52 protein-coding genes and 1 riboswitch (1 of these 53 running past the window's edge) are annotated in these 57671 nt (G+C 52.3%); of the genes, 33 read left to right on the top strand and 19 right to left on the bottom strand.

The annotated features are described in order from the left end of the window. Window positions 1-446, bottom strand: partial view of a glutamate--cysteine ligase gene (gene gshA, locus JHL22_RS05970; RefSeq protein WP_200234978.1) — the 5' portion only. 1108 nt of this gene lie to the left of the window's left edge; the window shows 446 of its 1554 coding nt (coding positions 1-446); the start codon lies at window positions 444-446; the stop codon falls past the left edge of the window. A 95-nt stretch (window positions 447-541) separates the two neighbouring features. Between gshA and JHL22_RS05975 the strand changes: the two genes are divergently transcribed. The 4 genes from JHL22_RS05975 to JHL22_RS05990 all read left to right on the top strand — a co-directional run bounded on the left by JHL22_RS05975 (window position 542) and on the right by JHL22_RS05990 (window position 4322). Continuing rightward, a complete protein-coding gene (locus JHL22_RS05975) occupies window positions 542-1051 on the top strand; it encodes a hypothetical protein (RefSeq protein ID WP_200234980.1) in 510 nt (169 codons plus the stop codon). 39 nt (window positions 1052-1090) lie between these two features. Further along, window positions 1091-1169, top strand: a riboswitch (SAM riboswitch). Continuing rightward, complete coding sequence (gene metX, locus JHL22_RS05980; RefSeq protein WP_200234982.1) at window positions 1159-2343, top strand: homoserine O-succinyltransferase MetX; 1185 nt, start codon at window positions 1159-1161, stop codon at window positions 2341-2343. Its footprint overlaps the riboswitch before it by 11 nt. Continuing rightward, entirely contained in the window at window positions 2340-2972 is a 633-nt protein-coding gene (metW, locus tag JHL22_RS05985) for a methionine biosynthesis protein MetW (RefSeq protein WP_200234984.1), read from the top strand. The genes metX and metW overlap by 4 nt, the downstream gene beginning before the upstream one ends. Window positions 2973-3023: 51 nt before the next feature. Next, window positions 3024-4322: an AmpG family muropeptide MFS transporter gene (locus JHL22_RS05990; RefSeq protein WP_200235242.1), complete on the top strand. Its 1299-nt coding sequence runs from the start codon at window positions 3024-3026 to the stop codon at window positions 4320-4322. 74 nt (window positions 4323-4396) lie between these two features. Here JHL22_RS05990 and JHL22_RS05995 read toward each other — a convergent pair whose 3' ends face one another. The 3 genes from JHL22_RS05995 to JHL22_RS06005 all read right to left on the bottom strand — a co-directional run bounded on the left by JHL22_RS05995 (window position 4397) and on the right by JHL22_RS06005 (window position 6936). Beyond that, the gene (locus JHL22_RS05995; protein ID WP_200234986.1) at window positions 4397-5194 is read right to left on the bottom strand and encodes an exodeoxyribonuclease III; all 798 of its coding nucleotides are present in this window, start codon (window positions 5192-5194) and stop codon (window positions 4397-4399) included. Window positions 5195-5214: 20 nt separating this feature from the next. Next, window positions 5215-6060, bottom strand: coding sequence for a DMT family transporter (locus tag JHL22_RS06000; protein ID WP_407926761.1), 846 nt, complete (start codon window positions 6058-6060; stop codon window positions 5215-5217). Window positions 6061-6141: 81 nt separating this feature from the next. Then, entirely contained in the window at window positions 6142-6936 is a 795-nt protein-coding gene (locus tag JHL22_RS06005) for a DODA-type extradiol aromatic ring-opening family dioxygenase (protein WP_200234990.1), read from the bottom strand. Window positions 6937-7319: 383 nt separating this feature from the next. Here JHL22_RS06005 and pyrE point away from each other — a divergent pair, with 383 nt between their 5' ends. The 5 genes from pyrE (at window position 7320) to JHL22_RS06030 (ending at window position 13452) form a co-directional block, all read left to right on the top strand. After that, a complete protein-coding gene (gene pyrE / locus JHL22_RS06010) occupies window positions 7320-7988 on the top strand; it encodes an orotate phosphoribosyltransferase (RefSeq protein WP_200234992.1) in 669 nt (222 codons plus the stop codon). 309 nt (window positions 7989-8297) lie between these two features. Then, window positions 8298-9545, top strand: a complete 1248-nt coding sequence (locus JHL22_RS06015; RefSeq protein WP_200234994.1) for a sarcosine oxidase subunit beta family protein — start codon at window positions 8298-8300, stop codon at window positions 9543-9545. Window positions 9546-9567: 22 nt separating this feature from the next. Beyond that, window positions 9568-9843 (top strand): sarcosine oxidase subunit delta, encoded by a 276-nt coding sequence (locus JHL22_RS06020; RefSeq protein ID WP_200234996.1) that lies wholly within the window; start codon window positions 9568-9570, stop codon window positions 9841-9843. Next, window positions 9840-12848, top strand: a complete 3009-nt coding sequence (locus JHL22_RS06025; protein WP_200234998.1) for a sarcosine oxidase subunit alpha family protein — start codon at window positions 9840-9842, stop codon at window positions 12846-12848. The genes JHL22_RS06020 and JHL22_RS06025 overlap by 4 nt, the downstream gene beginning before the upstream one ends. Then, entirely contained in the window at window positions 12817-13452 is a 636-nt protein-coding gene (locus tag JHL22_RS06030) for a sarcosine oxidase subunit gamma (RefSeq protein ID WP_200235000.1), read from the top strand. The genes JHL22_RS06025 and JHL22_RS06030 overlap by 32 nt, the downstream gene beginning before the upstream one ends. 41 nt (window positions 13453-13493) lie before the next feature. Here JHL22_RS06030 and JHL22_RS06035 read toward each other — a convergent pair whose 3' ends face one another. The 4 genes from JHL22_RS06035 to gatC form a co-directional block, all read right to left on the bottom strand. Continuing rightward, entirely contained in the window at window positions 13494-13670 is a 177-nt protein-coding gene (locus JHL22_RS06035) for a hypothetical protein (RefSeq protein ID WP_200235002.1), read from the bottom strand. A gap of 230 nt (window positions 13671-13900) precedes the next feature. Next, window positions 13901-15355, bottom strand: coding sequence for an Asp-tRNA(Asn)/Glu-tRNA(Gln) amidotransferase subunit GatB (gatB, locus tag JHL22_RS06040; RefSeq protein WP_200235004.1), 1455 nt, complete (start codon window positions 15353-15355; stop codon window positions 13901-13903). Further along, entirely contained in the window at window positions 15355-16887 is a 1533-nt protein-coding gene (gene gatA, locus JHL22_RS06045; protein WP_200235006.1) for an Asp-tRNA(Asn)/Glu-tRNA(Gln) amidotransferase subunit GatA, read from the bottom strand. Before gatA ends, gatB begins: the two co-directional genes overlap by 1 nt. 2 nt (window positions 16888-16889) lie before the next feature. Further along, window positions 16890-17198 carry an Asp-tRNA(Asn)/Glu-tRNA(Gln) amidotransferase subunit GatC gene (gene gatC / locus JHL22_RS06050; protein ID WP_200235008.1) on the bottom strand — a complete coding sequence of 103 codons (309 nt, stop codon included), beginning with the start codon at window positions 17196-17198 and terminating at the stop codon, window positions 16890-16892. A 239-nt stretch (window positions 17199-17437) separates the two neighbouring features. On the opposite strand from gatC, the gene JHL22_RS06055 reads away from it, so the two are divergent. From JHL22_RS06055 to rodA, 5 genes are all read left to right on the top strand, one after another. Then, window positions 17438-18481 carry a rod shape-determining protein gene (locus JHL22_RS06055; protein ID WP_200235010.1) on the top strand — a complete coding sequence of 348 codons (1044 nt, stop codon included), beginning with the start codon at window positions 17438-17440 and terminating at the stop codon, window positions 18479-18481. Between the two features lie 87 nt (window positions 18482-18568). Beyond that, window positions 18569-19477, top strand: coding sequence for a rod shape-determining protein MreC (mreC, locus tag JHL22_RS06060; RefSeq protein WP_200235012.1), 909 nt, complete (start codon window positions 18569-18571; stop codon window positions 19475-19477). Between the two features lie 3 nt (window positions 19478-19480). After that, window positions 19481-20017 (top strand): rod shape-determining protein MreD, encoded by a 537-nt coding sequence (gene mreD / locus JHL22_RS06065; protein ID WP_200235014.1) that lies wholly within the window; start codon window positions 19481-19483, stop codon window positions 20015-20017. Between the two features lie 20 nt (window positions 20018-20037). Continuing rightward, complete coding sequence (mrdA, locus tag JHL22_RS06070) at window positions 20038-22095, top strand: penicillin-binding protein 2 (protein WP_200235017.1); 2058 nt, start codon at window positions 20038-20040, stop codon at window positions 22093-22095. Further along, a complete protein-coding gene (gene rodA, locus JHL22_RS06075; RefSeq protein ID WP_200235019.1) occupies window positions 22092-23243 on the top strand; it encodes a rod shape-determining protein RodA in 1152 nt (383 codons plus the stop codon). Before mrdA ends, rodA begins: the two co-directional genes overlap by 4 nt. Here the strand turns inward: rodA and mutY are convergent. The 3 genes from mutY to JHL22_RS06090 are packed head-to-tail and all read right to left on the bottom strand — an operon-like array spanning window position 23207 to window position 25868. Continuing rightward, on the bottom strand, window positions 23207-24289 hold the full coding sequence (gene mutY / locus JHL22_RS06080; protein WP_200235022.1) for an A/G-specific adenine glycosylase: 1083 nt from the start codon (window positions 24287-24289) through the stop codon (window positions 23207-23209). The genes rodA and mutY overlap by 37 nt on opposite strands. Before the next feature lie 4 nt (window positions 24290-24293). Then, window positions 24294-25202 carry a cell division protein FtsX gene (locus JHL22_RS06085; RefSeq protein ID WP_200235024.1) on the bottom strand — a complete coding sequence of 303 codons (909 nt, stop codon included), beginning with the start codon at window positions 25200-25202 and terminating at the stop codon, window positions 24294-24296. After that, window positions 25203-25868 carry a cell division ATP-binding protein FtsE gene (locus tag JHL22_RS06090; protein ID WP_200235026.1) on the bottom strand — a complete coding sequence of 222 codons (666 nt, stop codon included), beginning with the start codon at window positions 25866-25868 and terminating at the stop codon, window positions 25203-25205. A gap of 119 nt (window positions 25869-25987) precedes the next feature. Between JHL22_RS06090 and JHL22_RS06095 the strand changes: the two genes are divergently transcribed. From JHL22_RS06095 to epsC, 14 genes are all read left to right on the top strand, one after another. Beyond that, window positions 25988-27160: an amino acid ABC transporter permease gene (locus JHL22_RS06095; RefSeq protein WP_234041148.1), complete on the top strand. Its 1173-nt coding sequence runs from the start codon at window positions 25988-25990 to the stop codon at window positions 27158-27160. A gap of 85 nt (window positions 27161-27245) precedes the next feature. Further along, the gene (locus JHL22_RS06100) at window positions 27246-28274 is read left to right on the top strand and encodes an amino acid ABC transporter permease (protein ID WP_234041158.1); all 1029 of its coding nucleotides are present in this window, start codon (window positions 27246-27248) and stop codon (window positions 28272-28274) included. Between the two features lie 33 nt (window positions 28275-28307). Next, a complete protein-coding gene (locus JHL22_RS06105; protein WP_200235243.1) occupies window positions 28308-29027 on the top strand; it encodes an amino acid ABC transporter ATP-binding protein in 720 nt (239 codons plus the stop codon). A gap of 46 nt (window positions 29028-29073) precedes the next feature. Next, a complete protein-coding gene (locus JHL22_RS06110; RefSeq protein WP_200235032.1) occupies window positions 29074-29262 on the top strand; it encodes a DUF3460 family protein in 189 nt (62 codons plus the stop codon). Window positions 29263-29271: 9 nt separating this feature from the next. Then, window positions 29272-30141 (top strand): segregation and condensation protein A, encoded by an 870-nt coding sequence (locus JHL22_RS06115; protein ID WP_200235034.1) that lies wholly within the window; start codon window positions 29272-29274, stop codon window positions 30139-30141. A gap of 32 nt (window positions 30142-30173) precedes the next feature. Continuing rightward, a complete protein-coding gene (panC, locus tag JHL22_RS06120) occupies window positions 30174-31022 on the top strand; it encodes a pantoate--beta-alanine ligase (RefSeq protein ID WP_200235037.1) in 849 nt (282 codons plus the stop codon). Window positions 31023-31114: 92 nt separating this feature from the next. Then, entirely contained in the window at window positions 31115-31345 is a 231-nt protein-coding gene (locus JHL22_RS06125; protein WP_200235039.1) for a response regulator transcription factor, read from the top strand. Window positions 31346-31559: 214 nt separating this feature from the next. After that, on the top strand, window positions 31560-32189 hold the full coding sequence (coaE, locus tag JHL22_RS06130) for a dephospho-CoA kinase (protein ID WP_200235041.1): 630 nt from the start codon (window positions 31560-31562) through the stop codon (window positions 32187-32189). A gap of 12 nt (window positions 32190-32201) precedes the next feature. Then, window positions 32202-32963: a cell division protein ZapD gene (zapD, locus tag JHL22_RS06135; protein ID WP_329610641.1), complete on the top strand. Its 762-nt coding sequence runs from the start codon at window positions 32202-32204 to the stop codon at window positions 32961-32963. Between the two features lie 108 nt (window positions 32964-33071). Further along, a complete protein-coding gene (locus tag JHL22_RS06140; protein WP_200235045.1) occupies window positions 33072-34295 on the top strand; it encodes an MdtA/MuxA family multidrug efflux RND transporter periplasmic adaptor subunit in 1224 nt (407 codons plus the stop codon). Further along, entirely contained in the window at window positions 34292-37390 is a 3099-nt protein-coding gene (locus JHL22_RS06145; RefSeq protein ID WP_200235047.1) for a multidrug efflux RND transporter permease subunit, read from the top strand. Before JHL22_RS06140 ends, JHL22_RS06145 begins: the two co-directional genes overlap by 4 nt. Continuing rightward, window positions 37377-40490, top strand: coding sequence for an efflux RND transporter permease subunit (locus JHL22_RS06150; protein ID WP_200235049.1), 3114 nt, complete (start codon window positions 37377-37379; stop codon window positions 40488-40490). The genes JHL22_RS06145 and JHL22_RS06150 overlap by 14 nt, the downstream gene beginning before the upstream one ends. Before the next feature lie 10 nt (window positions 40491-40500). Next, a complete protein-coding gene (locus JHL22_RS06155; protein WP_234041149.1) occupies window positions 40501-41934 on the top strand; it encodes an efflux transporter outer membrane subunit in 1434 nt (477 codons plus the stop codon). Between the two features lie 82 nt (window positions 41935-42016). Further along, on the top strand, window positions 42017-42973 hold the full coding sequence (gene epsC / locus JHL22_RS06160; protein ID WP_200235051.1) for a serine O-acetyltransferase EpsC: 957 nt from the start codon (window positions 42017-42019) through the stop codon (window positions 42971-42973). Window positions 42974-43069: 96 nt separating this feature from the next. Here the strand turns inward: epsC and JHL22_RS06165 are convergent, their stop codons facing one another. Next, a complete protein-coding gene (locus JHL22_RS06165) occupies window positions 43070-44026 on the bottom strand; it encodes a Nudix family hydrolase (protein ID WP_200235052.1) in 957 nt (318 codons plus the stop codon). A gap of 25 nt (window positions 44027-44051) precedes the next feature. Next, window positions 44052-44924: an ATP-binding protein gene (locus tag JHL22_RS06170; protein WP_200235054.1), complete on the bottom strand. Its 873-nt coding sequence runs from the start codon at window positions 44922-44924 to the stop codon at window positions 44052-44054. A gap of 149 nt (window positions 44925-45073) precedes the next feature. On the opposite strand from JHL22_RS06170, the gene ispB reads away from it, so the two are divergent. Continuing rightward, a complete protein-coding gene (gene ispB / locus JHL22_RS06175) occupies window positions 45074-46039 on the top strand; it encodes an octaprenyl diphosphate synthase (protein WP_200235056.1) in 966 nt (321 codons plus the stop codon). Window positions 46040-46140: 101 nt separating this feature from the next. Here ispB and JHL22_RS06180 read toward each other — a convergent pair whose 3' ends face one another. Together JHL22_RS06180 and JHL22_RS06185 are read right to left on the bottom strand one after the other, a co-directional pair. Beyond that, window positions 46141-47181, bottom strand: a complete 1041-nt coding sequence (locus JHL22_RS06180; protein ID WP_200235058.1) for a C45 family autoproteolytic acyltransferase/hydrolase — start codon at window positions 47179-47181, stop codon at window positions 46141-46143. 46 nt (window positions 47182-47227) lie between these two features. Beyond that, window positions 47228-47440, bottom strand: coding sequence for a hypothetical protein (locus JHL22_RS06185; protein WP_200235059.1), 213 nt, complete (start codon window positions 47438-47440; stop codon window positions 47228-47230). A gap of 16 nt (window positions 47441-47456) precedes the next feature. Between JHL22_RS06185 and glnH the strand changes: the two genes are divergently transcribed. The 4 genes from glnH (at window position 47457) to ilvD (ending at window position 51663) form a co-directional block, all read left to right on the top strand. Beyond that, window positions 47457-48215, top strand: coding sequence for a glutamine ABC transporter substrate-binding protein GlnH (gene glnH, locus JHL22_RS06190; protein WP_200235061.1), 759 nt, complete (start codon window positions 47457-47459; stop codon window positions 48213-48215). Between the two features lie 120 nt (window positions 48216-48335). After that, the gene (gene glnP, locus JHL22_RS06195) at window positions 48336-49046 is read left to right on the top strand and encodes a glutamine ABC transporter permease GlnP (protein ID WP_200235063.1); all 711 of its coding nucleotides are present in this window, start codon (window positions 48336-48338) and stop codon (window positions 49044-49046) included. Beyond that, window positions 49043-49771, top strand: coding sequence for a glutamine ABC transporter ATP-binding protein GlnQ (gene glnQ, locus JHL22_RS06200; protein WP_329610642.1), 729 nt, complete (start codon window positions 49043-49045; stop codon window positions 49769-49771). The genes glnP and glnQ overlap by 4 nt, the downstream gene beginning before the upstream one ends. A gap of 26 nt (window positions 49772-49797) precedes the next feature. After that, window positions 49798-51663, top strand: coding sequence for a dihydroxy-acid dehydratase (ilvD, locus tag JHL22_RS06205; RefSeq protein WP_200235066.1), 1866 nt, complete (start codon window positions 49798-49800; stop codon window positions 51661-51663). A gap of 234 nt (window positions 51664-51897) precedes the next feature. Here the strand turns inward: ilvD and ppc are convergent, their stop codons facing one another. The 4 genes from ppc to JHL22_RS06225 all read right to left on the bottom strand — a co-directional run bounded on the left by ppc (window position 51898) and on the right by JHL22_RS06225 (window position 57525). Then, window positions 51898-54744, bottom strand: coding sequence for a phosphoenolpyruvate carboxylase (gene ppc / locus JHL22_RS06210; RefSeq protein WP_200235068.1), 2847 nt, complete (start codon window positions 54742-54744; stop codon window positions 51898-51900). A 209-nt stretch (window positions 54745-54953) separates the two neighbouring features. Then, complete coding sequence (locus JHL22_RS06215; RefSeq protein ID WP_200235070.1) at window positions 54954-55733, bottom strand: ABC transporter ATP-binding protein; 780 nt, start codon at window positions 55731-55733, stop codon at window positions 54954-54956. Continuing rightward, window positions 55733-56536 carry an ABC transporter permease gene (locus JHL22_RS06220; protein ID WP_200235072.1) on the bottom strand — a complete coding sequence of 268 codons (804 nt, stop codon included), beginning with the start codon at window positions 56534-56536 and terminating at the stop codon, window positions 55733-55735. The genes JHL22_RS06215 and JHL22_RS06220 overlap by 1 nt, the downstream gene beginning before the upstream one ends. Before the next feature lie 26 nt (window positions 56537-56562). Beyond that, window positions 56563-57525 carry an ABC transporter substrate-binding protein gene (locus tag JHL22_RS06225; protein WP_200235074.1) on the bottom strand — a complete coding sequence of 321 codons (963 nt, stop codon included), beginning with the start codon at window positions 57523-57525 and terminating at the stop codon, window positions 56563-56565. Window positions 57526-57671: the final 146 nt, after the last annotated feature.

The raw sequence follows: 57671 nt of genomic DNA on the forward strand, positions 1-57671 counted from the left end.
GAAAAGTTGTAATGCAGGCCGGCAATACATTGCATTTTCTTGCCGTAGCGTTCGGCCAGCCCCCTGCGGTATACGTGCTTGAGCATGCCGGTATTGGAGGTGCCATACGTTGCAATCGGGATATCTTTTTCGGGTGGCAAAATGGCAGGCATGGATTGCATCCAGAGGCTTTCATTGCGGTTTTGCTGCATGACAAACTGGTGAATTTCGGTGAGTTCCTGTAACAGGGATTCGACCGTTGTATGTGTGCCCGTGATCAGTTCCAGTAAAGCCTCGGAGTAATCGGTTGTAATATGAGGGTGCGTAAGTGCCGAGCCCAAGGCAAGCGGATGGGGCAGGTTGGACAGATGGCCATCCCGGTCTATACGTAAACCTTCCCGCTCAATGCCACGCATGGTTCGGGTTAATATGTCACGATGTTGTTGTAATTGAGTGATTCGCTGCACAAAAAATCCTGAATCGTCTGACGAAAGTACGATTTTAAGTTAGAAGTGAGCCAATTGGTCTAAAAACGATTGTTTAGAATATTTTTATCATCAAAATGAATGTAATTGCCCGTTTGTTATTGCTAGTGTCCCTTGTTTTTCTGGGGGGCTGTTCGCCCGAATATGACTGGCGCAGCGTGAATACTGCCGAAGGAAACCTGACTGTCCTGTTTCCGTCCAAACCTGTTGAACAAACCAGGCAGGTGGAACTTGATGGTGATAAAATGCCGTTTACCATGCAGGTTGCCACGGTTAGCGATGAAGTGTACGCCATTGGTTATCGTGTTTTTCCGGCGCAAATGGTGGCTGAGCAGGCCATAATCAGGCAAAAAGGCAGGGCGCTCATGGCGTCGGTTTACAAAACCATGGGTGAACCCATGCCAGAACCAGCCCCGGCTTTTGGAGAAATATTCAGTTTTTCCAAAGGGGTCAATGGCAAGGTTTTTAATGTGCATGTCAAAATACTGGCAGGCAATGGCATCATCGTTCAGGCTTATGTCGCGGCAGACAGCCAGACACCGGCAGAACAGGTCAACAGGTTTCTGGATGGGGTTCAAATTAACTGAATGGCTGTCGCGTGCAGCTGAAGATGTTAGAATTATGTTTTAAAGTTTTGCGCCGATTTGCTTGATCTGCTTGCGGGCGCTTCAAAAATCCAGCTAAAGAGGTCCTTATGGCCGAATCTATTCCCGAAAAAAAATTGTCTAAATCCGTTGGTGTTGTCAGTCCGGTTTACCTGGATTTTCAAGAGCCCCTGCCTCTGGCAAGCGGGCAAATCCTTGAAAATTATACCCTTGCCATAGAAACCTATGGCACCCTCAATGAAAATGCTTCCAATGCCGTGCTGGTGTGTCACGCCCTGAATGCGTCCCACCATGTTGCCGGCATTTCGGCCAGTGATCCCAATGATATTGGCTGGTGGGACAATATGGTGGGGCCGGGCAAACCGGTAGACACCAATATTTTCTTTGTGATTGGCATTAATAATCTGGGTTCCTGCTTTGGGTCTTCCGGTCCTGCTTCCATCAACCCGCAAACCGGCCATCCCTGGGGGGCTGCGTTTCCGGTGCTAACCGTCGAAGACTGGGTAATGGCGCAGGCCAGGGTGGCAGATCATTTTGGCATCCAGCGTTTTGCTGCTGTCATGGGTGGTTCACTGGGTGGCATGCAGGCCTTAAGCTGGGCTATCCAGTGCCCCGAGCGGGTGGCTCATTGCGTGGTTATTGCCAGTACCTGCAACCTGTCGGCACAAAATATCGCTTTTAATGAAGTGGCCCGGCGCGCTATTATTACCGACCCTGAATTTCACGGGGGTGACTATTATGCGCATAACACCGTTCCCAAACGGGGTTTGTCGGTAGCCCGTATGCTGGGTCATATTACCTATTTGTCCGATGACGACATGGCCGAAAAATTTGGTCGATCCCAGCGTAATCCCGCTGAAGATGGGCGTTTTCGCTATGGTTATGATGTCGAGTTCGAGGTTGAGTCATACCTTCGCTATCAGGGTGAGAAGTTTTCCGGTTATTTTGATGCCAATACTTATTTGTTAATTACCCGGGCACTGGATTATTTTGATCCGGCCCGACGCCATGGCGGTGATTTGAGCAAGGCACTGGAAAATGTCCAGGCCGATTTTCTCACGGTTTCTTTCACCACCGACTGGCGTTTCCCGCCCGAGCGTTCCCGTGAACTGGTGCGGGCACTTCTTAAAAATCAGAGCAAAGTCACTTATGCAGAAATTGATGCCCCCCATGGGCACGATGCTTTTTTGCTGACTGACCCCAGATATCACGGCGTCGTCAGGGCCTATTACGAGCGTATTGTGCGAGCCCTTGACCTGGAGGTAACGGCATGAATAAAAAATCGGTGTTAAGGCCCAATCAGGGGAAAATCCGCCCTGACCTGATCCGTATTGCCAGCTGGGTCCGCGAAAATACTCGCGTGCTTGACCTGGGTTGTGGCGACGGTGCCTTGCTGGCGCATGTCCAGAATAACAAGGGGGTAACCGGTGTTGGTGTTGAAATTGAAGATGAACACGTGATTACCTGTGTAGAAAAAGGGGTAGAGGTCATCCAGCAAAACCTGGAAGACGGCCTGGCTATGTTCGACGACCGGCAGTTTGATACGGTGGTGCTATCACAAACGCTGCAGGCCATGAAAAACACTGAAGATATCCTGCGGGAAATGTCACGGGTGGCGCGTTACGGCATTGTGTCGTTTCCCAACTTCGGTCACTGGACTCATGGCTGGTCTATTCTTAATGGCCGCATGCCGGTTACCGGGCAAATGCCTTATCAGTGGTACAACACGCCCAATATTCATTTATGCACACTGCATGATTTTGAGGCGCTTGCCGCCCAGCTGGGCATTAAAATACTGGATCGCGCCACCTTTAACGAAGACGATGAGATTTCTTTCATGCCAAGCTGGCGCAGTACGCTGGCGGTGTATCACTTCGAGTCGGCGCCCTTATCCAGGGAATAAACTCTTTTCCTGTAGCCCAATACATTACCCGGTCAATCAAGGAGCACGCATATTTTCAACTATATCAAACCTTATCTGAGCCGCCGGGTTTATCCTTTGCTGTTGTTGGGGGTGGCCAGTGGTTTGCCGCTGGCGCTTACCGGAGGAACCCTGCAGGCCTGGGCAACGGTTGAAAATGTGTCGCTCAAAGAAATCGGTTTCCTGACGCTGGTGGGGGCGGCTTATACCTTTAAATTTCTGTGGGCGCCGTTCATAGACCGCTTTGTGCCTCCTTTTATGGGACGACGGCGTGGCTGGATGGCGATTGCGCAAATAGCCCTGGGTATGGCCATAGGCAGCATGAGCCTGTTCAGCCCGTCTGATAACCTGTTTATATTGGCCCTGCTGGCCACGGCGGTGGCATTTTTGTCGGCTACCCAGGATATTGCCTTTGATGCTTACAGTGCCGAAGTACTGCGGCCCGAAGAGCGGGCGGCGGGGGCGGCTATCCGTACCCTGGGGTATCGCATCGGGATGATTGTTTCGGGTGGCCTGGCGCTGGTGATTGCCTCGGTTTGGCTGGGTTGGGCCAATATGTATCTGCTCATGGGTCTGCTCATGTTCGGGTTCGCCGTGCTAACCTGGCTGGCGCCCGAGCCTGATGCTTCAAGAATACAACCCCCTCGCAATCTCTATGATGCCTTCACGGTCCCGTTCCAGGAGTTTTTTTCTCGTCCCGAGGCCTGGTCGATTCTGGCCTTAATTGTGTTTTATAAATTGGGCGATGCCTTTGCCGGTGCCTTGTCCACCACCTTCCTGATTCGTGGGGCCGGTTTCTCACCCGAGGTAGTGGGGTCGGTTAACAAGATTTTGGCCGTCATTGCCACCATTATAGGGGCCCTGGTAGGGGGGTCTATTATGAGCAAGCTGGGCCTGTATCGCTCTCTGATGTTTTTTGGGGTGTTGCAGGCGGTATCCAATCTGGCGTATTGGATGGTGGCTATTACACCGCAAAGCATTCCGGTGATGGCATTGGCGGTTGGCCTTGAAAACCTGTGTGGTGGTCTGGGAACAGCAGCATTTGTCGCCTTGCTCATGGCCTTGTGTCACCAGCAGTTTACGGCCACCCAGTTTGCCCTTTTGTCGGCCCTGTCTTCGGTGGGGCGGGTGTTTTTGGCCGGGCCTCTTACTCCACCGCTGGTGGAAAAGTTTGGCTGGCCCGGGTTCTTTATTTTCACGGTGTTTATTGCCTTGCCCGGTTTATTGCTGTTGTGGTACCGGCGCAAGGAATTGAATCGGCTGGACCAACCGCAAACAGAGCAGGACACCGGTGCAAAAACTGAAGCAGGCTTACCGGCGGCATCCCGCTAGCCAATCATCAAGGTCGGCCTGGTACTTATGCTGGTGCCAGGGCGACACTTGACGGGTTGCTACAAATTTAAAACTTAAATGCTTGCTTGCAGTTTCACGTCGTAATCAATCGTTAACGGTGCATGGTCCGAGAAGCGTTCGTCTTTATAAATAGAAGTGGCTACGGCTTTTTCGGCAATGCCCGGGGTTGCAATCTGGTAATCAATTCGCCACCCTACGTTTTTAGCCCAGGCCTGGCCACGGTTGCTCCACCAGGTGTATTGGTCTGGCTCGGGGTTTAGTTTCCTGAACACATCCACAAAACCCCGACGGTCAAACACATCAGACATCCAGGCACGTTCTTCGGGCGTGAAACCGGAATTCTTCAGGTTTCCTTTCCAGTTTTTCAGGTCAATTTCCTTGTGGGCAATATTCCAGTCACCGCAAATAATGTAGTTATGACCGGTTTTTTCATGGTCTTCCATCATGGCATCAATCCAGGGGCCGAATTTGTCCAGGAAACGGAACTTGGCCGCTTGCCGTTCTTCGCTGCTGGAACCCGAAGGCAGATAGGCACTGATAACGGTCAGGTCTTTCCAGCGGGCACGGATCAGGCGGCCTTCGGCGTCAAATTCGTTACAGCCCATACCGGTGGCCACCGGTACATCCTGGCGGGTGTAAATGCCCACGCCGCTATACCCTTTCTTTTCAGCATGGCAAAAAAAACCGCGGTAATCAAGCGGGTTGCGTAGTTCGTTAACCAGGTCCGGGTCGCTAACCTTGATTTCCTGCAGGCAGACAATATCGGCATTATGCTTTTCCAGCCAGGGAATTAATCCTTTTTTGGCGGCAGCGCGAATGCCGTTGACATTGATAGAGGTAACGCGTAACAAAATAAATTCCTATACGTAAACTATGTTTTTTTGGGAAAAACAGCAGCGGTTATGATAAGTATTCCGCCAATTATCATGCGAAGGGTGGGTTCTTCGGCAAAAATTATCCAGGCCACAACAATAGCATAAACCGGTTCAAGGGCAATAATTAACCCCGTGGTGCGGGCGGTCAGGGAACGCAGGCTGAAGACGAACAGGTAGTGGGACAGGGCCGTACAGAAGATGCCCAGGATAGCTATCCAGAAATAATCGCGTGGGGCAAGGTGGCCAATATCGGAAAAAATAAAGGGCAGGGTAAGTGCGGCAACCACCAGGTTTTGCCAGAAAGCCAGTTGCACAGGCGCAAGATGAACGGCGTTTTTCCGGTTCATGACGGCCAGTACGGCAAAGGCAAAGCCCGATATGACGCCCCAGATCAAACCGGCTGTCGAGGCGCTGGCCGGATCGGCTGAAGGAGTAACCAGAACCAGCCCGAACAGGACCAGAAAAAGCAGGAACCATTCTCTTTTGCCGATAGACTCTTTCAGGAAAATATATTCAAGCAAGGTAATAAAGGCGGGAAAACTGGCAAAACCCAGGGTGGCAACGGCTACCCCTCCTGTTTTAATGGCAATGAAAAACGTGAACCAATGGATAGCCAGGGCCAGGCCGGCACTGAATATTGTTTTAAGTGTATTGAAATTAATGTTTTTTGCAAGGGAAATACGCAGTAAAAAAGCGGCTGCTCCCAAGGCCAGAATGGCAAAAAATGCCCGTCCGAAAGTAATAATGACAGGGGTGCCGTGAATCAGGGCGCCCAAAACACCGGTCAGACCGAACAGGAAGGCGGCAATATGGGCTGAAACAAAGCCAAGTCGTTGGGGAATCATGAAAAAATGCCCGCTTTATTTAAAAAACAAACCGTCATTGTCTGCATGACGGTTTGTTTTGGCAAGGGCTATTGGCATTTAGCCAAATTTGAAGCTCGAGGCAGTGATAGTGCCGAAGGCATTGGTTTCATGATACACACAGGATGCGGCATCATCACCGGCAGCGCCAACGGCAACCATCAGAGGGATCAGGTGATCTTCCTGGGCATGGGCAATGCGGGCGGAAGGAGCCTGCTCCCAATTCCGGAGGGCCTGGAAGCGCTCTTCTTGTGAGGTATCCAGCAGCTTGCTTTGCAGCCATTGGTCAAACTGGGCGGATGGTTCGGTACCCCGGGCATCAAGCATGCGCAGGTTATGGTAGCTTAGGCCCGAACCAATAATCAAAATGCCTTCGTCGCGTAACGGGGCCAATGCCTGACCCATGCGAATATGATAGTCGGGATCAAAGCTTCGGTTGATGGAGACCTGCAGCACTGGAATATCGGCTTCAGGAAAAGAAACCGCCAGCGGCACGAAGGCACCATGGTCAAAGCCCCTGTCCAGGTCTATGGCGGTTTCAAAACCGGCTTGCGACAGCATGGTTTGTACCCGGGTTGCCAGCGCCGGTTCACCTGGCGCGTTATAGTGAACATGATAGGTATGTTCGGGAAACCCGTAATAATCGTACAGCATGCCAGGTTTTTCACTGGCCATGAGTTGGATTTCACGTTCAATCCAGTGGGCAGAGATCATCAGGATGGCTTTGGGCTTTTCGGGTAATTCGGCGGGCAAATGCTCCAGTGACTCGCGTAATGCCTTGTATTGATCATCCCACTCCTGGATGTAAGGCCAGGGGCCACCACCGTGTGAAATAAAATAGGTCGGCATTTTCATGGTTAATTCCTTATGGCAATGAGTGGTTTGTCAGGCTGTTTAGCGCGCCTTATCAATACTTGGTAAAGGCAGGGCTGATGAGGAAATGAAATCCATTCAACCTATCCTAATCAGATTTGCCCAAGAAATAAACGGTTAAACAAGAATATGGTGTTCCAGTTTTGGAACAGTCACGGAGCACCATAACATACAAGCACGTTTTCCGGCCAATGGCACTATGTCGGTTGCCGTCTTGCTGGCTGTTTCCAGCTGGCCCTAGGGCGGGATTTGGGATAAAGAGGCGTTTTTTCGGGGAAACCGGCCAAATAACAGTGGAGGGCCGGTATGAATATTGCTAAGATGACAACATTATTTTATTCATCTGTTTTTGTGCAAGGTTAATTATGTCATCTCGGAATCGTCTTGATTTTGTTCGTTTTTCATTGGGTCAGGGTGTTTTGAAATTTGGCCAGTTTACAGTCAAGTCTGGTCGCGTCAGTCCTTATTTTTTCAATGCGGGCCTGTTTGACTCGGGGAAATCGGTGGGTGAACTGGCCCAGTTCTATGCCCAGGCACTGGTTGATTCCGGGGTAGAGTTTGATATGTTGTTTGGCCCTGCCTACAAAGGCATTTCACTGGCAACGGCCACATCCATTGCCCTGGCCAATCATCCTGGCTTAAACGGGCGTGATGTGCCTTTTTCCTTCAACCGCAAAGAAGCCAAAGATCATGGCGAGGGCGGAGTGCTGGTTGGTGCGCCGTTACAGGGCAAAGTGGTTATTATTGATGACGTGATTACGGCGGGTACGTCTGTGCGCGAATCGGTGGACATTATTCGCAAGGCCGGTGCAACCCCCGCTGCTGTTCTGATTGCCCTTGACCGGATGGAGCGGGCCGGCCCCGATGAGGCACTGTCTGCCCATTCGGCGGTTCAGGATGTTTCGCAAACCTATGGCATTCCTGTGGTCAGCATTGCTTCTTTAAACGATATCATGCAATTGCTTGATGAAGACGCCGGGTTTGCCGAACACAAAGACGCGGTGGCTGCGTATCGTACAAAATATGGCGTGTAACCAACCTGTTGCTTCGAGGAGCCACTTCATTGTGCAAGGCAACCACCTTGCTGCTTCGCGGAGTCACCTCATGGTGCAAGGCAACCACCCCGTCAGGCTTCGCCTGCCACCCCTCCACAGAGGGGAATTGTTTGAATTCTTTGCCCTGATCAAAAAAGTTTAGAAAATTGTTTGAATTCTTTGCCCTGATCAAAAAAGTTTAGAAAATTCCCCTCTGTGGAGGGGTGGCGCGAAGCGACGGGGTGGTTGCCCAGAGCTACGAGCTGTTTCCCAGAAATCTTTATTACCCTACCAGTTGCAAGAGGAAGTATGAGTCAGAAATATTCCATTTTCAGTCTGGTCCGCAACGGGCTTAGTTATCACCGGAATTGGGAACGCGCCTGGCGCAGTCCCGAACCTAAAAAAGAATACGATGTCGTAATTGTGGGTGGGGGCGGTCATGGCCTGGCAACCGCATACTATCTGGCTAAAGAACACGGTATACGCAATGTGGCCGTGCTTGAAAAGGGCTGGCTGGGCGGCGGCAACACGGCCCGCAACACCACCATTGTGCGTTCCAATTATTTGTGGGATGAAGCCGCGCTGCTGTATGAAAAGTCCATGTCGCTGTGGGAAGGCCTGTCACAGGACCTGAACTATAACGTCATGTTCAGTCAGCGCGGGGTGCTTAATCTGGCTCATACCTTGCAGGAAGTACGTGATACGCAGCGTCGTGTCAATGCCAATCAGCTTAACAATATCGATGCCCAATTCCTTACCCCCCATCAGGTACAGGAGCGGGTACCCATTATCAATCTTAATAGCTGTTATCCGGTACTGGGCGCTTCCTTTCAGCCACGTGGCGGGGTGGCCCGGCACGATGCCGTAGCCTGGGGGTTCGCTCGCGCGGCCGACCATCGCGGGGTGGATGTCATCCAGAATTGTGGGGTAACCGGTATTCGCCGTGAAAATGGCGCGGTAACCGGGGTGGATACGGTCAAGGGTTTTATCAAGGCCAAAAAAGTGGCGGTGGTCGTGGCGGGCAATTCCAGCGTGCTGGCCGAGATGGCCGGCATTCGCCTGCCTATCGAAAGCCATCCCTTGCAGGCCCTGGTGTCTGAATCCATTAAACCCATTATCAATACCGTTATTATGTCCAATGCCGTGCATGCCTATATCAGCCAGTCTGATAAGGGCGACCTGGTGATTGGTGCCGGTATAGACCAATACACTGGTTATGGGCAACGCGGCAGTTTTCATACTATTGAAGGCACGTTGCAGGCGATTGTTGAAATGTTTCCGGTGCTTAGCCGCGTGCGCATGAACCGGCAGTGGGGCGGTATTGTGGATGTTACGCCCGACGCCTGCCCGATCATTTCAAAAACCGCCGTCAAGGGGCTGTATTTTAATTGCGGCTGGGGAACTGGCGGTTTCAAGGCCACCCCCGGTTCGGGTTGGGTGTTTGCCCATACCGTAGCCAACGACACTCCCCATCCTTTGAGCGCGGCCTTTTCCATAGACCGTTTTTATACGGGGCACTTGATTGATGAGCATGGGGCTGCTGGTGTGGCCCATTAGTTAAAGCATAAAGGAATAAAATATGCTGTTGATAAAATGTCCGTGGTGTGGAGAAAGGGCCGAATCCGAATTTGCAGCCGGTGGCGAGGCCGGAATTGTCCGGCCGGCCAACCCTGAATCGTTAAGCGATGAAGCGTGGGGCGATTATCTTTTCATGCGCCAAAACAAACGTGGCCTGCAGCATGAGCAGTGGCAGCACGTGCATGGCTGCCGGCGCTGGTTTACCGTGTATCGGGATACCGTAACCTATGCCTTTCAGGAAACGGCTGACCCAGTCCAGGAAGGAGGCAGCGTATGAGCCAGTCGTTCAGACTTAAGGAAGGCGGCCAGATAGACCGGAACCGCAAAATCCGTTTTCAGTTTAATGGAAAAACCTATCAGGGTTACGAGGGTGACACGCTGGCATCGGCCCTGCTGGCCAATGGTGTGCATTTTGTGGCACGTAGCTGGAAATACCATCGTCCGCGCGGCATTATGACGGCTGGGGTAGAAGAACCCAATGCGATTGTCCAGCTTGAAACCGGTGCCTATACCGTACCCAATGCCAAGGCCACCGAGATTGCGCTGTATGACGGGTTGGTGGCCAACAGCGTGAATGTCAACCCAAATCTGGCCCATGACAAAATGGCGTTTGTGCAGAAGCTGTCACGTTTTCTGCCTGCCGGTTTTTACTATAAAACGTTTATGTGGCCACAAAAATACTGGCCCCGCTTCGAAGAAAAAATCCGTGATATAGCTGGCTTGGGAGTGGCTCCCAAGGCGCGCGATGCCGACCGTTATGACAAGCAGTTCATGCATGCCGATGTTCTGGTGGTGGGGGCTGGCCCGGCCGGGTTGGCTGCTGCCCTGGCTGCCGGCAATGGCGGTGCCCGGGTCATCTTGCTGGATGACCAGCCGCAGGCGGGCGGCTCTTTATTGGCTGGCGATGAAACCATTGATGGTATGAAGGCGGTGCAATGGGTGGATGGCATCATGCAGGATTTGGGTGCAATGCCCAATGTGAAGGTTTTTTTGCGCACCACCGCTTTTGGCTACCAGGATCATAACCTGCTTACTGCCAACCAGCGGCTGACTGACCATTTGCCTTTGGCCGAACGCAAGGGAACCCGTGAGCGGGTCCTGAAAATACGGGCCCGCCAGGTCATTTTAGCCACAGGAGCCCATGAGCGGCCACTGGTCTTTGCCAATAATGACTTGCCGGGCATCATGCTGTCGGGAGCGATTGCCAGCTATGTTAATCGTTATGCGATTTTGCCGGGTAAGTCGGCCATCATTTTCACCAACAACGACGAAGGATATCGGGCGGCCATTGCCTTAAAACAGCATGGCGCAGCTGTCACGGTGATAGATGCGCGGCCGGTTTCGGGCGGCACCTTGCCGCAACGGGCCCATGCCATGGGTATTTCCATTCTTTTTGAGTCGGTGGTGCTAGAGGCCTTTAGCGAACAGTTTGACCATCATATTGAAAAAGTCAGTGTGGCTGCTTACCGTAAAGGTCATCTGGGTGAGGTCGTGGCCACCTTGTGCTGCGATCTGCTGGGGGTTTCAGGGGGCTGGAGCCCGGTGGTGCATCTGTTTGCCCAGTCGGGTGGGAAAGCCGCCTGGTCAGAAGAAAAAGCCTGCTTCGTGCCGGGTGTTCCGATGCAGGCGCAAAGCAGTGTGGGGGCCGCCAATGGCGACTTCCTGCTGGTCGAGGCATTGGCTGGTGGCCAGCAGGCGGCCAGTGCAGCGCTTGGCAAATTGGGTTTGCCAGCGGTGCCGCCCATGGCCTGGGCGCTGGATGAATACCGAGAAAAGGCGATTTTGCCCTTATGGCTGATTGGTGACAGGGCGCAAATAGGCCAGGGTGAAAAACAGTTTGTTGATTACCAGAATGATGTGTCCGCGGCTGATATCTATCTGGCGGCGCGGGAAGGCTATCAGTCGGTTGAACACGTCAAACGCTATACGGCACTGGGGTTTGGTACCGACCAGGGCAAGCTGGGCAATATCAATGGCATGGCTATTCTGGCCGAAGCCCTGAAGCAAACCATACCGCAAACCGGTACCACCACCTTCCGGCCCAACTACACGCCGATTACCTTTGGTGCCATGGCTGGACGTGAACTGGGTGATTTTTTTGAACCGGTCCGGACCACCTGCATTCATGCCTGGCATGAGGCACATGGGGCGGTATTCGAAGACGTGGGTAACTGGAAGCGGCCCCTGTACTACGCACTTGGCAATGAAGACATGCAGGCCGCAGTCAGGCGAGAGTGCCTGGCGGTCCGTAACGGGGTTGGCATTCTGGATGCCTCTACTCTGGGGAAGATTGATGTCCAGGGCCCGGATGCCGCCGAATTTCTTAACCGTATGTATACCAATGCCTGGAATAAACTGGGTATTGGCAAATGCCGTTATGGGCTGATGCTTGATGAAAATGGTATGGTTTTTGATGATGGGGTGAATATCCGCCTGGGTGAGAACCATTATTTGCTAAGTACCACGACTGGTGGTGCGGCCAGGGTGATGCAATGGATGGAAAAGTGGTTGCAAACCGAATGGCCGGAGCTGAAGGTGCATCTGGCTTCGCTGACCGACCATTATTCCACCTTCGCCGTGGCCGGGCCCAATGCCCGCCAGGTGCTGCAAGCCGTGTGCCACGATATTGATTTTTCCGCCGAACAATTTCCTTTCATGAGTTTTCGTGAGGGCAGCATCCAGCAGGTTCCGGTACGCATCATGCGGATTAGTTTTTCGGGTGAGCTTTGTTATGAAGTGAATGTGCCTGCCAATTATGGCCGGGGGGTTTGGGATGCCCTGATTCAGGCTGGGCAGGCATTTAATATTACGCCCTATGGCACCGAGGCAATGCATGTGCTGCGGGCGGAAAAAGGTTTCATTATTGTGGGCCAGGATACCGATGGCTCCATGACGCCGACCGATTTGGGCATGGATGGCCTGGTGGCCAAAACCAAGGATTTTATTGGCAAACGATCATTAAGCCGCAGTCATACCGCCGGCAGCGGCCGCAAACAGTTTGTAGGTTTGCGGGCAGAAGATCCGCAGCAGGTTTTACCCGAAGGCGCGCAAGTGTTGCTGGAAGAAACCGAGCAGCGTCCGGCACCCATGCAGGGGCACGTGACCTCCAGTTATTTCAGTCCGGTCCTGGATCGCTCAATCGCCCTGGGGGTTGTTAAAGATGGCTTCAGCCTGATGGGGTCAACCGTTGTGGTGTGGTCGGCGCAAACCGGTTGTATAACGGCCCAGGTTTGCAGTCCGGTCTTTTTTGATGAAGAAGGGAGCCGTCAGCATGCAGCTTGATGTGAATATGCAGTCACCGCTGGTTAATGTGCAGGGTTTGCTGGAAGAAGCCGCCGGCAAGGCAGCGGAAAAATTTCTTTTAAGGGAACTGCCTTTTCGTGAGCTGCTGAATGTCCGGGCCGATTTTGCAGATGCCAATGTTGCCCGGGTTTTGGGTAATTCATTTAATCTTCAATTTCCTGTGCAAGCCAATACAGTCGTTGAAAGTGATAAACATGTGATCTGGTGGCTGGGCCCTGATGAATGGCTGGCGCAGTCTGTAGAACCGGTTGTTTTACCGGCTTTGCCAGGTAAGAGCACGGCGAATAAAACACAAGCGTTGCTGGCCGGTTCGTTTGCCAGGTTACTGGACGTAAGCAGTGGTTATACCCTGCTGCATTTAAGCGGTAGCCAGGCCGCTGATGTGCTTAACAAAGGCTGCCCGCTGGATTTTGATACCAGCGTATTTGGGAGCGGGCAGTGCGCCCAGTCGCATTTTTTCAAGGCGGATATTGTGGTAAGGCCGGTGCCAAATGGCTGGCATGTGCTGGTACGCAGAAGTTTTGCCGAATATACGGTAAAAATGCTGCTGGATGCGGCGTATGATTATTATTTGTTGGCGTAAGGTGCAATTAAGGCGGAGCCGGTTTTAGGCGAGCCGAAGCGTTATGTAAGTTTGTTGTTGTTGTTGTTGTTGTTGTTGTTGTTGTTGTTGTTGTTGTTGTTGTTGTTGTTGTTGTTGTTGGAGAGGTTAAACAGGTTATGTAACCACCCCGTCGCTTCGCGCCACCCCTCCACGGGAGGGGAATTTTCAACGTTTCTTTCCGAAAGTGTGTCTTGCATTCCCCTCCACGGGAGGGGAATTGTTTGAACTCTTTACCCCGGTCAAAAAAGTTTAGAGAATTCCCCTCCCGTGGAGGGGTGGCAGGCGAAGCCTGACGGGGTGGTTGCCTAGAACCACGAAGTGTTTCTTCGCGACCACAGGGTAGTTTCACCGCAAGCCATATAAAAAAACAGCCGATCATTCTCAAGAATAACCAGCTGTTTTTTTGGTTGGGTATGGCTACAAATACCTACCCCAGTTTTTCCTTAAGAATCTCATTCACCTGGGTTGGGTTGGCCTTGCCTTTACCTGCTTTCATTACCTTGCCCACTAACGAGTTGAAGGCTTTTTGTTTGCCGGCCCGGTACTCTTCAATGGTTTCAGGGTTGGCGGCAAGCACTTCGTCAATCATCGCTGAGATGGCACCGCTGTCGCTGATTTGTTTCAGGCCTTTGGCCTCGATAATGGCATCTGCATCGCGATTGTGTTCACCGGCCCACATATCGGCAAACACATCACGCGCGATCTTGTTGGAAATGGTGTTGTCAATAATGCGAAGCAGCATTTTGGCCAGTTGTTCGGGGCTGACCGGGCTGTTTTCAATGTCCAGTTCGTCCCGGTTAAGGGCACCGGACAATTCACTCATAATCCAGTTGGAGGCCAGTTTGGCATTGCCTTCGGGCAGTACCTTGATGGTGTCTTCAAAGTAGTCTGAGATGGCGCGTGAAACGGTTAGCTGGGCGGCATCATAGGCGGGCAGATCCAGTTCGCTGCAATAGCGCTCGCGGCGGGCGGCCGGCAATTCGGGCATGCTGGCCTGCACACGGTCTTTCCATTCCTGTGAAATGACCAGCGGTGGCAGGTCTGGGTCGGGGAAGTAGCGATAGTCGTGGGCATCTTCCTTGGTGCGCATGCTGCGGGTTTCATCTTTCACGTCGTCATACAGACGGGTTTCCTGAATAACGGTGCCACCGTCCTCGATCAGTTCAATCTGGCGACGGGCCTCAAACAGGATGGCGCGTTCAAGAAAACGGAAAGAGTTCACGTTCTTGACTTCGGCACGGGTGCCAAATTCTTTTTGCCCTACGGGACGTACGGATACGTTGGCGTCGATACGGAACGAGCCTTCTTGCAGGTTGCCGTCGCAAATGCCCAGCCAGACCACCAGGCCATGCAGGGTTTTGGCGTAGGCAACCGCTTCGGCGGCCGAACGCAGCTCGGGTTCGGTCACGATTTCCAGCAAGGGGGTGCCGGTACGGTTTAAATCAATCCCGGTAGACAGCTCGCCCAACGGGCCAATGAAGTCATCGTGCAGGGATTTGCCGGCATCTTCTTCAAGGTGGGCACGGGTCAGGTTAAGGGTTTTTTCTTCTTTTCCCACGAAGTAGGAAATTTTTCCACCCACCACGACAGGCAGTTCGTACTGGCTGATCTGGTAGTTTTTGGGCAGATCGGGGTAGAAGTAGTTTTTACGCGCAAACACCGAACGGGGCGCCACTTCGGCACCAATAGCCAGGCCAAAACGAATAGCTCTTTCTACGGCGGCTTTGTTCATGACCGGCAGACTGCCGGGCAGGGCCATGTCAACCATATTGGCTTGTGTGTTGGGGGCGGCACCAAAAGCGGTGCTGCTGCCTGAAAAGATTTTAGATTGTGTGGAAAGCTGTACGTGCGTTTCCAGACCAATGACAATTTCCCATTTCATTATTTGATTTCCGGTTTACGAGTATGCCAGTCTGTGTGTTGCTGGAAGCGATCTGCAATGGCAAGGATTTTGCCTTCATTGAAGTAGTTGCCAATAATTTGCAGCCCTATGGGGCGGTTGCCGTTGGTGCCGCCAAATCCGCAAGGAATGGACATGGCTGGCAAGCCTGCCATGCTGACGCCTAGCGTGAAGATGTCGGCCAGCCAGTCGGCGGTAGGGTCATCGCGGTTGTCGCCAATGTTTTTGGCAACGCTGGGGTTGACAGGGCCCATGATGACGTCGCATTGTGAGCCAAAGGCCGCCTGGAAGTCATTGGCAATGAGACGACGGATTCTTTGTGCCTGCAGGTAATAGGCATCGTAGTAGCCTTGCGACAGAACATAAGTGCCGATCATGATGCGGCGCTGCACTTCGGGGCCAAAGGCCTGTGCCCGCGAGCGGCTGGTCATTTCTTCAAGACCCTTGTACTCTTTGGCGCGATAACCATAGCGCACGCCATCGTAGCGTGACAGGTTGCTTGAAGCCTCGGCCGGGGTCAGCACGTAATAGGCAGGAATAGACAGCTCGGTACGTGGCAGGGAAATGGCAACCCGCTCGGCACCCAGGGCTTCGTATTGCTGCAGGGCGGCTTCAACGGCACTGGCTACATCAGCAGACAGGCCCGGGCCAAAAAACTCTTGGGGTACACCAATTCGCAAGCCTTTCAGCGGCAGGCTGCCCTGCGTATTCTGGCTGGCCAGGGTGTCAAGGTAGTCTTGTTTGACCCGACCCTGGCGGTTGGGTGTGCCATCGCATGATTCAATGCAGGTGGCGTCGCGTTCGTCAAAAACACTCATGACATCAAGCAGCTCAACCAGATCCTGGGCGCTGCCAGCGATGGGGCCGGCCTGGTCAAAGCTTGACCCGTATGCAATCATGCCAAAGCGGGATACCGTGCCATAGGTTGGCTTGATGCCGCTGACACCACACATGGCCGCTGGCTGACGCACCGAACCGCCGGTATCAGTGCCAGTGGTTGCCAGTACAATACCGGCAGCAACGGCAGCGGCAGAACCGCCCGATGAACCACCCGGCACCGCGCTGGTATCCCAGGGGTTAAGACAGGCACCAAAGGCAGAATTTTCATTACCCGAACCCATGGCGAACTCATCGCAATTGAGCTTGCCAATGTTCACAGCGCCCGCATTTTTCAGGTGCTCGACAACAGTGGCATCAAAGGGGCTGGTATAGTTTTCAAGCATTTTGCTGCCCGCCGTGGTGCGCCACTGACGGGTGACAAAAACGTCTTTGTGGGCAATTGGAATGCCGGTTAGCAAATGTTGCTTACCTTCGGCAATGCGCTGGTCGGCCTGTTTGGCCTGCTCCAGGCTGGCTTCGGGATTGATATGCAAGAAAATGTTAAGGTGTTTTACCGCATTGGCACGGTCAAGTGCCTCTTGGGCAAGTTCGGTTGCGCTAACCTGCTTGTCGTCCAGCGCCTTGCGCATTTGGGCAATACTGGAAAAAGTGGGATGGGTGGTTGTATTGCTCATGGTTACTCGATAACTTTAGGGACCAGGAATAAGCCGTTTTCGGTGGCTGGGGCGTTGGCCAGTATGGCGTCGCGTCCGGATTCGGAGCTGGTTTCGGTAATGACATCTTCACGCAACCTGAGCGTGATATCTTCATGCGCGGATAACGGATGGGCAAGTGGCTCGACACCGGTGGTATCCACGGATTGCAGCTTCTCGATAAGTCCCAGAATATTATTCAGTTCGTTCAGGGCCAGCTCCTTTTTTTCAGGAGTCAGTTCCAGTCGTGCCAGGCGCGAAATACGCGTTACATCTTCTAGGGAGAGTGACATATAATTCTTGCGATATAAAAAATAAAAAGAAAAAAGGGCGTATACAAAAATAAAATAAAAAACTTTGGGATTTAGTAAAGAAAACAGCACCAGGTTACAAAGAAAACAATGCGTTGGCGCACTAAATCCGTTAGTTGGCAGCAATTTTCAGTTATTATAATAGGTTATTTTAATCGTTATGTGCGCTGGACTTGTCACTGCGCTTTTATCTCCCCTAAAAATTTTTACCTGCGCGAAAAATGTTCGGATTTTTAAGAAGTTATCTGTCAACAGATATGGCTATTGACCTGGGTACCGCCAATACCCTGATTTACGTACGCGGAAAAGGCATTGTGCTTGATGAACCCTCTGTGGTTGCGATTCGCCACGAAGGCGGCCCCAACGGACGTAAAATCATTCAGGCAGTGGGTCATGCTGCCAAGCAAATGCTGGGTCGTGTACCTGGTAATATCGAAGCCATTCGCCCCATGAAAGACGGTGTAATCGCCGATTTCACGGTGACCGAGCAAATGATCAAGCAGTTTATCCGCATCATTCATCCGCGCAGCATGTTTGCACCCAGCCCGCGTATTATCGTGTGTGTGCCTTGCGGCTCCACCCAGGTAGAGCGTCGCGCTATCCGTGAGGCCGCCATGGGCGCTGGTGCCAGTCAGGTTTATCTTATCGAAGAACCCATGGCAGCCGCCCTGGGTGCCGGGCTTAATGTGTCTGACGCCAGTGGCTCCATGATTGTGGATATTGGCGGTGGCACGACCGAAGTGGCCATTATTTCGTTGGGGGGCATGGTGTACAAGGGTTCCGTCCGTGTGGGCGGAGACAAATTCGATGAAGCCATCATCAATTACATCCGCCGCAACCATGGCATGCTCATTGGCGAGCCTACCGCTGAACTCATCAAGAAAGAAATCGGTTCGGCCTTTCCGGGCACCGAGGTCCGTGAAATGGAAGTCAAGGGCAGGAATCTGTCTGAAGGTGTGCCGCGCAGCTTTACCGTTACCTCCAACGAGATTCTCGAGTCCCTGTCCGACACCTTGAACCAGATTATATCTGCGGTTAAAATTGCCCTTGAGCAAACACCGCCTGAACTGGGTGCCGACATTACTGAAAAGGGCATTGCATTAACCGGTGGTGGCGCCTTGCTTAAAGACCTGGACAGGTTGCTTCAAGAGGAAACCGGTTTGCCAGTGGTCGTGGCTGACGACCCCCTTACCTGCGTTGTCAAGGGTTGCGGAGAAGCACTGGAACACCTGGAGAAACTGGGTCCTATCTTTATTAATGACTAAATCCCGTAACGACTGAATTTCTCATCGGGCCATACCCGTACAGAATGGCCCGGTCCATGTTGTTGTACTTCTTCCTACGGTTGTTTTATGCAGCAGAACAGATCAATCCGCTTATTCAAACATGGGCCGGCTGCAGAGGTAAGACTGTTTTTCCTGGTCTTGTTATGTATTGGGTTGATGATTACCGATTCCGGCTGGCGGGTGCTTGATCCTATCCGGCAGACGACAGCGGTTGTCCTGTATCCCTTTCAGAAAGCAGCCTTGTGGCCACGCGATGCGGTGGCCAAATTCAATGACTGGTCCAATATTGTGGCTATTGCCAAACAGGAAAGCGAGGCAGTACAGCGCCAGCGCATAGAACTGGCGCAAATTTCCGCCCATGCGGCACAAATGGCGGCTGAAAACATTCAGTTGCGCCGGTTGCTGGGCATCAAACATACTGCCCAGACGCCATCGGTGGCGGTGGAAATCCTGTATACGGCTCCCAATCCCCTGAACCAGACCATGGTGCTTACCAAAGGCAGCAGTCATGGGATAGAGCCTGGCATGCCTGTTATTGGAGAAGGCGGGGTGGTGGGACAAATCCGCCGGGTAACCGCCATGACATCGGAAGCGGCCCTGATTACCGATGAAAAAGTCTCGATTCCCGCCATGGTGCTGCGCAATGGCCTGCGGGTTATTGTATTTGGTTCTGGCCAGGGCGGTAAGCTTGAGGTCAGGTATTTATCCATGGATGCCGATATCAGGGTGGGCGACAGCCTGACAACCAGTGGTATCGGGGGAATTTATCCGGCAGGGCTGTCGATTGGCACCGTGACTTCCATCGAAGCCAATTCGGCTGAAGGGTTTGTACGGGCCATTGCCGAACCTTCGGCGCATCCCGAACGCCACCGTCATTTTCTGGTGTTGCTGGTGCCTACCGACGAGGTCCCGGGAAAGGATGAACTTGATATTTTGGCCAAGGGGCCAACCACTAAAAAATACGGCAAGAATTAGTTCATGGAGAAGAAAAACCTGAAATCGCTGCAACCACTGCAATCCACCCAGTACTCCTACATGGTCAATCCGGTGTATGGCTGGGGAACAATTATATTTGTCTGGATGGCATCCATGCTGCCTTGGCGCGGCTGGGAGGGTTCGCCCGATTTGCTGATACTGGTTCTGGCATTCTGGTGTGCCCATGAAGTAAAAGGGGTGGGTTTGCTGGCCGCCTTTTGCTTTGGTTTCTTAATGGACGTCCATGACATGAATATTCTGGGTGAACATGCCCTTACCTATGTCCTGGTTATTTACGGAACCTTAACCATTCGTAAACGCATGATGCGGTTTGGTGTTATCAGCCAGCTTATTCACATGTTCCCGATTTTTTTCCTGGCGCCCATCCCCAGTCGTCTGATGCAGGCATGGTTTGCCGGTGTCTGGCCCGGCTGGGTATGGGTCTGGTCAGGGGTGATTACAGGGGTGTTATGGCTGGCCGCCGACCTTATCCTGAAGCTGCCGTTGCGTCCGATAGAAGATGATGATGCAACCCTCTAGCTTCGGAACGGGAAAAGCCCATGTTTGAGTTCAGGAAGCAGGCATTGCTCCAGCGGCGACAACTGATTATCCGGGTGGTGGTGGCCGTGTTGTTTGTGCTGCTGTGTTTCAGTGTGCTGGTTAACCGCTTGTGGGTCTTGCAGGTAGAGCGCTACCAGGGTCTGTCAGAACGGGCCGAAAGAAACCGTATTACCCTGGTGCCCATTACGCCTCGCCGGGGTGATATCCTTGATCGAAACGGGGTCGTTCTGGCCCGCAGTCATCGTGACTATATACTTGAAATGGTGCGCGGGCAGGTTGGGGATGTGCCGAAAATGCTCGAACAGCTCGAGCAGATTATTCATTTGTCTCCGCTTGAGCTCAGACGCTTCAAGCGCCGGCTGGGTAGCTCAAACCGTTTTGCTTCGGTTCTGCTTAAAAGTAACCTGACCGACGACGAGGCGGCCACTTTTGCCGCGCACTCCTATAAGTTCAAGGGGGTCAGCCTGAAGGCACGCTGGGTACGGGAGTATCCTGAAGGCGAATCGGCGGCGCACGCGATTGGCTACGTTGGACGGATTTCCGAACGGGACCAGGAGCAGCTCGAAGAAAAAGGGCTTGAGGGTAATTACCGGGGTACCGAGGTCATCGGCAAGAAAGGGATTGAAGCCAGTTACGAAGAACGGTTACACGGAAAAACCGGCTGGGAAGAAGTGGAAATTGCCGCTTCCGGCAAGCCAGTACGGGTGTTGAAAAGAACCGATCCCATTCCCGGCGATAACCTGCGCCTGTCGCTGGATATGGGGCTGCAAAAACTGGTCGAGAGCATTTATAACGATCCCAAGAATCTCCAGCGTGGTGCCCTGGTGGCTATCGACCCGCGTAACGGGCAGGTGCTGGCCTATGTATCGGCTCCTTCTTATGACCCTAATTTGTTTGTCGATGGCATTGACGTTGAAAACTGGCGCCGCCTGTCGGACTCGCCCGACCATCCTCTGATTGACCGGCCCATTTACGGCACTTTCCCGATTGGTTCCACTTATAAGCCATTTGTGGCTCTGGCAGCCCTGAATCTGGGGGTACGCGACCCCAATGCCAAAATTTCCGACCCGGGTTTTTTCGAGTATGGTGGCCAGCGTTTTCGCAATGCAGGCGGGGCAGCCTATGGGCCAACCAATATGCACAAGGCCCTGGTGGTGTCTTCAGATACTTACTTTTTCGGTCTGGGTCCCCTGATTGGGGTAGATGCCTTGCATGATTTTTCCCTGCAATTTGGTTTTGGCAAGAAAACCGGCATTGATTTAATGCACGAGAAAAAAGGGATTTTGCCTTCCCGGGAATGGAAGAAAAAGTCATTCAAGAGTCCTGCCCAGCAAAAATGGATTCCAGGCGACACCATTTCGGTTTCTGTCGGGCAGGGATACAACTCGCTAACCATTACCCAACTGGCACAGGCAACGGCAACCCTGGCGGCCAATGGCGTGTATACCAAGCCACATCTGGTTAACTGGATAGAAAACCCGGTCCTGAAAAAAGTTGAACAAACCGTCTCGGAGCCCGAGTACAAGGTGGATGTGGCGCAAGAACATATAGATCTGGTCAAGTCGGCCTTGGCCGAGGTAAATGCCAAAGGCACGGCCAGAAGGATTTTTGCCGGCGCCGGTTATAATTCGGCCGGTAAAACCGGCACTGCTCAGGTATTTAGCCTGAAAGGCACCAAATATAAGGCTGAAGCGTTAAACAAACGCTTGCATGATCATGCCTTGTATATGGGGTTTGCACCGGTTGAAAACCCTCAGATTGCCGTGGCCCTGATTGTTGAAAATGGTGGTTGGGGTTCCAGTGTGGCAGCGCCCATTGCCCGTAAGGTTTTTGATTACTGGCTGGCCCCCGAACGTGCGAATATTCCCGAATACATCCCCAAGATTGATGATATGGAACAACAGGAAGAAATCTCTCCCGATTTGGTGATTCCCGAGAATATTCCCGCCAACCCGGATGATAAGGCCCCCGGGCATACTCCTGAAATCCTGGCACCCGTCGAGATCAACAGGAATGGCCGGGAAAGTACGCAAAATGATGAGGCAGGTGAACGATGAACCGGGTAATGAATTGGATTCTGGGTTCCCTGCGTTGCATAGACTGGCCACTGTTACTGATTCTGGCTTTGTTGTCTGGCCTGGGTATGACGATTATGCATTCGGCTGTGGGGGGCACTGACTGGCGCTTTGCCGATCAGGGACGTAATTTTCTGGCGGCCTTTGGCGTGATGTGGATAGTGGCCATGATACCTATTTCCAGAATGATGAAAATGGCCATTTCATTTTACCTGTTGGGGGTTGTCCTTTTACTGGGTGTGGAGTTTTTTGGGATTACCAACAAGGGAGCAACCCGCTGGCTGGATGTGGGTGTTACGGTTATTCAGCCCTCTGAAATGATGAAACTGGTCGTGCCCATGATGCTGGCTTGGTATTTTGACAAGCACAGGGCCAAGTTGCGCATTATTGATTTTCTGGTTGCCGGTGTGTTGCTACTGGTGCCGTTTGTGCTTATTGTCAAGCAACCCGACCTGGGTACGGCCTTGCTGGTTTTTGCCACTGGTTTTTTTGTTATTTATTTTGCGGGCTTGTCTTTCAAACTGTTGGCCCCCCTGTTTGTCATAGGGGTGACCGCGCTTGTTCTTATTTTGTATTACGAACAAATGCTTTGTGCGCCCGGCTTTGACTGGGTTGTGCTGCATGATTACCAGAAACACCGGGTGTGCACCTTGCTGGATCCCAGCACCGATCCGCTTGGCAAGGGTTTTCATACCATTCAGGGGATGATTGCGATTGGTTCGGGCGGTATTTATGGCAAGGGTTACATGCAGGGTACGCAAACCCATCTGGACTTCATTCCAGAACGCACCACCGACTTCATCTTTGCCGTGTTTGCCGAAGAGTTTGGCCTGTACGGCGGGATATTGCTGCTGATTTTGTATTCCCTGCTGTTGTTGCGCGGCTTTTTCATTACCCTGAAGGCAAGAACCCAGTTTGGCCGTTTGCTGGCCGGTGCCCTGACCATGATGTTCTTTGTTTATGTTTTTGTGAATATGGGCATGGTCATGGGTATTTTGCCGATTGTCGGGGTGCCCCTGCCATTCATGAGTTATGGTGGAACGGCCCTGGTAACCCTGGGCTTTGCCTGTGGGCTGTTAATGAGTATTTCAAATTATGAGCCCAGTAAATCCACAGTGCCTGAAAACTGATGCAGGCCTTGCAGCAGTTTCAGGATAGGGGCTGGCAAGGCCGTGGTTTCCAGTTGGTCCAGGGGCAACCATTGGTGCTTTCTGCTGTTACTGCTTTCTTCCCTTAACGGAAGATGGGTGCAGGTAAGCCAGTAGGGTTGTATATGCAGCCTGAAATGGGTAAAAACGTGCTCGAAGGCGGCCAGTTTAAGCGCGCTTTGTTGCGCTTGCTGCCAGTCGTTTTGCAGGCTTTGCAACTCTTGTTCATTATGAAATTCGGGTAATGACCACAGGCCGCCCCAGATGCCCTGCTCGGGGCGTTGCTGAACAAGGATGCGGTCCTGGTGCTGCAATACCAGCATGTTTACCGAACGCACCGGGATGGTTTTTTTTATTTTGGGTGTTGGCAGCTCTGCCTGCCTGTTTTCACGATAGGCATAACAGGAAGACTGCAGCGGGCAGGCATCGCATTTGGGTTTGCTACGGGTGCACACTGTGGCGCCCAGGTCCATTTGTCCCTGGGTATAGGCGGGCATGTCCAGGTTTTTGTCTGCCTGTTCAATATTTTCATGAGCCTGTTTCCACAGCCGGTTTTCAATTTCCCTTTTGTTGGTCTGCCCTTCAATACCGTAATAACGGGTAAAAATCCGTTTGACATTGCCATCCATAATGGGTGTTTTTGCACCAAAGCAAAAAGCGGCAATGGCATGGGCGGTTGATTTTCCAATGCCTGGCAGGCTCATGATATCTTGCGCCTGCCGGGGGAACTCGCCCTCCCATTGCGCCACCACGGTTTGGGCACATTTATGCAAATTACGGGCCCGTGCATAGTAGCCAAGGCCGGCCCACAGTGCCAGTACATCATCCTGGGCGGCGGCGGCCAGGTGGTGAATCGTGGGGAAGGTGGCCAGAAAACGCTCATAGTACGGAATGACCGTGACTACCTGGGTTTGCTGCAGCATGATTTCAGATAACCATACTTTATAGGCGTTCCGCGTGTTCTGCCATGGCAGGTGGTGTCTGCCATGGCTTTTTTGCCAGGCAACGATAAGATTGGCAAATGGCATGTGCTTAGAAATGTGAATGACGGGTGACCGACCAGCGGGCTGCCGTGGCGGCAATAATCATCACCAGTGCAATGGTGAGGGCCAGCCATGAGGCAGGGGGCAGGGTAAAACTGAACGGGATGCCGTAACTGCTGGAAAGCAGGGTAATGGCTTGATTTAAAACGCTCAGGGTAAGGGTGCTTAGCAGGACGGCCAGTAAACCCGCCGTCAGGCCCGTAAGGGCACCAAAATACAGAAAGGGGCGTCGTACAAAGGATTCAGTGGCGCCAACCAAGCGGGCAACCGCAATTTCGTCACGCTGGACCAGTGCCTGCATGCGGACGGTATTGAAAATGGTGGTGATCACGATAAGGGCAACCCCAGCGGCCAGCAGACCCAACACAATCCGGATAAAGGACAGGATGGCTTCCAGTTTCTGAATCCATGCGCTGTCAAACTGCAGCACGTCGACTTCGGGGAGCTGGCTCCAGGCTTGCGCCAGTTGTTCGGCCATTTCGGTTGGGCTGGCCTCATCGGACAGGGTAATGATAATGGAATGAGGCAGGGGGTTTTGCGGCAGAACCTTAAGGGCGTCCGACCACGATTCAGAGGCTTTCAATGATTGCAGGGCCTGGGCCTTGTCAATCACTTCCAGGGTAAGAATCGACTGACTATGTTCATCTTGAAGCTGCTTGGCCAATTCACGGGTTCGCTCAATCGTGGTCGTGTCATTCATGAACAGGGAAATAGCCGGGTTGACGGATATATTGCGGGCAAGGGGTTCCATGGAAACCAGAATGGCACTTGCCAGCAGGGGCAAGGTTAATACCAGGGCAATGACCATGATATTCGTCAGGGATGAAAAGGGGGTGCCCAGCAGGCGGCGTGCGGCAATGTGAATTGCGTAAAGGTGATGTCTAAGCCAGGTGTTCATTCAGTGTTTTCCCAGGTCTTTGAAACGGCCGGGTTCCAGCAGCAGGGTCCGGTTGGCGTGGCGTTGCAGCAGGGGTACGTCGTGGGAGGCAATCAGGGTGGTCACGCCAACCCGGTTGAAATCCCGGAATACCTCTAGAATGCGGCTGGCATTGTCCTGGTCAAGGTTGGCGGTGGGTTCGTCGGCAATCAGGATGGCAGGACGGTTGACGATGGCGCGGGCAATGGCCAGGCGTTGCTGTTCTCCGCCTGATAAGGCGATCGGGTTGAGCTTTTCTTTACCGGAAAGCCCTACTTTGGCAATGGCGGCGCGTGCCCGTGAGGTGGCCTTTTTGTGGTCCAGATTCATGACAGCCAGGGGGAGCATGACATTTTCAAAGGCATTACGGTCATACAGCAGATGCGTATCCTGCAAAATGATGCCAACCGCACGGCGTAAATAGGGTCGTGCCCGTGCCGGCATGCTGTCCAGGCTTTGTCCGTTAACCATGATGGACCCACGGCTAGGATGCTCAAGCCCGCCAATCAACTTGAGCAGGGTGGATTTGCCTGCTCCCGACGGGCCGGACACAAAAACAAATTCACCGCGTGAAATGTTGAAGTTGATATCAGCCAGAATATTGGCACTCTGGCCATAGGACTTGAAGACGTGCTTGAATTCAATCATGTTGGTTCAGGTAAAGGGCGGGTGCATAAATGCACATAATACCTGCATTTTTCCTTAAGACTATACAAACAGGCGTTGTTTGGGTTACAAACATTCATTGCTTTGTACCGTAAATGCTTATGGCTTCCAAAAAAACAAATAAAACACATCTTTCCTGGAATGATCCGGCGTTCCGCTCTATCATTTACCAAATTGCGGTGTTGGGGATTGTGGCGTATGTTGCCTGGTATCTGGTCTCCAACACCATGCATAACCTTTCCATTCGCAATATCACCACCGGGTTTGACTTCCTTGATGGTGAAGCCGGTTTTGCCATTGGTGAGTCATCTATTGCCTATTCACCGGCAGACACCTATAAACGCGCCATATTGGTGGGTATCGTCAACACCCTGCAGGTTTCTGCCATGGGTATTATCCTGTCAACCTTGCTGGGTACCATTATTGGTGTGGCCAGGCTGTCAACGAACTGGCTGGTTGCCCGGCTGGCGACGGTTTATATCGAAGCCATCCGCAATGTTCCTTTGCTGATCCAGCTGTTTTTCTGGTATGCCTTAATTACCGAAAGCCTGCCCGGTCCCCGGCAGGCGCTTAATCCGGTTGACGGGGTTTTTCTTTCCAATCGGGGGCTCAAGTTTCCAGCCCTTCAGGGCGATTCCTTAAGTTGGATACTATATGGTTTGCTACTGGCCGTGTTAGGTACGTTTGCTTTTTATTACTGGTCACGCAAACGGCAGGAAAAAACCGGAAAAACCTTTCCGGTCTTCCGTTCTGGCCTGTTCATGATGCTGGCTTTTCCGCTTATTGCTTATTTTCTGGGCGGCGCTTCGCTGGCGCTGGAATACCCCGTGCTCAGGGGGTTCAACTTTACCGGTGGCCTGTCTATTTCTCCTGAACTCTCGGCCTTGCTGGCCGGTCTGGTTATTTATACGTCTGCGTTTGTGGCGGAAATTGTCCGCTCGGGTATCCAGAGTATCGGCAGCGGGCAATGGGAGGCCGCCAGCTCTATCGGGCTGGGCAAAGGCAAGGTATTGCGGCTTGTCATCTTGCCACAGGCTTTGCGCGTCATGATTCCTCCCATGACCAGTACCTACCTGAACCTGACTAAAAACAGTTCGCTGGCGGTTGCCATTGGCTATCCGGATATTGTGTCGGTGGTTAACACCACGCTGAACCAGACCGGGCAAGCCATTGAAGGGGTGATCATTATTATGGCCGCCTATCTCACGGTCAGCCTTTCCATTTCGGTATTCATGAACTGGTATAACCGGCACATTGCCCTGGTGGAGCGTTAAAATGAGCCAACATACCTTGCCCATTGACCCCGTCCAGCCAGGAAGACGGCTCCCGCCAAAAAAAGAAAGCGGTATTTTTGCCTGGATGCGCAAAAATCTTTTCGCTTCTCCGCTCAGTATCCTGATCACGGCCCTGATTCTCTGGTTTTTGTTAATGACAGCGCCTTTGCTCATCGAGTGGGTTTGGCTTAAGGCCAATTTCACGGCTGGCAGTGGCACAGAGTGCCGGGGTACAGAAGGAGCCTGCTGGGCCTTTATCCGCGAAAAATACCGGCTTATCCTGTTTGGCACCTATCCTTATGCCGAACAGTGGCGTCCCTTGCTGGCCGTGATTATTCTGGTGGCGGTTATCGTCTGCAGCGCCATACGGACTTTCTGGAATAAATGGCTGCTGTTGATATGGCTGGTGGGCCTGGGTTCGGTTGCCATTTTAATGTGGGGTGGGATACTGGGTTTAAGCCCCATCGATAACAGCCGATGGGGCGGCTTGCCGCTTACCTTGATTCTGGCTACTTTCGGTATTGGCCTGGCCTTTCCGTTCGGGGTGTTGCTGGCTTTGGGGCGGCGCTCCAATATGCCTGCCATTAAGGCCCTGTGTGTGGTGTATATTGAAATCATCCGGGGGGTGCCGCTCATCAGCCTGCTGTTCATGTCTTCAGTCATGCTGCCCCTGTTTTTGCCCGAAGGGGTTACCTTTGACAAACTGCTGCGTGCGCAAATTGCCATTATCATGTTTACCGCCGCCTATATAGCAGAAACCGTGCGCGGTGGCCTACAGGCCATCCCCAAGGGGCAAATTGAAGGTGCCGAGTCGCTGGGCCTGAGCTATTGGCAGCAAATGTATAAAATTGTTCTGCCCCAGGCCCTGAAGATCGTGATTCCACCCATGGTGAGCATTTTTATTGCCCTGTTCAAAGATACCTCGCTGGTGGTGGTGATTGGTATTTATGACCTGACGCTGTCGGCCAAGGCCGCCTTGGCCGATCCGCTCTGGCGTGGTTTCAGTGTCGAGGCTTATTTATTTATTTCACTTATTTATTTTGTTTTTTGTTTTGCCATGTCCCGCTACGCCAAAAATCTTGAGGCTCGCCTGGATACGGGACACAAGCGTTAAAAGGAGCCCGGTGTGTCAGATCTGATTGTCCAGATGGAAAATGTTAACAAGTGGTATGGAAAGTTCCATGTGCTCAGGGATATCAACCTGTCGGTCGCGCCTGGCGAACGGATTGTGATTTGCGGGCCGTCCGGTTCTGGAAAATCCACCCTGATCCGTTGTATTAATCGGCTGGAAGAACACCAGGAGGGGCGGATTATTGTCAATGGCGTAGTGTTAAGCAATAACCTGAAAAATATTGAACAGGTACGCCGTAACGTGGGCATGGTGTTTCAGCACTTCAATCTGTTTCCTCACTTGACTGTGCTGGAAAATCTTACTCTGGGGCCGATCTGGGTTTTGAAAATGCCAAAATCCCAGGCCGAAGCGGTCGCCATGAAATATCTCGAACGGGTCCGGATACCCGAGCAGGCGCATAAATATCCCGGCCAATTGTCGGGCGGGCAGCAGCAGCGGGTGGCCATTGCGCGTTCATTGTGCATGAGCCCCAAGGTCATGCTGTTTGATGAACCCACCTCGGCCCTTGATCCTGAAATGGTCAAGGAGGTACTGGATGTCATGGTGACCCTGGCCGAAGAATCGGGTATGACTATGCTGTGCGTGACCCATGAAATGGGCTTTGCCAAAAAAGTGGCTGACCGGGTGGTTTTTATGGATGAAGGGCAGATTGTGGAAGAAAACACCCCAGATGCATTTTTTGACCATCCGGTGCACGAAAGGACCAAACTGTTTTTAAGTCAGATTTTGCACTAAAAATGCAGTAAACTTTCACTTTAAGTTTATTTTTGCGTAAGTGATCATGGCACAACATTACGAATCAGATATTACCCAATTTATTAATGCGTACAAAACCACTCATCCTGATACTGAAAAGCGTCAGCTTGAAGGGCGTTCGCTTTTGTGGGACAAGCAGCAGGATGCCGAACTGCTCAAGCAATTCAAGGCCGCCCGTGTTCCCCAGAAACCCTACGTCTATCAAACGAACTAAGCCATTCCCATGGCAGTGGCCTCTGCGGCAATCGATACACTGGTGGACCCCGAGATAGACAGTACCCCCGATGTGGTGGATACGGTCGCTTTGGCTCGTCTGTACGGTGAGCCCCTGTTCAATATCCCGCAAGACCTGTACATTCCTCCCGATGCCCTTGAGGTATTCCTGGAAGCTTTCGAAGGGCCACTGGATCTTTTGCTTTACCTCATCCGCAAGCAAAATTTCAATGTGCTTGATATCCCCATGGCCGAGGTCACCCGACAGTACCTGAGCTATGTCGATCAAATCCGCAACCAGAACCTGGAATTGGCTGGCGAGTATCTACTCATGGCCGCCATGCTGATTGAGATTAAATCCAGAATGCTGTTGCCGGTTCGCAAGTCGGATAACGGTGAAGAGGTGGAAGATCCCCGTGCCGAACTGGTGCGGCGCTTGCTTGAGTACGAACAAATGAAGCTGGCGGCCCAAAAACTGGACACTTTGCCGCAGCTGGGGCGTGATTTCGAGCGGGCCAGTGCGCATATGGATTTAAGCGTGGAACGCATGTTGCCCGAGGTCAGTACCGAAGACCTTCGGCAGGCCTGGCAAGACATCATGAAACGGGCCAGGCTTAATGCCCATCACCAGATTACCCGCGAGCAGCTGTCGGTACGTGATCACATGACGCATATCTTGCGAAGATTGTCAGATATCCGCTTCATGGAGTTTACCGATCTGTTCATGGAAAGGGTTGATGAAGGAGAACCGGCGGCTGTTATTGTGGTGCATTTTATCGCGATGCTGGAATTGGCCCGCGAATCATTATTGGAAATCACCCAGGCCGAGCCTTATGCGCCCATTTATATAAGGCTTGCCTATACAATTGCCGTGGAATAAATTGACCTTGTATAAATAAGAAAGGAAGACAATTGAAAGTAGTTCACACCATTGAGGAATTAAGGGACCAGCTGCGTGGCCAGTTACGGGCTTCCTTTGTACCCACTATGGGAAACCTGCATGAAGGGCATTTGTCCTTAATGCGCCTTGCCCGACAGCACGGAGACCCGGTGGTTGCCAGTATTTTCGTTAATCCGTTACAGTTCGGTCCTAACGAAGACTTTGACAAGTATCCACGTACACTAGAGGCGGATATTGCCAAACTGGAAGAACGGCGCGATGTTTATGTGCTGTTTGCGCCTTCTGTCAAGGAAATGTATCCCGAGCCGCAAAGCTATAGCGTGCAAACCCCTTCCGACTTGGGTAATGTCCTTGAAGGTGAATTCCGTCCGGGATTTTTTGAAGGCGTGAGCACCGTGGTCCTGAAACTGTTTTCCTGTGTGCAGCCCCAAGTGGCGGTGTTCGGGAAAAAAGACTACCAGCAACTCATGATCGTGCGTAATATGTGCCGGCAGTTCCAGTTGCCCGTGACCATTTATGCCCATGAAACGGTACGCGAATCAAGCGGCCTGGCCCTGTCTTCGCGCAATCGCTTTTTAAGCGACACAGAGCGTGCGGAAGCGCCCCTTCTGTATGCCACGCTTAACCAGGTCAAAGACAGGTTGCTGGCCGGAGAAACCGAACCGGCCGCCCTTGATGAGTTTGCCAGAAGCACACTGGCAAGGCGCGGATGGCAGGTTGATTATGTATCGGTCAGAAAGCAGCTTGACTTGCATGTGCCAAGCGCTGAAGAGATTGCCAATAAAACACCGCTGGTTGTATTGGCGGCGGCAAAATTGGGGGCTACGCGTCTTATCGACAATCTGGAAATAGCGCTGTAATTGTCCGGTTTTTACCAGAAAGGGTAGGTGCCAGGCCCGTGGATGGTTCGTATAATCTTTTTTAGGTCTTATATAAGAGTTAAGGAGGTTGTATGAACAATTCAAATTTAATATTTCGACAAAGACTGGCACTGCTTACTCCACGAGAAAAAGAAGTGCTCAAGCTGATTGGCAAGGGGCTATCCAACAAGATAGTGGCTCCCATGCTGGGGGTAACCGAAAGAACTATAGAGGCTCACCGCGCACGTATTCTTCGGAAAATGCAAGCAAAAAATCTGGTCCATTTACTATATCTTTTAATTCCTTTTAGTGAATTTGACTGATTCAAGTACGTTTTTCATCAGGAAAACCGGCAAGCGGTTTGACTGATATTGCTTATGGCGTGTCAACCCGGTTTGGTGTACATTATTGTACGCAGACTGGGTTTTTTGTATCTGGTTTCTTGTTGGCGTCTGGCGTGGTGCTTGTCGTTTAATGTCTGCCAGCCTGAACAGGACAGGCCTGTTTATCGGTTTTTATAATTAATAGAGTGCATAGATGGAAAAATTCAAGGTCGGTATAACCGGTGGAATTGGATCGGGAAAATCAACCGTTTGCCGTTTGTTTGCACAATGGAATGTCACCATTATTGATGCCGATGCTATTTCACATGAGCTGACAGGGCCAGGTGGCAAGGCGATTACCGCTATTCAGAGTATTTTTGGCAAACAGGCCATCAGCGCTGAATGTGGCATGAACAGGGCCTATATGCGCAAACTGGTTTTTGAAGATGCCGGCGTGCGCCATCAACTGCAAGCGATTATCCATCCGCTTATTAACCAGGAAATGGCCCAAAAAACCGCCAGTGCCACCGGCGATTACGTGATTTACGATATTCCCTTGCTGGTGGAATCTATTCATAAATACAAAGATTTCCTGAATGTTATCTGTGTGGTTGATTGCGAAGAGTCCGAACAGGTTTTGCGGGTGCAAGCCCGAAGCGGGCTGTCTGTTGAAGCGGTTATGAACATCATCAGGGCGCAGGCCAGCCGTGAACAAAGGCTTGCAGTGGCCACCGAAGTGATATTTAATGGTAGTGGCGTCACCCACGAACAATTACAGAGCCGCGCTTTTGAATTGCATCAAAAATGGTTATTGCTGGCACAGAAGCTTTCCGTTTCTGGGTGAATGCACAAAGGAGTGAGATTGATTTTATACGAGTATCCATTTAATGAACGAATCCGGTCTGTTATGCGACTGGAGTATCTGTTCAAACGCCTGTTTGCGTTTGCCGGGGCAACTGATGCCATGCAGCAGCACGTGGCTTTATCGGTCTTGTTTGAAATTATGGATTCTTGTGACCGCTCCGAAGTGCGTACGGGAATTTTGCAGGATATCGACAAACAGAAAACCAATCTCGAGGCATACCGCCATTATCCCGATGTCGATATCGTGGCCCTGAACCAGGCCATTGCCGACCTGGAGCGGGTTTCTGCTGCCTTGTCGGGTACCGGGCGTATCGGCCAGACAACCCGCGAAAACGAATGGCTGATGAGCCTGAAAAACCGTTTTTCCATTCCGGGCGGTACCTCCCAAATGGATATGCCGTCTTATTCCGCCTGGCAACTGTTTCCAGAGCAAGAGCGCAAAACTGCGTTGCTTAACTGGATCAAGCCTTTCATGCCTTTGTATGATGGCGTGGCCCAGGTACTGAAAATGTTGCGTGAAGCCAGCCATCCGGTTGACGCAACAACCCAGGATGGAGGTGTTTACCAGGAAATGCTGGGTGGCAAGGTTTATCAGCTTATCCGGGTGTGGGTACCAGAGCATATTCGTACCTACCCGGAAATCAGTGCCAACAAATATATTATCTGGATCCGTTTTCACCAGTTCTCACCCGAGCAAAAAACAGAGTTGGTTACCAGTCCGGTTGCTTTTAAAATCGCCCTTTGCAACGTTTAAGCCAATAGGTATTGCAACTTATTTCAAATTGCGGATGCAAGGTAGCCAGAAACCATATAGATCGTTCACAATATCGTTATTGATTTTTTAATAATGAATTGTTAAGCAATGGCCAATCAAACACAAGAAAATGTAAAAAAACCATCTAATCTCTTCCGATTGGCAATATTTGTCGTGATTGTGATTGGCGGCTACTTTGGATGGCAATATTTTTTTAATGCTTCAACCAATAGTAATGCCCCGGCACAATCAAAAAACGCCGGTGAACAGCGCTCAGGCTCCGGGCCTCGGTCAGGCGGTTCCCGCGCAGCAGGGCAGCTTGGCATGGTAACGCCTGTCAGGGTTGAAACCGTGCAGCAAAAAGACATGGAAGTCAGGGTGCCCGGCCTGGGTACGGTCACCGCTTTCAATACGGTCGCGGTTCGAAGCCAGGTAAGCGGTCCCATTGTGCAGATTGCCTTTACCGAAGGGCAGAACGTCAAGCAGGGCGATCTGCTGGTTGAAATAGACCCGCGTCCTTTCCAGATCCAGCTTCAGCAGGCTCAGGGGCAACAGGCTCGGAATGAGGCGGAACTGACCAATGCCCGGCAAGACTTGAAGCGCTACCAGACACTTTATAAACAGGATTCCATTGCCCGCCAGCAGGTTGATACGCAGGCTGCCCTGGTTAAGCGGCTGGAAGCCCAGGCTTATAGCGACAAAGCGGCGGTTGATGAGGCCCAGTTGAATCTTGAGTACACTAAGGTGCTGGCACCCATTGATGGCCGGCTGGGTTTGCGAAATATTGACATTGGTAATCTGGTTACGGCTAATGCGGCCGAAGCGCTGGTCACTATTACCCAGGTCAAGCCTGTTTCAGTGGTGTTTTCCATTCCTGAAGTTCATCTTGCCGAGGTGGCAGCGCAATACACCAGGGATGTACCGCTGGAAGTGACCCTGATGGACCGCGATAACCTGCGTGAGCTGGCAACCGGGGTGCTGGCCTCCATGGATAACCTGGTAGATGTTGCAACCGGCACCCTCAAGCTTAAAGCCAATTTTGCCAATGAAGACGAAAGCCTGTTTCCCAACCAGTTTGTTAATACGCGCCTGAAAATCCGCCAGGTGCCGCAGGCAATGACCATTTCAACCGATGCGATCCAGAATAGTTCAAGCGGACCGTTTGTTTTTAGGGCAGTTGCCGATAATACGGCTGAAATGGTGCCGGTAAAGTTGGGGGTGACCGATGGTATTTATACGCAACTCCTTGACGGAGTGGCGCTGGGTGACCTGGTTATCACCGAGGGTGTTGACCGCTTGCGCAATGGTTCCAAAATAGAGATTATCCAGTGAATATCTCGCGCGCTTTCATTCTTCGTCCGGTAGCTACCACCTTGTTAATGGTGGCTCTTTTCCTGACTGGGATAGCCGCTTACCGTCAGCTGGCTATTTCTGCGTTGCCCGAAGTGGATTATCCCACCATTCAGGTGGTGTCCCTGTATCCGGGTGCTAGTCCCGATGCCATGGCTTCGCTGGTGACTTCGCCCCTTGAGCGCCAGTTCGGACAAATGCCCGGTCTGACGCAAATGAGCTCTTCAAGTTCGGGGGGAGCGTCGGTCATTACCCTGCAATTTTCCCTGTCGCTGGACATGAGTGTGGCCGAACAAGAGGTGCAGGCCGCCATTAATGCTGCTTCCAACCTGTTGCCATCAGACCTGCCCATGCCACCGGTGTACAACAAGGTGAATCCGGCCGATTCGCCGGTGGTTACGCTGGCCATTACCTCGCCTACCTTGCCCCTGCACGAGGCTCGCGACCTGGTTGAAACCCGGATGGCGCAAAAACTGTCACAAATTTCAGGTGTGGGGCTGGTCAGCATTGCCGGTGGACAGCGTCCGGCCGTGCGCATACAGGTTAATCCCACCGCCCTGGCGGCCAATGGTATGACCCTGGGCGATGTCAGAAGCGGGGTAACCGGTGCTAATATCAACCAGCCCACCGGCAACCTGGATGGCCCACGCCGTGCCACCACGATTTATACCAACAGCCAGCTAAAAACCCCTGAAGAATACGAGGCGCTTATTCTGGCTTACCGCGATGGCGCACCCTTGCGCTTAAGCGATGTGGCCCGGGTGGTTAATGATGCGGAAGATACCCGGCAGGCGGCATGGATTGGCACCGAACCGGCCATTTTGTTAAATATCCAGCGCCAGCCCGGTGCCAACGTGATAGAAGTTGTTGATAATATCAAGGCTCTGTTGCCCCAGTTGCAATCTGCCTTGCCGGTCTCTATCACGGTGGATATCGCCTCTGACCGGACCGAAACCATTCGCCAGTCCATCTCGCATGTCCAGTCTGAAATGCTGATGGCCATTGGCCTGGTGGTATTGGTAACCTATGTTTTTTTGCGCAGTTTCAGCGCCACGATTATTCCTTCCATTGTGGTGCCGCTGTCTATTGTGGGTACGTTTGCTGTGATGTACCTGCTTGGCTTCAGCCTGAATAACCTGTCTTTAATGGCTTTAACGATTGCCACGGGTTTTGTGGTGGACGATGCCATTGTCATGATCGAAAACATTGCCCGTCATATTGAAAAAGGGGAAACGGTCATGCAGGCTTCCCTTAAAGGGGCCAAGGAAATTGGTTTTACCCTGATTTCCCTTACCGTGTCCCTGATTGCCGTGCTTATTCCCTTGTTGTTTATGGAGGACGTGATTGGCCGGCTGTTTAGTGAATTTGCCATTACCCTGGCTGTGGCCATTTTGATTTCCCTGGTTATTTCCCTAACCCTGACCCCCATGATGTGCGCCCGTATGCTTAAGCCCGAAAGCGAGTATCAGGATAACGCTTTTCATGCCAGGATGGGCAAGGCCATTGATGGTCTTATCCACTATTACGATCGCATGCTCAGGGTGGTGCTCAGGTATCAGGGCACCACCCTGGTGGTGGCGCTGGCGACCCTGTTGCTGACCCTGTTTTTATATTGGTGGATTCCCAAGGGGTTTTTTCCGCAGCAGGATACCGGCCTGATCCAGGTTATTACCGAAGCGCCGCAGTCCTCTTCATTTCAGCAGATATCCAAACGCCAGCAGGAAGTGGTTGAGCTGGTTCTGCAAGAACCCGATGTTGAGTCTGTGTCGTCGTTTGTGGGGATTGATGGCAGCAATACCACGCTTAATACCGGCCGTTTGCAAATATCGCTCAAGTCCAATGAAAGCCGAGCCAGTATTGCGGCCATCATGCAACGCCTTGAAGCGCGCCTTGCCCCAATCAGCGGCATCAATGTTTATCTGCAACCGGCCCAGGACCTCACGATTGATACCCAGGTGGCCCGTACGCAATATCAGGTCAGCCTGTCAAGCATTGACGCTGCCTTGCTGAAGCAATGGGTGCCCGAATTTGTGGGCCAGCTCAGGCAAAGTCCGCTGTTAACCGGCGTCACCGACAATTACCAGACAGGGGGATTGCAAGCCAATGTGATGGTGGACAGGGATGCGGCCGCGCGTTATGGGGTGTCCATGGCGCAGGTTGATGAGGCGCTTTACAATGCTTTCGGTCAGCGTCAGATTTCCACTATTTTTACCCAGTCGGCCCAGTACCGGGTCGTGCTAGAGGCTGATCCCGAATATGGGCAGTCACCGGCAGACTTGTCCAATGTTTATGTGGCGTCAAGCAACGGCAGTCCGGTGCAGCTCACCCAGATTGCCCGCATTGATAACTCACAAACCCTGCTAGAGGTGATGCGGGTTGATCAATTCCCGGCGGCGCTGGTTTCTTTTAACCTGGCCGAAGGGGTGTCCCTTTCTGCGGCAGTCGATGTGGTTAACGCGGTCAGGGCACAAATTGGTATGCCGCTGTCGGTAGAAATGCGTTTGCAGGGGGCGGCCCAGGCGTTTGAGTCTTCCCTGTCCAGTACGCTCTGGTTAATGCTGGCGGCGGTGTTTACCATGTATATTGTGCTGGGCGTGCTTTATGAAAGCTATATCCATCCCATCACCATTCTGTCCACCTTGCCGTCGGCCGCTGTAGGGGCACTGCTGGCCTTAATCATGACCGGCAGGGAGCTGGACATGATCGGGATTATCGGCATTATTTTGCTTATTGGCATCGTCAAGAAAAATGCCATCATGATGATTGACTTTGCCCTTGAGGCGGAAAGACATCAGGGCCTGAGCCCCCAAGAGGCCATTCACCAGGCGGCGCTGTTGCGTTTTCGGCCGATTCTCATGACCACCCTGGCGGCCCTTTTTGGTGCTATTCCATTAATGCTATCTACTGGTACCGGTGCGGAATTGCGCCAGCCGCTGGGCCTGGTGATGGTGGGCGGCCTGATTTGCAGCCAAATCTTGACGCTGTTTACCACGCCAGTCATCTACCTGATGTTTGACCGGCTGGGCAAGCGGCATGCCGCCACCACCGCAAGGGATGAAAGCAGTGAGCCTGTCTAGCCCCTTTATTTCGCGCCCTGTTGCCACCTCTTTACTGGCATTGGCGATTGCCGTGATGGGGGCGGTTGCCTATTACCTCCTGGCGGTTGCCCCGTTGCCGCAAGTGTCTTTCCCCATGATTTCGGTGCGCGCCTCGCTATCGGGGGCCAGTCCCGAGAATATGGCCTCCAGTGTGGCGACCCCGCTGGAGCGGTCTCTGGGCAATATCTCGGGCGTGATGTCGATGAGTTCGCGCAATACCGAAGGCAGTACGCGGATATTCCTGCAGTTTGAGATGGACAAGAATATTGATGATGCCGCGCGTGAAGTGCAGGCCGCCATCAATGCCGCCCGGCCCCTGTTGCCAAGCAGCATGCGCACGCCGCCCACTTACCGCAAGGTAAATCCGTCTTCTTCACCCATTATGGCACTGGCGCTTACCTCTGAAACGCTTGACCAGGGCCAGCTTTATGACCTGGCTTCAACCATTTTGGCGCAAAAACTGGCCCAGGTGGAAGGCATTGGCGAGGTAACCATTGGCGGCAGTTCCCTGCCTGCCGTGCGGGTGGATCTGAATCCCTATGTCCTGTCTTCTTACGGTATCGCCCTTGACGAAGTGCGCGCGGCGATTACCTCGGCCAATACCGTCAAGCCCAACGGTTTTCTGGAAAATGCCGACTACCGCTGGCAGATTGGCACCAACGGGCAATTGGACAAGGCGGCTGATTTTGAAAACCTGGTGATTCGCTGGCAGGATGGGGCGGCGGTGCGCCTGAAAGATGTGGCCAAGGTTTACGATTCAATCGAAAGTGTTTTCAATAGTGGCTTTTACAATGATGAAAATGCCATTATTATGCTGTTGCGCCGGCAGGAGTCGGCCAATATCATTAAAACCGTAGAACTGGTCAAGGCCGAATTGCCGGCCCTGAGCCTGCTTCTGCCTTCACAGGTAAATCTGGATATCGTCCAGGACCGTACGCCCAGTATCCGGGCCACCCTGGCCGAGGCTGAATTTACCCTGATCCTGTCGGTGGTGCTGGTGACCCTGGTGGTGCTGGTTTTTTTGCAAAATGTGCGGGCCACCTTAATACCGGCTATTTCGGTGCCCTTGTCTTTGCTGGGTACCTTCATTGTCATGTATTTCCTTGAGTATTCGCTTAACACCATTTCCCTGATGGCCCTGATTGTGGCCACCGGGTTTGTGGTGGATGACTCTATTGTGGTGCTGGAAAACATTACCCGCCACCTGGAGCGTGGTATGTGGCCTTTTGCGGCGGCCCTGCAAGGCGCCAAAGAAGTTGGTTTTACCGTAATGACCATGAGTGTTTCCTTAATTGCCGTATTTATTCCCCTGCTGCTGATGGGTGGATTGCCGGGACGCCTGTTCAGGGAGTTTGCGGTCACTTTGTCGGTGGCGATTTTAATGTCCCTGCTGGTTTCCTTAACGCTGACCCCCATGATGTGTGCGCAGTGGCTGAAAAATCAGCCGGTTCAACGTAAAGAGGGCTGGCTGACCCGGCAATGGAACCGTTTTTTCGATGCCATGCTGGGCGGTTACAAGAAAACCCTGGGCTGGGCCCTGCGGTTCAAATTCCTCACTTTGCTGACGCTGTTGTTCACGATAGCCCTGAACGTTTATTTATATACGATTGTGCCCAAAGGTTTTTTTCCGCAGCAGGATACCGGCATGATTCTTGGCTTTTTCAGGGTTGACCAGGGCACTTCCTTCCAGGCCATGGTGCCCAAGCTGGAAGTTTACCGTGAAGAAATCCTGAAAGATCCAAATGTGGATACCGTGATGGGTTATGCCGGCGGGCGCGGTGGCAGTAATTCCAGTTTCTTGATGATCCAGCTTAAACCGTTTGATGAAAGGGAATTGTCGGCCAACGAAGTGATTAACAACTTGCGCCGCAAGTTTCCGGTTATTCCGGGGGCCCAGCTGTCATTGGTGCCGCAGCAGGATATCCGTGTGGGCGGGCCGGGTGGTGGTTCAACGGGTTCTTATGACTATACCTTAATGTCCGGAGACCTGGAGTTACTTAGGGAATGGATGCCTAAAGTACAAAGAGCCATGGCAGCCTTGCCTGAAATTACCGAGGTGACGGCGGCGGTGGAAGACAAGGGGCGCCGGATTGAATTGGTGATAGACCGTGAAATGGCGACTCGGCTGGGGGTGGACATGAGCCTGATTGCCGGTTCCCTGAATAACCTGTTCAGCCAGCGCCAGGTGTCGGTGATTTACAGTGCGCTTAATCAATATCATGTGGTGATGGGGGTGGAGCAGCAGTATGCCCAGGATGCGCAGGTATTGGATACGATTGAATTAATGACGGCAGATGGCAAGCGGGTGCCCTTGTCGGCATTTGCCACTTTCAAGACGGCTAATGCACCGCTTAGCGTGCAGCACCAGGGTTTGCTGGCCTCTGATTCCATTGCCTTTAACCTGGCGCTGGGGGTAACGCTGGAGCAGGCCAGCAACGCGATTGAAAATGCCGTTGCCCGGTTGAATTTGCCCACCAACGAAATCCAGGCCGGTTTTGAAGGCAATGCGCAGATGTTTCAGCAAACCATGAGCCAGCAACCTTGGCTGATTTTGGCCGCGCTGGTGGTGATGTATATTGTGCTGGGCATTTTGTATGAAAGTTACATGCATCCTTTAACCATTCTGTCCACCTTGCCATCGGCCGGCGTGGGTGCCTTGCTGGCTTTGCTGCTGGTGGATATGGAATTTACGCTAATTGCCCTGATCGGGGTGTTTTTGCTGATTGGCATTGTGAAGAAAAACGCCATTATTATGGTGGATTTTGCCTTGCAAAAAGAACGCCAGGAAGATTGCCTGCCCGAGCAGGCGATTTATGAAGCCTGTGTTGTCCGTTTCAGGCCAATCATGATGACAACGCTGGCCGCCATGTTTGGTGCCTTGCCGCTGGTGCTGGCAACGGGGGCGGGGGTGGAAATGCGTCAGCCGCTGGGGGTGGCCATTGTGGGGGGGCTGTTTCTGAGCCAGGTGCTCACCCTGTATACGACACCAGTGGTTTATTTGTACCTGGATAAATTGCGCTGGCGCTTTGCCAGAAAGAAAAAACGTACCGCAGAAGTGGTTCCGGGTATTGAAAGTTAAAGGTTGAATAATGAGTGAAGCATTAAGCAGTAATTCCCGTGCTGTGGCCAGGCATTCCAGGCTGTTTGCGGCTATGCTGGCGCTGGCCCTGTTAAGTGCTTGTACGGTAGGCCCCGATTATGTACGTCCCGCTCAAGATACCGGGCTGGTCTACAAGGCGGAAAAGGTGGATGGTTGGGTACAGGCCAGGCCCGGTGACGATTTGTCTAAGGGCAACTGGTGGGAACGCTTCAATGAACCGATATTGAATGATTTGATGGTGCAGCTGAATGCATCCAACCAGAATATTGCCCAGGCAGTGGCCCGTTATGATGCCGCCAGGGCTTTGAGCGCGCAGGCCCGTTCGGGATTTTTTCCGGTATTGGGTAGCGGTGCCGGTTATGATCGTTCAGGTGGCAGCAACCGGTCGGGAAGCTCACAATATGATTTAAGCGGATCCCTGAACTGGGAACTTGACCTGTGGGGCAAAATTCGCCGTCAGGTGCAAGGGCAGCAGGCGGCACAGCAGGCCAGTGCGGCCGACCTGGCCAATGTCAGGCTAAGCATGCAGTCGGAGCTGGCCCAAAGTTATTTTACCTTACGCATGATTGACGAGCAGAAGCGTTTGCTGGAGCGCACCTTGCAGGCTTATGAGCGTTCTTTGCGTATGAATCAGAACCGTTATGCGCAAGGGGTGTCGGCACGGGGTGATGTGGTGGCTGCCATGGCACAGGTGAATAATGCACGTGCGCAGGCCATTGATATTGAAGCCGAGCGGGCCCGCACGGAAAATGCGATTGCGGTGCTGACCGGGCAGTTGCCGGCCAGCGTGAATATAGCGCCCATGGCTTTCGAGGTAACGGTGCCCGCGGTTCCCGTGAGTGTGCCGTCAACGTTGCTGCAACGGCGGCCTGATGTGGCGTCTGCCGAGCGAAGGGTAGCGCAGGCCAATGCCGATATCGGGGTGGCCCAGTCGGCCTGGTTTCCCGACCTGAGGCTGAATTTGTCGGGTGGCTTGCAGGCGGCCACGTTTTCGGACTGGGTTTCTTCCCCGCTTAATTTCTGGTCATTGGGCCCGGCGCTGGCCATGACCCTGCTTGACGGGGGCGCACGTACGGCCAGTATCAATTATGCAAAAGCGTCTTATCAGGCCGAGGTGGCGGGGTATCGGCAAACGGTCCTGACGGCTTTGCAGGAAGTGGAGAATGCGATTAGCTCGTTAAGTGTGCTTAATCGCGAGCTTGAGGTCCAGTTGCAGGCATTGGTGGCTTCACGCGAGTCATTGCAGATTACCCGTAACCAGTTTGAGGCGGGTCTGATTGATTATTTAAGTGTGGTGCAGGTGGAAACGTCTGCCTATGCGGCCGAGCGGACGGCTTTACAATTGGAAAACCAGCGGCTTAATACGGCGGTTGAGTTGATCAAGGCGCTGGGGGGCGGCTGGCGCGAACAGGTAACACCGTAGTATTGTTGTGGTTTGTTTGCGGAATTTTCCCGGCTTGTGTTAAAACTGTAATATTTAGTTGACCCTTTTTGACGGGTGTTATATGCCGATTTTCAAATGTGATTCCAAAAGTGATAATCCCCAGGTTTTTCCGTTGGATGATATTGTCTGTGGTCTGCGCGAGGCGCGCCATAAGTGGCGGGTGTCGCAAAACCGCCAGCACGAGATCGGGGGACGGCATTTGCCTTCTCCCAGTGCGATTAGTGATGCGTTGGATTCGCTGATTGGTGCGCTGTTCCCAATGCGTTTGGGGCCTAATGATTTGCTGCAGGAAACCGAGGATTATTATGTGGGTTATACCATTGGGGTAGCGCTGAATGTGTTGCTGGCCCAGGTTCGCCTAGAGGTAAAATATCAGTATCGCAATGACAGTCTGGATGCCGAGGCACTGGAAGCTCGTGCGGTGGAGATTATGCAGGCGTTTTCGATGGCCTTGCCAAGGATTCGCAGTCAGCTGGATACCGATGTGAATGCAGCTTATGTGGGCGATCCGGCCGCCGGCAGTGTTGATGAGGTGCTGTTGTGTTATCCGGGTATTCTGGCGATGATTTATCACCGGATTGCGCATGATTTTTATAAGCTGGATGCGAAGTTGGTGGCGCGTATTATTGCCGAGCTGGCGCATAGCCAGACGGGTATTGATATTCACCCTGGGGCGCAGATTGGTGAAGGGTTTTTTATTGATCATGGCACGGGTGTGGTGATTGGCGAGACAACGATTATTGGCGAGCGGGTGCGTGTTTACCAGGCGGTAACGCTAGGCGCGAAGAGTTTTCCGGTGAAAGAAGACGGGTCGTTGCATAAGGGGTTGGCAAGGCATCCGATTGTTGAGGATGATGTGGTGATTTATGCGGGAGCCACTATTCTGGGCAGGGTGACTATTGGGAAGGGGGCAACGGTGGGCGGTAATGTGTGGTTAACGCATGATGTGGCACCAGGCAGTTTTGTAAGCCAGGCTTCCAGTAGCGATGAGCGGTTTTTTCAGAAGAACGGAGAGTAGAAGGTTTTCCCCGGCTCTCCCCTTGCAGCGCCGGGGTGGTTCTAAACAGGCAGATACCCCTCTTGCAGCGTCGGGGTGGTTAAACGCTTTAGTTGTTCACCACCCACTAATCCCCGCAATCCCGTGCGCACCGTTTTGTTGGGCGACGGGTAGCAGGGTTTCATTCATGCCGCCAATGGCAAAAATGGGCAGGCCGGCTTCGGCGCCCAGTTGGGCGAAGGTTTCCCAGCCCAGCGGGGGTTGGTTGGGGTGGCTGACAGTGGGCAATACATGACCCAGGACGACAAAGTCGGCCCGCAGGATGTTGGCATAAAGCAGGTCGGCCAGGTTGTGGGCCGAGATGCCAATCAGTTTGTCTTCAGACAAGGGGCGTTCTTCCAGAAGGAGGGCGTCTTGCGCTTTCAGCTGTACGCCATCGGCCAGGCTCCACCAGGCTTTGGGGTGGATGCTGTTAATTAACAGGCGGGCACCTTTTTGCTGGCAGCGCTGGTGGGTTTCCTGCATGAGTGCTTTCAGGGATTCGGCTTTGGGGCCTTCGTCCCAGTTGGGTTCGCGCAGTTGAAACAGGCGTATGCCCCGGTCTAACAGGGTGTCCAGTTTTTCCAGCCAGGCGGGTGCATTGGCGGCGGAACCGATGGCGCTGATGACATAGCGGTTAGGGGTGGTGAGCCATTTCAGGGGGGGCAAAGAGGCGGGTAATAGCTGGCCCAGTTGTTCTGCGCTTTCGGGCAAGGTCCAGGCCAGTTGCTGGTTTTCAAGGCCTTTGGGGGTGCCTTGCCAGCGGGTGACTTTCCAGAAGGCAAGGTGGACGATGTTTTTGGGGTATTCGTGAACGAAGTTGACCCATGGGGTGGCCTGCTCAACTTCAATATCAAGTTCTTCTTTCAGTTCACGGCACAGGGCCTGGTGGACGGATTCACCGGCTTCTATTTTACCGCCGGGAAACTCCCACCAGTCTTCCCAGGGTTTGCCTTTGGGGCGTTGTCCAAGCAGTATTTCACCGTTGTCACGGATGATGACGCCAACGGCGACATGAATGTGTGGTTTTGACATGTTTGTGTATTTTGGCTTAACGGGTTTATTGATTCATGTGACGGGCAGCCCAGTCGCGCGCGAAATGACGGGCCACGCGGCCAGAACGTGAACCGCGTTCAAGGGTCCATTGAAGGGCTTCGGTACGGCTGGCCAATATGTGCTCTTCGGGGCAGCCCAGTTCACGCAGCCAGTGGTACACAATGTCCAGGTAATCGTCTTGTTTGAAAGGGTAGAAGGACAGCCACAGGCCAAAGCGCTCGGATAGCGAGATTTTTTCTTCTACGGTTTCGCCGGGGTGGACTTCGCCATCGCTTTGGTGTTTGGCTTCCAGGTTTTCACTCATGTATTCAGGCATTAAGTGGCGACGGTTTGAGGTGGCGTATACCAGCACGTTGTCACCAGCCGAAGAAATAGAGCCGTCCAGGATGGACTTCAGGGCCTTGTAGCTGGCTTCGCCTTCTTCAAAAGAAAGGTCATCACAGAAAATGATGAAGCGTTCGGGACGGTGGGCAACCAGGTCGACAATATCGGCCAGGTCGCCCAGGTCGGATTTGTCCACTTCAATAAGGCGCAGGCCCCGGCTGGCGTATTTGTCGAGCATGGCCTTGACCAGCGAGCTTTTGCCGGTGCCGCGCGCGCCGGTCATCAGGACGTTGTTGGCGGGTTTTTGCTCAAGAAAGTGTAGGGTGTTGCGTTCGATAATGTTTTTTTGCCGGTCGATATGTTTCAGGTCATCGGGGGTAATGGCCGAGACATGTTTGACGGCATCAAGCCAGGCCGTGTTGCCTTTTTTGCGCCATCGGAGGGCGCTGGCATCCCAATTTGGGGCGGGGGGAGCAGGGGGTAGCCATGCTTCAAGCTGGCCCAGGACGCGTTCGGCGCGTGCGATCAGAGTGGTGAAATCGTGGTTGGTCATTGCAGCAAAATTGTTTGGAAAATCATTAGAAAATATACATTATCACTAAAATAGAGTTTTTCACTATGATATTTGGGGGAGTCGAATATAATTACTGTCTTTGACAGCCTTCTATATTGGTTTTTTTTTCTTAATCTGTTGGATTTACCTTGAACTTAACCGAGATTGTTAGCCCTATTGCCAATGACATGAAAGCGGTCGATGCCGTTATCCGTCAGCGTTTGAACTCTGAAGTCGTCATGATACGTACCGTTGGTGAATATATCATTAATGCAGGTGGCAAGCGTATGCGACCCGCCATGGTGCTCATGGTTGCGAATGCATTGGGATATAAAGGGGCCGACCATCATCTGATGGCAGCTATCATCGAGTTCATTCATACTTCAACCTTATTGCACGACGACGTGGTTGATGAGTCCGACCTGCGGCGCGGTCGCAGTACGGCCAATGCGGTGTTTGGCAATGCGGCCAGCGTGCTGGTGGGCGATTATCTTTATTCCCGCTCATTTGAAATGATGGTAGATCTCGACTCCATGCGCATTATGCAAATCGTGTCCAATGCCACCACCATTATTGCCGAAGGTGAAGTCCTGCAGCTGCTAAATGTACACGACCCCGATGTTTCGGTAGAGCGTTATTTGCAGGTGGTGCGTTATAAAACCGCCAAATTGTTCGAGGCGGCGGCCCAAACCGGTGCGGTTATTGCCGGCGCAACACCCGAGCAGGAGCAGGCGGCTGCCGATTATGGCCGTTATGTGGGCACCGCGTTCCAGCTGATTGATGACGTGCTTGATTATTCTGGCGATGCCGAGGCACTGGGCAAGAACGTGGGTGATGATTTGCGCGAAGGCAAGCCAACCTTGCCCCTGATTCGTGTGATGCAGGTAGGCACTCCCGAACAGCGTGACCTTATTTACAAAGCCATTGAAACCGGAGAGGCCGATTTCACCGAGGTGGCCCGTGCCATCCAGGCTACCGATGCCCTTGAGTACACGCGCAAGGTAGCACAAGAAGAGGCCGAACGTGCCTTGAATGCGTTGGCACCGTTCCCGGAATCTCCTTATAAAGACGCGCTAACTGGCTTTTGTCATTTTTCAATTAACAGAAACAGCTAATCAGTCTCTTTGGCAGGGAAGCATCTCCGGCTAAGGCAAGTTGAATAAAAACCCCAAAAAACTGGAATTTCCCAGCGGTTTGGGGTTTTTTTATTGGGTTTTTAAATGTTGCTGGACACCAGATTGGCATTATGAAAAACATAAAGCGGTGTGGCTGGCCAGGCACCATCGTATACCTGCCATTCTATGCCAGCGTCACTAATTTGCATATCTGCCGTTGCCAGGGTGTTTTCATGGTCTGAATCATTGGCCTGTTTGCGGTAAACCGGAAAGCTTGCATTGCTGGTGTCAGCCAGAATTTCCAATGGGTGCCTTACGTTTTCAGCCAGCATCTGCTGCCCGCGCAGCTGGCGCCAGCCCGAAGAGCCGGTAATAATTTGCGGGTAATTGACAGTTTCAGGGTGAATCGCATGGTTGGCATGAACGCTGTTGGTGCTGATTTTTTTAACCGAACAAATTGAAGAGAAAAACTCGATACTGAGCAGTTCGGGGCTGTCCTGGTGCGCCAGGCTTAAATGAAAACCGCCGGCCCGTGGCTGGTTGCGTAATAATTCAACGGCATGTTCAAGGTCAGGTTGCATCAGAATGGCGCGCGTAAGCACCATGCGAGGAATGCCACTGCCAACATGACGCGCCCGCAGGTTGTTAACCGCCATGGCCAGCCCGGCATCGGTCACGGCAAAGGTATGCCCGGGGATGGAAGCCGGGTAAATAAATGACGTAAAGGCTGGCTGGTTTTCAATCTGCACCCGGGCAATGGCACAATAACCATTGAATTCGGGGTAGCCGTCTTCATTGTGGCAGATGCGCCGGTAAGGCTGTCCGGCTGTTTGCGGGTATTGCACGGTGGTGCAGCCGTCTTTGCTCATGGCCCAGATATCACCACGGCAATTCCATAAAAACACATCGGTTTCATCCAGCCCCAACCCTTTTGCCAGACCCCGGATTTCTTCCCAGATCAGGGGGAAGTGTTGCCGGACCAGGGCCTGCATTTGGGCGGCACGAGGATCATTTTTGAAGGCGGTAATATAGGCCCAGTCTTCAGACTTCAGCAGGAATGCCTTGGCGCCAGCAAGCCCAAATTCACCCAGTTGCTGTCCGGCCTCATAGGCGGTACCCTTGACGTCAATAAAAGGCAGCATGCCTCCCCCTTGTAAAAAATGTGATTGTATTAAACCAAAACGCCTATTATATCCGTACCCAAGTGCCCGTTTTCCTGTCGCTTACCCGCAGTAGCCCGGCAAAAAGGCCGTGCGTCAGGATGGCACTGGAAGCCAAAGCAGTTTTCGGGTTTACCTTAATAGAGGTGTTTTTACTGTTCACGAAAGGACGAATCGGGTTATATTGAATGCGCTTGGGCATACCGTTACCAACGGCTTGCTGGCATGGATATTTACTCAAGAATTCAGGAGACCTTATGCTAAAGAATAAAATGAAAGCCGCTTTACTGGGTGTGGCCATTACCTTTGCAGTACCTGTTGCAACAACCGCTTACGCACAGGAAAAAGAACTGATTGTTGCCACTGATACCGCCTTCGTGCCGTTTGAATTCAAACAGGACGACAAGTACGTGGGTTTCGATATTGATTTATGGGATGCCATTGCCAAAGAGCTTAACCTGAAGTATCGTCTGCAACCCATGGATTTCAACGGTATCATACCGGGTCTGCAAACCAAGAACATCGACGCAGCGCTGGCTGGCATTACGATTAAGGATGAGCGCAAGCAAGTCATCGACTTTTCCGATCCTTATTATGAAAGCGGCCTGGCTATCCTGACTTCCGTTGCAAATGAAAATATTAAAACGGCTGCCGATCTGGCTGGTAAAGAGGTCGCGGTTAAAACCGGTACGGCTACCGTAGACTTCCTGAAAAAAGAAGTGCCCGACGCCAAGCTGAAACTTTTCCCGAATATTGACAATGCCTTCCTTGATCTGGCGACTGGCCGGGTGGATGCGGTGGTGCATGACACCCCTAACGTCCAGTACTATGCCAATACGGCCGGCAAGGGCAAGGTGATGGTGACCGGTGCTTTGCAAAGCGGTGATTTCTACGGTATTGCTTTCCCTAAAGGCAGTGATCTGGTTGAAAAAGTCAACGGTGCCCTGAAAACTCTGAAAGACAGCGGCGAATATGACAAGATCTATGTCAAATGGTTTGGTGAAGAAGTCAAGTAATCAAGCCGGCGCTTAAGGCGTTTATATAGGCATTGCAAAACGGTGATTGTTGTCTTGTGCTGGCAATCACCGTTTTTGTTTTAATGTCTTGCCGTTATTGCAAATAATAAGGAAAAGCTGATGGATTTTGATGTGTCGGTTGTTTGGGATGCTTTGCCCAGTTTATGGAAAGGCACGCTGGTTACCATTCAAATTACTTTTTGGGGCTTGTTTGGCGGTGCCTTGCTGGGCGCGCTGGCGGGGGTTGTCCGCTCTTATGTACCGGCCTGGTTTTCTGGCGAATTAATCAGAAAACGGCCGCTTAGCGGTATTTTGTTGCCGTTGGTTTCCATGATCGCACAGGCTTATATTCTAGTGGTGCGCGGCACACCTATTGTGGTGCAGGTCATGTTCATTTACTTTGCCTTGCCATTAATGGTGGATGTGCGGATTGATGGCATGAGTGCGGCTATTGCGACACTTATCATCAACTCGGGCGCTTATATTGCGGAAATTGTACGGGGTGCCCTGCAGTCGGTTCCCAAAGGCCTGTTCGAGGCCGGGCAGTCCATGGGCTTGCCCTTTCATAAAATCCTGTTGCGCATTATCGGGCCGATTGCCTTCAGGCGCATGATTCCGGCCTTGGGCAACCAGTGTATTATCAGTCTGAAAGATTCTTCCCTGTTTATCGTGATCGGGGTGGCCGAGCTGACCCGGCAGGGCCAGGAAATCATGGCCAGCAACTTCAGGGCGGTTGAAATCTGGGGTGCGGTGGCGATCATTTACCTGATCCTGACAGGACTGATTGCACTGATCCTGAAAACAATGGAACGTAGGATGCGTATTATATGAGTATGGTTACCTTTGAAAATGTGGTCAAAAAATTTGGCAATAATACAATTCTCGATGACATCAGCCTGACCATTGAAAAGGGAGAGGTGGTTGTGGTGGTTGGGCCTTCGGGGTCGGGTAAATCCACTTTCCTGCGGTGCATCAATGCCCTGGAAACCATTCAGGGCGGAGATATCCGGGTAGGCAAGCTAAGCGTGCGCGGCAAACCGGCCGAAGTGCGTGAATTGCGTCGGGAAGCGGGTATGGTGTTTCAGCAGTTCAACCTGTTTCCGCAATTAACCGCGCTGGACAATGTCATGTTTGGCCCCCTTCATGCCCGTGGCACATCTAAAAAACAGGCCCGCAGCCAGGCTATTGCCCTGCTTGAAAAAGTCGGCCTGGCCGAGCGTATGGACCATTTTCCCGGTGAACTGTCTGGCGGCCAGCAGCAGCGGGTGGCCATTGCCCGGGCGTTGGCGGTTAATCCTTTGCTAATGCTGTTTGATGAGCCCACCTCGGCCCTTGACCCCGAATTGCGCCATGAAGTGCTTAAGGTCATGAAGGATCTTGCCGAAGAAGGCATGACCATGATTGTGGTCACCCATGAAATGGACTTTGCCCGCAAGGTGGGAAGCCGCTTAATTTTTATAGATCAGGGTAAAATAGCACATGATGGTCCGCCATCTGAATTATTATCTAATCCTCCAAGTCAGCGTTTGAAAGACTTTTTACAACACGTCGTGTAACGTACCCGTTAGTTTTAGGAATCAGTATGCCTCAGTATCGTTCAAAAACCTCTACCCATGGCCGCAATATGGCCGGTGCCCGTGCCTTGTGGCGTGCCACAGGAATGAAAGAAGGTGATTTTGGCAAACCCATTATTGCCGTGGTTAACTCTTTTACTCAGTTTGTGCCCGGGCATGTGCATCTAAAAGATATGGGGCAGCTGGTGGCGCGTGAAATTGAAGCGGCCGGCGGGGTGGCCAAAGAGTTCAACACCATTGCGGTTGATGACGGTATTGCCATGGGTCACAGCGGCATGCTGTATTCCCTGCCTTCGCGTGAACTGATTGCTGATTCGGTTGAATACATGGTGAATGCGCACTGCGCCGATGCCATGGTGTGTATTTCCAACTGCGATAAAATTACCCCCGGAATGCTCATGGCTGCCATGCGCCTGAATATCCCGGTTGTGTTTGTATCTGGGGGCCCAATGGAAGCCGGTAAAGTGACGGCGCCAGGCACGGGCCAGATCATTGCCAAAATTGACCTTATTGATGCCATGATCAAGGCAGGAGACCCTACGGTTTCCGATGCCGAATCCCTGGAAACCGAACGCAGTGCCTGCCCTACTTGCGGATCATGCTCGGGCATGTTTACCGCCAACTCCATGAACTGCCTGACCGAAGTCCTGGGCCTGTCCCTGCCGGGCAATGGCTCCCTGGTGGCTACTCATGCCAAACGCAAGTCCCTGTTCCTGCGTGCGGGCCGTCTGGTTGTTGATCTTTGCAAACGTTATTACGAGCAGGATGATGCTTCTGTCCTGCCACGCAATATTGCTACCAAAACGTCTTATGAAAATGCCATGACCCTTGATGTGTCCATGGGCGGATCTACCAATACCGTGCTGCACTTGCTGGCCGCCGCCCAAGAGGCCGGGGTTGATTTCACCATGTCCGACATTGACCGCATTTCCCGTCATGTGCCATGTCTTAGCAAGGTAGCACCGGCCACCAATAAATACCACATGGAAGATGTGCACCGTGCCGGTGGCATTATGGCCATTCTGGGTGAGTTATCCCGTGCCGGCCTGCTTAACCTTGAAGCGGGCAACGTCCATAGCGGTACCTTGGGCAAGGCGATTGAGCAGTGGGATATCAGTGGTGGCAATGCCAGTGATGAAGTGAAAGAATTTTACAAGGCATCACCGGGTGGTGTGCCAACCCAGGTGGCTTTCAGCCAGGAACGTCAGTACCCCAGCCTGGATCTTGACCGGGCCAATGGCTGTATTCGCAGTAAAGAACATGCCTATTCGCAAGATGGTGGCCTGGCGGTGCTGTATGGCAATCTTGCCATTAACGGCTGTATCGTTAAAACTGCCGGTGTTGATGAAAGCATCCTGACGTTTACGGGCAAAGCGGTTATTTACGAGAGCCAGGAAGAGGCAACTGCCGGTATTCTGGGTGATGACGTCAAAGAAGGCGATGTGGTCATTATTCGTTATGAAGGCCCCAAAGGCGGTCCCGGCATGCAAGAAATGCTGTATCCAACCTCTTACCTGAAATCCAAAGGTCTGGGTGCCAAAGCGGCTTTGTTAACCGATGGCCGTTTCTCAGGTGGTTCTTCGGGCCTGGTTATTGGTCATGCTTCTCCTGAAGCCGCTGAAGGCGGTAATATCGGTCTGGTCCAGCAAGGAGATCGTATCGAGATTGATATTCCAAACCGTACCATTCACCTGGCCATTTCCGATGAAGAGCTGGCGCATCGCCGCGCGACGATGGAAGCCAAGGGTGACCGTGCATGGCAACCTGAAAACCGTGAACGTTATGTTTCACAGGCCCTGCAGGCGTATGCCGCCATGGCCACCTCGGCCGACCGTGGTGCCGTGCGTGATGTCAGTCAGTTAAAGCGCCGTTAATTTTTTAACGGTAACTGGATGGGGGCGCTGTTGTGCCCGTGTCCGGTGGCAAGGCGTTCCCAACGCAGGCGTGAACGAGCCCCTGAAACCGGGTTTTCCGGTTCAGGGGTTCGTTTTTTTCAGGGTAGGGAACCACCCCGTCAGGCTTTGCCTGCCACCCCTCCGCAGAGGGGAATTTTCTTGCTTCGTGGGAACAGGGGTGTTTTTGTCTGGTGGGAACCTCCAGCCAAGTGGCTAGCCTGAGTTTCGCAGGCCGGTGGCAATCCCGTTAATGGTCAGGTGGATGGTGCGCTGGCTGCGGGCGCTGGCAAACTTGCTGACCTTTACTTTGCTTTTTTCATACTCGCGTTGCCGGCGGATGACTTCAACCTGCAAGTAATTAAGCGGGTCAATATAGGCAAAGCGTTCTTGCAGGGCAGCAACCAGTTCCGGGTTATCGGCCAACAGCTTGCGGCCGGTTATTTTCTTGAGCATGGCCAGAGTTTTGGTATGTTCGGTTTCAATCATGCCGAAGATTTTTTCCCGGGTTGATGTTTGCGTGACCAGTGAACTGTATTGCTTGCCGATGTTCAAGTCTGATTTTGCCAGTACCATTTCCATATTGGACAGCATGGTACGGAAGAAGGGCCAGTTTTGGTCCATTTCCTGCAATTGCTTCAGGCGGTCTTCGGCCGTTTCGGATTTGCCAGGTATCCCTTCATTCAGGTAGGTTTCTATCGCGGTGCCCACGCCATACCAGCCAGGAATCATCAGGCGGCATTGCGCCCATGAAAAACTCCAGGGAATGGCGCGCAGGTCGTCAATACGCTGGCCGCTTTTGCGTGAAGCCGGGCGCGAGCCAATATTCAGGCCGGCAATTTCATGAATGGGAGTGGCGGCAAAGTAATATTCATTGAATTCTTTGGTGCCGTATACCAGCTGGCGGTAAGAGGCTTGGGCAATGGCAGACATATGGTCCAGCGCATGAGCGAATTTTTCCATGTGCTTGTCCTGGGAGCCGGTAATGGCCGTGACACTGGCCTCCAGGGTGGCACAAACCAGCAGTTCAAGATGCCAGCCACCAATATCGGCATTCTTGTATTTGCTTTGAATTACTTCACCCTGTTCGGTCAGGCGGATTTGCCCCGCAACGGTGCCGGGAGCCTGTGCCAGAATGGCATCAAAGCTGGAGCCACCACCACGGCCAACCGAACCGCCACGGCCATGGAACAGGCGCAGGCGGATATCGTGTTTTTCAAAAACCTGAACCAGTTCGAGCTCGGTTTTGTACAAGGCCCAGTTGGACGTCAGGTAACCCCCGTCCTTGTTGCTGTCAGAGTAGCCCAGCATGACTTCCTGGATACCGTTCTGGGTGTACCGGATGCGGCTTTTGACGGCAGGCAGGCCAAGCCAGCGATCCATGATGTCGGCACCGGCCTGAAGGTCGGGGATGGTTTCAAACAGGGGCACCACAATCAGGCCGTCATCGGCTGATAGGGGTAGCAATTTACCGTTTTCATCGCGCTCTTGGGTGATCAGGCCGGTTTCCTGTTGCAATACCAGGACTTCCAGCATATCGCTAAGCGTTTCAGTGTGGGAAACAATATATTGTTGAATGGTTTGCTTGCCATAGCGCTTGCAGACAAGGGCGGCGGCATGCAAGATGCCCAGTTCCTTGGTGGTTTCTTCGCTGTAACCTTGCCAGGGAGAGACCAGCGGACGGCTTTGATTGAGTTCATCCAGCAGCAAGTCTACTTTTTCTTCTTCGCTTAGGCTGGCGTAATTAACCGGTTTGCCCTTGAAGGTAATGGCAGCGCGGCGGTACAGTTCGGTCAGGATTCTTTCATGAACATCCGAGCTTTGGCGCAGGTCAAGGGTAGCCAGATGAAAACCGAAAACGTGAACGGCCTGAAAAAGCTTGTCCAGATGCAAGGTAACCACCGTGCTTGCCTGGTTTTGTTTCAGGGAGTCGATAATGATTTCAAGGTCACTGGCAAAGGCGGCAGGGTTGGTGTAAGGCTCTGCCACATGGGTGCTGCGGATGGCAATGCTTTGGTCGGTTAGCTGTTGTGCCGTGGCGGCCAGGCGGGCATAAATATAAATAAGTGCCCGGCGATAGGGTTCATCTTGCCGGTGTTTGGACTGGTCGGGGCTCAGGTCTGAAAGTGCTTGCAGGGCTTCGGTGACTTGGGTTAGCGAGGTGCTAAGCGACAGCTCGGAGCCCAGCAAGTGCACTTCGTTCAGGTAGTACTCAAAAATAGTGGTGGACTGGCGCAGGACGGCATGTTTAAGGGTGTCGGCATTGACAAACGGGTTGCCATCACGGTCTCCGCCAATCCAGGAACCCATTTTCAGGAAGGCGGGCAGGGATGGAGTGTTGGTTTGCGCGTTTTCCGGCAGGGTGTTCAGATAGTGATTCAGGCGGGTGTACAGCTTGGGAATGGCGGGCAGGAACGTATTGGTGAAATAGGCGATGGCATTTTCAATTTCATCATCAACCATGAGCTTGTTAAAACGCAGCATGCGGGTCAGCCACAACGTTTTGATATGGCCCGCCAGCTCGATTTCCAGTTCGGCCTGTTCGTATTCGGTAAGCGGGTTGTCGTAAAGAGCCAGGCAACGCGCAATCTCACGGTGCAGGTCTAATGTGCTTTTGCGCTGGACCTCGGTGGGGTGGGCGGTTAATACCGGAACAATACTGGCCTGTGTGAAGAATTCCTGAATGGTATCCAGTGACACGCCCTGTTCTTTCAGTTTCAGCAGCGTATGTTTGAAGCTGCCGCGCAGTTCGTTATTGTTTTCCAGCAGGATGCGGCGGTGACGCTTGTTTTGGTCACGGTCTTCGGCCAGGTTGGCTAAATGCAGGAAATAACTGAATGCCCGTGACAGGGTGTTGGCCTGGTCATCAGACAGCGAAGTGATTTTATCCTGTAGTACTTCGCTATCATTGATATTGCCTTCCCTGCGAAAGCTGACGGCAGAACGGCGGACGGTTTCAATAACATCGAAAATGGGCTTGCCTTCGGACTCATAGATGCTTTGGCCAAGGATTTTTCCCAGCAAACGGATGTCCTGCTGTTGTTCACTCTTTGTCTTTTTCACACTTTGTCTCTACGTTTTAATTGGTTACAGGAAAAACCATTGTAGATGGAAAAATGCAAAAAAGTAATTAGAAAAAATGAAAGGGAGGCTTTGCCTTGATTAAGGGGCTATGACAAATATTGCCCCAGGTTTTGGCGGGCGAGCTGGCAAGGCTTTGTTATGCAGAGATAGCGTTAGTGTAAGACCTTGCCAGGAAAGAATGGTCGTTTTTAATGCTGTTCCGCCGCAATCGCCTCGGCCCTGATCTCTTCCGTCAGGCGTGCTTTCAGTTTCATGAATTCAGGCGTTGTTTTAATTGTGTAGTGGCGCGGGTGCGGCAGGTCTACGTTTACTTCGGTTTTGATGCGTCCGGGGCGGGCGCTGAAAACGGCTACCCGGTTAGCCATGAAAATGGACTCATCAATATCATGGGTCACAAACAGGACGGTTTTTTGGGCTGATTCCCAGATGCCCAGCAAAAGTTCCTGCATGAGCAGGCGAGTCTGGTTGTCCAGGGCACCAAACGGCTCGTCCAGCAGCAAGATTTTGGGGTCATTGGCCAGCGCACGGGCAATGGCCGTGCGTTGCTGCATGCCGCCAGAAAGCTGCTTCGGGAAATGCTGCTCAAAGCCTTTTAAGCCGACGCGGTTAATGAAGTAGCCACTGCGTTCTTTTTGTTCGGCGGCAGACATGCCTTTTTCACGCAGGCCAAAGCAGATGTTTTGTTCTACCGTGAGCCACGGAAACAGGGTATAGCTTTGAAACACCATGCCACGGTCGGCACCGGGGCCGGTAATGCGTTGGCCATCCAGCAGGACCTGGCCGGTGGTGGGCTGATCAAGCCCGGCAATAATGCGCAGCATGGTGGATTTGCCACAGCCCGAAGGGCCCAGGATGGTGACAAAGTCATTTTCATTGACGCTGAAATTGATTGGGGTCAGGGCTTGGGTTTGCGTGCCTTTTTTACCCGGAAAGACACGGCTGACGTTTTGAATTTCCAGCTGGCTCATTACAGGTTACTCCAGGCAAATAAACGGCGGTTGGCAGCTTTGAAGGCAAAATCGGAAATCAGGCCGATAATGCCGATGGTGATAATGCCAAAAATAATCTGGCCGGTATTTAACAGGGATTGGCTATTGGTAATCATGTGACCAATGCCGGAAGAAGCACCAATTAATTCCGCCACAATGACATAGGTCCAGGCCCAGCCCAGTACCAAACGCAGGATTTCAGCCACTTCAGGGGCTGAGCCGGGCAAAATGACACGACGCACAATGCCCTTGTTGCGGGCGCCCAACGTATAGGCCGCTTCTACCAGGTCTTTACGGGAATTACCCACAATCACGGAAACCATCAAGATAATTTGAAATACGGAACCGATAAAAATCACCAGGATTTTCTGGGTTTCATCAACCCCTGCCCAAAGGATTAGCAAGGGAATAAACGCCGATGCCGGCAAATAGCGGCAGAAAGAAACAAACGGCTCCATAATCGCTTCGATCATCTTGAAGGCGCCCATGGCAATGCCCAGCGGGACGGCAATAAGACAGGCCAGTATGAAACCAACCAGCACACGCATAACCGTCATGCCAATATCATGAATGAAATTGTATTCCGTGAAAAGTAGATACCCTTCTTCAAGCATTGCTAGCGGGCTGGCCAGGAATGTGGGAGAAACAAACCCGCCAAAAGTAAAAATGGCCCAGCCTGCAATGAAGGCAATGAAAAAAAGCAAGCCGAAGATCCATTTAAAGCGCGGATGAATGGGCTGCAACGGTCTGAATTCAAAGATTTTGTGTTGTGTCGGTTTCATTACTGCGTTATTTAAGACGGCATTATTTAATTAACATAAGTCGCATCAAACAGGGCGTTCAGGTCTGCTGGCGCCTTGCGGATAACTTTAGTGTCAATCAGGATATCAGTGGCTTCTTCCATGAAAGGAATAATTTCCTTGTCGAAGTAGGCACGGCTGTCTTCCTTGGTTTTCCAGGTCAGGAAGGAAGCGGATTTTTCAAACTGTTCTGCAGACTGTTTTACTTGGGCACCCATAATGGTATAGGCTTCCTTGGGATCATTTTTAATCATCTCAAGGGCATCGGAGTAGGCGGCAACCAGGGCATGGCCTGCTTTGGGATTGTCTTTGAGCCAGGTGGGTTTGCAGCCAACAAAGTCGATAATCGCTGGGTATTCAACGGTTGTTGCCAGGATCTTGCCGCCTGTTGAATTTTCACGCACGGTGGAAAGATAGGGTTCGTAGCTCATGGCCACATCAACCTGGCCGGCATTAAACGCTTGGGCAGCTGCCTGTGGTGACAGGGTGCTGGTTTTGATTTCGGACATTTTGATGCCGTTTTTGTGCATCATGTAAGACAGCAGGAAGTAAGGTGAAGCACCGGCTGTTTCCACCGCAATGGTTTTACCTTTCAGCTCCTTGATGTCATTGACGTCATTACGCACGGCGATGCCATCGGCGCCATGGGAGGCGTCCAGCATGAATATTTGGGTCACCGGTACATTATTGGCATTCCATGCAATGAAGCTGTCGATGGTGGTGGCCACGCATTGTAAAGAGCCAGAGGCGTAGGCCAGCAGACGGTCTTTAACAGGCAGGAACTTGATGTCAACATCCAGACCGTGTTTTTTGAAAAAGCCGGCTTTTTGTGCCAGGGTTAGTGGTGCAAATCCGGTCCAGCCAGACATGCCGATGGTCAGTTTTGTGAGGTCCTGGGCAGAGGCAGTGGCGGATGCGGCGGCAAAACACAGGCTAAGCCCGCTAAACAATGCTTTTTTCATTAAAGACATGATCTTTCCTTGAAGTAACTGTAGGTGCGTTTTCAGGCGGTTACATAAATATAAAAGGCAAGCCAAGATTTTAAGACAAATTCGTGTATGTACGATTGATTCCAAGGGTATTCGGTTAATTAGTTTTGAAAATCCATTATTTTTTG

It is taken from the genome of Advenella mandrilli (genome assembly GCF_016595155.1).
Lineage (GTDB): Bacteria > Pseudomonadota > Gammaproteobacteria > Burkholderiales > Burkholderiaceae_B > Advenella > Advenella mandrilli.

What these genes read in the sequence shown, in the direction of transcription:
- JHL22_RS06025 (WP_200234998.1), top strand. Translation starts at nt 9,840, where the DNA reads ATGAGCCAGTCGTTCAGACTTAAGGAAGGCGGCCAGATAGACCGGAAC.
- glnP (WP_200235063.1), top strand. Translation starts at nt 48,336, where the DNA reads ATGGATTTTGATGTGTCGGTTGTTTGGGATGCTTTGCCCAGTTTATGG.
- epsC (WP_200235051.1), top strand. Translation starts at nt 42,017, where the DNA reads ATGCCGATTTTCAAATGTGATTCCAAAAGTGATAATCCCCAGGTTTTT.
- gatB (WP_200235004.1), bottom strand. Translation starts at nt 15,355, where the DNA reads ATGAAATGGGAAATTGTCATTGGTCTGGAAACGCACGTACAGCTTTCC.
- metW (WP_200234984.1), top strand. Translation starts at nt 2,340, where the DNA reads ATGAATAAAAAATCGGTGTTAAGGCCCAATCAGGGGAAAATCCGCCCT.
- glnH (WP_200235061.1), top strand. Translation starts at nt 47,457, where the DNA reads ATGCTAAAGAATAAAATGAAAGCCGCTTTACTGGGTGTGGCCATTACC.
- JHL22_RS06055 (WP_200235010.1), top strand. Translation starts at nt 17,438, where the DNA reads ATGTTCGGATTTTTAAGAAGTTATCTGTCAACAGATATGGCTATTGAC.
- coaE (WP_200235041.1), top strand. Translation starts at nt 31,560, where the DNA reads ATGGAAAAATTCAAGGTCGGTATAACCGGTGGAATTGGATCGGGAAAA.
- JHL22_RS06115 (WP_200235034.1), top strand. Translation starts at nt 29,272, where the DNA reads ATGGCAGTGGCCTCTGCGGCAATCGATACACTGGTGGACCCCGAGATA.
- JHL22_RS06155 (WP_234041149.1), top strand. Translation starts at nt 40,501, where the DNA reads ATGAGTGAAGCATTAAGCAGTAATTCCCGTGCTGTGGCCAGGCATTCC.
- JHL22_RS06015 (WP_200234994.1), top strand. Translation starts at nt 8,298, where the DNA reads ATGAGTCAGAAATATTCCATTTTCAGTCTGGTCCGCAACGGGCTTAGT.
- rodA (WP_200235019.1), top strand. Translation starts at nt 22,092, where the DNA reads ATGAACCGGGTAATGAATTGGATTCTGGGTTCCCTGCGTTGCATAGAC.
- gatC (WP_200235008.1), bottom strand. Translation starts at nt 17,198, where the DNA reads ATGTCACTCTCCCTAGAAGATGTAACGCGTATTTCGCGCCTGGCACGA.
- JHL22_RS06085 (WP_200235024.1), bottom strand. Translation starts at nt 25,202, where the DNA reads ATGAACACCTGGCTTAGACATCACCTTTACGCAATTCACATTGCCGCA.
- JHL22_RS06095 (WP_234041148.1), top strand. Translation starts at nt 25,988, where the DNA reads ATGGCTTCCAAAAAAACAAATAAAACACATCTTTCCTGGAATGATCCG.
- JHL22_RS06005 (WP_200234990.1), bottom strand. Translation starts at nt 6,936, where the DNA reads ATGAAAATGCCGACCTATTTTATTTCACACGGTGGTGGCCCCTGGCCT.
- JHL22_RS06220 (WP_200235072.1), bottom strand. Translation starts at nt 56,536, where the DNA reads ATGAAACCGACACAACACAAAATCTTTGAATTCAGACCGTTGCAGCCC.
- ilvD (WP_200235066.1), top strand. Translation starts at nt 49,798, where the DNA reads ATGCCTCAGTATCGTTCAAAAACCTCTACCCATGGCCGCAATATGGCC.
- JHL22_RS06110 (WP_200235032.1), top strand. Translation starts at nt 29,074, where the DNA reads ATGGCACAACATTACGAATCAGATATTACCCAATTTATTAATGCGTAC.
- mrdA (WP_200235017.1), top strand. Translation starts at nt 20,038, where the DNA reads ATGTTTGAGTTCAGGAAGCAGGCATTGCTCCAGCGGCGACAACTGATT.
- metX (WP_200234982.1), top strand. Translation starts at nt 1,159, where the DNA reads ATGGCCGAATCTATTCCCGAAAAAAAATTGTCTAAATCCGTTGGTGTT.
- JHL22_RS06030 (WP_200235000.1), top strand. Translation starts at nt 12,817, where the DNA reads ATGAAGAAGGGAGCCGTCAGCATGCAGCTTGATGTGAATATGCAGTCA.
- JHL22_RS06165 (WP_200235052.1), bottom strand. Translation starts at nt 44,026, where the DNA reads ATGTCAAAACCACACATTCATGTCGCCGTTGGCGTCATCATCCGTGAC.
- mutY (WP_200235022.1), bottom strand. Translation starts at nt 24,289, where the DNA reads ATGCCATTTGCCAATCTTATCGTTGCCTGGCAAAAAAGCCATGGCAGA.
- JHL22_RS06170 (WP_200235054.1), bottom strand. Translation starts at nt 44,924, where the DNA reads ATGACCAACCACGATTTCACCACTCTGATCGCACGCGCCGAACGCGTC.
- pyrE (WP_200234992.1), top strand. Translation starts at nt 7,320, where the DNA reads ATGTCATCTCGGAATCGTCTTGATTTTGTTCGTTTTTCATTGGGTCAG.
- JHL22_RS06100 (WP_234041158.1), top strand. Translation starts at nt 27,246, where the DNA reads ATGCGCAAAAATCTTTTCGCTTCTCCGCTCAGTATCCTGATCACGGCC.
- JHL22_RS06020 (WP_200234996.1), top strand. Translation starts at nt 9,568, where the DNA reads ATGCTGTTGATAAAATGTCCGTGGTGTGGAGAAAGGGCCGAATCCGAA.
- JHL22_RS06225 (WP_200235074.1), bottom strand. Translation starts at nt 57,525, where the DNA reads ATGTCTTTAATGAAAAAAGCATTGTTTAGCGGGCTTAGCCTGTGTTTT.
- mreD (WP_200235014.1), top strand. Translation starts at nt 19,481, where the DNA reads ATGGAGAAGAAAAACCTGAAATCGCTGCAACCACTGCAATCCACCCAG.
- JHL22_RS06035 (WP_200235002.1), bottom strand. Translation starts at nt 13,670, where the DNA reads ATGCAAGACACACTTTCGGAAAGAAACGTTGAAAATTCCCCTCCCGTG.
- JHL22_RS05975 (WP_200234980.1), top strand. Translation starts at nt 542, where the DNA reads ATGAATGTAATTGCCCGTTTGTTATTGCTAGTGTCCCTTGTTTTTCTG.
- JHL22_RS06180 (WP_200235058.1), bottom strand. Translation starts at nt 47,181, where the DNA reads ATGCTGCCTTTTATTGACGTCAAGGGTACCGCCTATGAGGCCGGACAG.
- JHL22_RS06140 (WP_200235045.1), top strand. Translation starts at nt 33,072, where the DNA reads ATGGCCAATCAAACACAAGAAAATGTAAAAAAACCATCTAATCTCTTC.
- JHL22_RS06125 (WP_200235039.1), top strand. Translation starts at nt 31,115, where the DNA reads ATGAACAATTCAAATTTAATATTTCGACAAAGACTGGCACTGCTTACT.
- JHL22_RS06105 (WP_200235243.1), top strand. Translation starts at nt 28,308, where the DNA reads ATGGAAAATGTTAACAAGTGGTATGGAAAGTTCCATGTGCTCAGGGAT.
- JHL22_RS06090 (WP_200235026.1), bottom strand. Translation starts at nt 25,868, where the DNA reads ATGATTGAATTCAAGCACGTCTTCAAGTCCTATGGCCAGAGTGCCAAT.
- glnQ (WP_329610642.1), top strand. Translation starts at nt 49,043, where the DNA reads ATGAGTATGGTTACCTTTGAAAATGTGGTCAAAAAATTTGGCAATAAT.
- gatA (WP_200235006.1), bottom strand. Translation starts at nt 16,887, where the DNA reads ATGAGCAATACAACCACCCATCCCACTTTTTCCAGTATTGCCCAAATG.
- mreC (WP_200235012.1), top strand. Translation starts at nt 18,569, where the DNA reads ATGCAGCAGAACAGATCAATCCGCTTATTCAAACATGGGCCGGCTGCA.
- JHL22_RS06215 (WP_200235070.1), bottom strand. Translation starts at nt 55,733, where the DNA reads ATGAGCCAGCTGGAAATTCAAAACGTCAGCCGTGTCTTTCCGGGTAAA.